Here is a 57,671-nt window from a genome sequence, read left to right as displayed (position 1 = left end):
AACCGCGTACTCACCGAAGGGGTAGAAAAGAGCGACCGTACCAGTACGGGTACAATCAGCGTCTTCGGACACCAGATGCGATTCAACCTCGATGAAGGCTTTCCTTGCCTTACGACAAAGAAATTGCACCTGAAATCCATCATATACGAACTCTTATGGTTCCTCAAAGGAGATACCAACGCAAAGTACCTGCAAGACCACGGTGTGCGTATCTGGAACGAATGGGCGGATGAAAATGGCGACCTGGGACACATCTACGGATACCAGTGGCGTTCGTGGCCGGATTATAAGGGAGGCACCATCGATCAGGTCAGTGAAGCCGTCGAAACGATCAGACATAATCCCGATTCGCGCCGCATCATCGTAAGCGCTTGGAATGTAGGCGATCTGGACAACATGAACCTGCCGCCCTGCCATGCCTTCTTCCAGTTCTACGTGGCCAACGGACGTTTGAGTCTCCAACTGTACCAACGCAGCGCGGATATATTCCTGGGCGTTCCGTTCAACATCGCTTCCTACGCTCTCCTGCTACAAATGATGGCGCAAGTGACCGGGTTGAAACCGGGAGATTTCATCCACACCTTGGGGGATGCCCACATCTACCTGAATCATCTCGATCAAGTGAAGTTACAGTTGACACGCGAACCTCGCCCTCTGCCTCAAATGCAGATCAACCCGGATGTAAAAAGCATCTTCGACTTCCACTTCGAAGACTTCGAACTGGTAAATTACGATCCGCATCCGCACATCGCGGGGAAAGTTGCCGTATGAAAGGACAATAACCGGAATTCTTCAGACAATAAACAGCAAGCATCTATGCCATTCATCAGTATCATTGCCGCCGTAGACCGTAACATGGCCATCGGCTTTCAGAACAAACTCCTCTTCTGGTTGCCCAACGACTTGAAACGCTTCAAGGCGCTCACTACCGGAAACACCATCATAATGGGACGCAAAACGTTCGAGTCGCTCCCGAAAGGCGCGCTGCCCAACCGCCGCAACGTAGTACTCTCGACCAATCCGAAGGCGGAATTTCTCGGTGCGGAAGTTTTCTCTTCTCTCGAAGCAGCTCTAAAAAGTTGCAACGACAACGAGCATGTATATATCATCGGAGGCGAAAGCATCTATCGCCAAGCCATCGATGTAGCCGATGAACTCTGCCTGACGGAAATAGACGGTGAAGCTCCGGAAGCCGATGCTTTCTTCCCCGATGTCAATCCCGCCACCTGGCACGAAAAAAGCAGAGACTCCCATCCTGAAGATGAGAAACATCTCTGCTCCTATGCTTTTGTTGATTACAGTAGAGCGTAAAACTGACTCACAAATAATATGCCGGATTTCTCCAAAGTCATATCATAGCATCCGAATCTGCCAGTACACGTTCCCTTATCGGCAAAACTCCCAGCAAACAAGGGATATTACAACTCTTCTTCTTCCGTTTCGACTATGATCGGCATTTGCCGTTTGATAGCCTCATGGAAGGAGATCAATGTTTCCGTGCGCGCCAACCCCAGCGGTTGCAATTTATCATGAATCACACTTAGCAAATGATGGTTATTGCGCGCATATATTTTGATGAACATATCATACTTACCCGTTGTGAAGTGACACTCCACGACTTCCGGTATGGCCTGTAAAGCTTGCGTTACTGAATCGAACGATTCCGGATCTTTCAGATAAATCCCGATATAAGCGCACGTTTCATACCCGATCTTCTCCGGATCGATGACAAACTCCGAACCTTTCAATATTCCCAGATTAGTGAGTTTCTGTATCCGCTGATGAATCGCAGCTCCTGAAACGTTACATGCCCGCGCAACTTCCAGAAAAGGTATGCGTGCATTCTCTGCTATCAGCTTCAGAATCTGCTCATCTAAAGTATCCAATTGATGATGTCCCATTTTTATTCAAATTGATTTAATACATGAATGTTAATGCAAAGTTAGACAAAATTCCGGCAATAAATGCTATGATTTATTACTTTTATTTCCAAAAATGGAATAAGTCGGCAATTGTTCGTACATTTGTAAAAACATAAATATTCGCTAAATATGAAACGGAACCTACTTTTAATTCTTTGTCTTCTAGTGGTTTTAAACCTGCATACGCAGAATTTTGCAGACTACTTTGCCGATAAGACCTTACGGGTAGATTATATCTTCACCGGTGATGCCGACCACCAGTCCATCTACTTGGACGAACTTTCCCGCCTGCCGTCCTGGGCAGGACGCCGGCATCATTTGTCCGAGCTTCCTCTGGAAGGTAACGGCCAGATCACAATGACCGACCTGGCAACGGGACAATGCATCTACAAGACTTCCTTTTCTTCTCTTTTCCAGGAGTGGCTCACAACGGATGAAGCCAAAGAAACAGCCAAAGGATTCGAAAACAGTTTTTTACTCCCCTATCCTCTGCGTCCGGCTAAAATAGAAATCACATTGCTTAGCCCGGAACGGAAAGTGACGGCTTCCCTGAAACACACGGTTCGTCCGGACGACATCTTGATTCATGAGCGTGGAACGTCACACGTCACCCCACATAAATACATACTGAAAAGCGGAAATGAAGCCGACTGCATCGATGTCGCCATTCTTGCGGAAGGCTATACCGAAGCTGAAATGGAACAGTTTTACAAAGATGCCGAAAAGACCTGCGAAAGCCTCTTCTATTACGAACCTTTCAAATCAATGAAAAACCGGTTCAACTTGGTGGCCGTAGCTAGTCCGTCGGACGATAGCGGAGTAAGCGTTCCCCGCAAGAACGAATGGAAGCAGACTGCCTACAACTCACATTTCGATACTTTCTACTCCGAACGCTACCTAACAAGCAATCAGATAAAAGCAATCCATAATGCGCTCGCCGGCATACCTTATGAACACATCATCATCATCGCCAACACCGAGGTATATGGCGGAGGAGGTATCTACAATTCATACACGCTGACCGCAGCCCATCATCCGGCTTTCAAGCCTGTCGTAGCACACGAATTCGGGCACAGCTTCGGAGGATTGGGCGATGAATATTTCTATGACGACGATGTCATGACCGACACTTATCCACTCGATATAGAGCCGTGGGAACCGAATATCACTACACGTGTGGATTTCGCTTCCAAATGGGAAGACATGATTCCAGCGGGTACCCCGGTACCTACACCGGAAAACATGCAAGATCAATGTCCCGTGGGGCTGTATGAAGGAGGAGGATATTCAGCGAAAGGCATTTACCGACCGGCTTTCGACTGTCGCATGCGCACGAATAAATATCCCACGTTCTGTCCGGTCTGTCAGCGATCTATCCAAAACATAATCGAATTTTATACTAACAAATAAATAACTTCATCAGAGAGTCTATACGGAATAGGAAACAGTGCGATTGAATCTCAACACCTCAATTTCTTATTCCATATAATGTCTATTAAATTATTAATTTAATTCTTGTTTTTATGATCAGACTTCAACCTATTCGTACATCCGATGTACAACATTATCAGTTCATGGAGAATCTCCTTATCAATGCTTTCCCTCCGGAAGAATATCGTTCCTTGGAAGAGTTACGCAACTATACCGATCATACAGATAATTTCCATAATAATCTCATTCTTGACGGAAACACACCAATCGGTTTTATTACTTACTGGGATTTCAACAACTTCTATTATGTAGAACATTTCGCAATCGACCCCAACCAACGCAACGGTGGGTACGGAAAAAGCGTCTTAGAACATTTAAGTGGAAATTTACATCGTCCCATCGTTCTGGAAGTAGAAATGCCCGTAGAGGAAATGGCCCAACGCCGTATCAATTTCTATAAACGCCAGGGATTCACACTATGGGAGAAAGAGTATCAACAACCGCCCTACAAACCCGGGGATCCGTTCCTTCCCATGTATTTGATGGTCAAAGGTGACTTGCAGTGCGACCGGGATTTTGAAGAAGTGAAAAGAAGAATCCATAAAGAAGTTTACAACGTTCAATGAAGGTCAAGGGATAAAAGGTCAAGTATCTGCCGAAACCGCATACAAATTTCAAACAAGAAACTCATTCAATAATATCAAGATAAGGATGTTTAGAAAAAAAGGTGCTTGGAAAATGTTTCCAAGCACCTTTTCTATAATATAGTAATTAACTTATTCACGCATTTGCGAAGAGTAGTTAATCTTCAAAGCATACGCTTGACGAAGCGCGTTTTTAATATCAGTAACGATACCCATCTTTGTATCCTTATCGATCTTCAAAGATACAGTCATCATAGCCTGATCAGCCTCTTTCATGCTTGATCTCTCAGCAATAATGTAATCTTGAATCTCAGATACTTCAGCGAAAGCATCATTCAACTGAATACGGCTTTCAGAACCCATTTTCTTACGAAACTCCTGCATAGGTTTACCTACATAGATGAATGTAACCAATGATTTCTTTTCAAGCTTCTCTAATTCTGTTGCTTGCGGAACCTTGAATTCAACCTTCAGTGTTACTTCACGCATAGTTGTTACAATCATGAAGAAGAACAACAACGTGAAAATAAGGTCCGGTAGAGAAGAAGTGTTCAACGCAGGCATTTCACGTTTACCTGTTTTATTAAATTTTCCCATTACTTCTTTTCTCCATATTTTTTAGGTTCAGCTTCAGAGATTTTCTGAGGATAGATTTCACGAACAGCTTTTTGCTTTTCTTCATCTAATTCAGAATATTTCTTGCCCCATTTTTCCATAGCGAGTTCATCGCGCAGTTCATTGTAGGCAGCAACCAATTCATTTTGAACATCAATATACGCCTGATATGAGGAGGAACGGTCATTTTGCAAAGAAACCACATGAGCTTCAGTAACCATCACATTGCCGAAAAATTCTACATCTTTCGATTTCTTCTCGGGCAATGTTTCATCATTGTATTTATTTGCAATAAATTCCTTAGCCTTTGCTCTTAACTGCTGAACGTCCATAACCTCTCCGTTGACCATCAATTGGTCATACATATTCAGAAAGACCTGAAAAACGTTACGTTGCTTAACTTTGTCAGCATCATTCTGTGGTTTATCAACTTCAGGTGGTGGCGGCAAACGTCTTGCCAAACCACGGTCTGTATCCATTGAAGTTGTAATCAAGAAGAAGATCAGCAACAAGAAAGCAATGTCCGCCGTAGAACTTGAATTTATATCAGGAACTTTTCTTTTTCCTTTTGCCATAGTATAACTATATTTAATTGAGCAAGCCCAATTGGATTATGATAATTTCTTCTTAATACTACTCAAGATGATAGCAACAACAGTTGCACCCAGCAAGAAATAGATTGAATAGAGGAACATATCAGTCAACTTCAACCAGAAAGGAACGTTATCTGTTCCGTCATATCCCGGTATCCTAAGAGTTTCACCGCTACCCATAGCCCATGAAACCACCAATACAGCAATCAAAAGGATCAAACCTATTAATGATTTAATGGCATTTGCAGGATTATCTTTCAATGCTGAACCAAATTGGAAAATAGCAGCAATAATAGTTGCAGCTACTGCAACTCCGAAAAGAGCATACATCAAATACAGCAATGCATCTGTATTCGCTGGTTGCCACATCTCCGGATCAACGCCCGACATCACTGCAGCTCCCTGAGCATCTCCTCCGAAGAAGAACAGGCCCAGTACCACAAGGATCAGAGCGAACATTGCGTACAGTACGTAATACGATATTTTATATGATAACTTACTCATCTCAGATTATTTTTTGTATTTCAAGTTATATTTGATTACCATATCAAGCAAAGAGATAGAAGAATCTTCCATTTCGCTTGTAAGAGCTTCAATCTTAGAAAGAACGTAGTTGTAGAATACCTGAAGGATCAAAGCAACGATCAAACCGAAGATAGTTGTAATCAAAGCAACTTTCATACCACCAGCAACAACCGTCGGAGAGATATCACCTACCTGCTGGATCTTATCAAATGCCTGAACCATACCGATTACAGTACCCAAGAATCCGAGTGACGGAGCCATTGCGATAAACAGTGTGATCCAAGAACATCCTTTTTCAAGATAACCAGCTTGTACACCACCATAAGAAACGACTGATTTTTCTACTACATCAATACCTTGATCAATTCTCATCAATCCTTGGTAGTAGATAGAAGCGATAGGACCTCTGGTGTTACGTGCGATGTCTTTTGCAGCTTCCACATCACCTTTTTCCAAAGCAGCCTCGATAGAAGCCATGAACTTCTTAGTATTGATTTCAGCTAAGCTCAAATAAATGATACGTTCAATACAGAAAGCTAAACCGATAACCAAAGCGATAGCTACCAAACTCATGAAAGATGCAGTACCTTCGATGAATTTCACTTTAATTTCCTTGTGGATACCACCTTCCTCAACGCCAGCAGCAGGAGCATCAGCGGCAGCCGGTTCTACAGCAGCAGGGGCAGCCTGTTCTGTTTGTTCAGCAGCAGGAGCGTCTTGAGCCTGAGCAAGTTGAGTTGAGCCAAATGTTAAGACTCCCATCACAGCAACAATTGCGAATAACTTTTTCATTGTGTGTCTAATTTTTAAGATTAATTAATTAATTATTATTGTATTTATTTTAGTTGTTTCCTTCTGGTTTATCCGCGGAGAGAGCGGGATTCGAACCCGCGATACACTTTTGGCGTATACACGCTTTCCAGGCGTGCCTCTTCAACCACTCGAGCATCTCTCCCTTTACAGGTTGGAGCATTTTCAGCTACAAATGTATCCTTTTTTTTCTTCTTCTAAAGCATTATCTCCTTTTTATCGCTAAGAAACTATTCAAATTAATATATTTTAAAACCTCAAGAAGCTTATTTGAGCATTCCAAACACTTTTAAGGCGTTTTCAGATGTGGCTTCAGCAACCACTTCCGGAGCTATCTGATAGATGTCGGCAACTTTCATTAAGGTGTCCTTTACATAGGCACTTTCATTCCTTTTTCCACGGTTCGGCACCGGTGTTAAATAGGGAGAATCCGTTTCTAAAACGATGCGAGACAAAGGAATATTTTTCAAGACTTCAGGTAATTGTGATTTTTTAAATGTAACCACACCGTTTATTCCCAATGCGAAGCCTGAGAATTCGAGTAGACGGGAAGCCTCTTCCTCCGTACCTGTAAAACTATGGAAAATACCCGTCAATGCGCTTCTTTTATAAGGTTCTAATACCTTATATATATATTCAAATGCTTCCCGGGTATGGATCACAATGGGCAAATGGTATTCCAATGCCCATTCAACCTGTTGTTCAAAAGCGACAAGCTGTTCTTTCAAGAAAGTTTTATCCCAATAAAGATCCAAACCTATTTCGCCAATGGCAACAAAATCATTTGGAGCGGTCAACTGTTGGAAAACAATATCCAATTCTTGTTTATACGACTCGTTAACAGAAGTGGGATGAAGTCCTATCATGGGGAAACACAACCCTTTATAAGATGCGCATACAGAAAGCAAGGGTTCAATGGTAGTACTATCAATATTCGGCATAAAAATATGAGTGACACCAGCATCCTGCGCACGTTTAATAACTTGCGGAAGATCTTCAGCAAACTCTTCCAAAAACAAATGTGAATGAGAATCAACAAGCATATTACATCAAATTACTCCAACTGTTTTTCACCCGTACGATAATAATAAATCAGCCCATATTCCCGGCACTTATCAATACGAACTTTATTGGAAATTATATCCTTATATTTGGCTTCGACCTGGTTCCAAATATCCAATATCAGTTTGTCGGCATACACACGCATAGATGCAAGCTCCTCCAGACTACGGTTGGTTAATGCCTGTAATGCCTTTTGCCTTTCATAGCTGTCGACAAAAATATCATAATGCACTTTTACCTTTGCAATAGTAGGATTGTAAATGGGCACTCCTCCTTGAGATGTTCTTTTTCTTTCACCCTCAATAATCCTTTTTCCCCATTCCACCATAGAGATTTCGGAATTCAGATCCGGCACACTATAGTTGTCAACAGGCAAATCATAAAGTTTTTTATGAACAGGCTTCACTTCCGAACGCAAAACAGACATATTCAGCACCTGAATAAAATGTGAGATGTATAAACGTGCCGTTTTCACATTCGTCCGATGTCGCGGACTTGCTTTGACCTGATCTCCATAACATTGCATATAATAACGGTGTGCTACCTCAAATTTAGAGAGAAAGTTACGGGCTTCAGACAAAGAATTAAGAGAGATGGCCATTTCACTAACTTTAGATGCATCACTCTTTTCGATCGCCGACTTCAGCGTTCGTATTCTCGCCTGATCTGTATTTGGTAATCGTCTGTAAGGCATCTGAATTTACATTTCTCTGTACATCAAATGTTTCATTAGGTTCTTTAATTCTTTTTTCTTTCCTTCAGCGACAGAAACCGATTCAAGGCTTTCCATAGCGAGCATATAATGTTCACGCATCTTATTTTCACAAATGGACTTTATACCTATTTGGTTATAAAGAGCAGTCACTGCCGCTATTTTTTCCTCCGGACGGTAAGATTCGGCAACGATCCATCTATTCAACTCTGAAAGTTGTTGTTCTCCTGCGCGTTCGATACATTTAATAAGCATGTATGTCTTTTTATTACATAAAATATCTCCTCCGATATTCTTTCCAAAGACGGCCGAATCTCCGTAAACATCCAACAAATCATCCTGCAATTGAAATGCAATCCCAATCTGCATGCCAAAATCATACAAACGTTCAGCATCCTCTCGGGAAGCCCCACCGAGTATGGCACCGATTTTCAAACTTGCTGCAAGCAAAACTGCTGTTTTCAAACGGATCATCTCGATGTATTCTTCTTCACGAACATTGTCACGTTGCTCAAATTCCATATCCATCTGCTGTCCTTCACAAATTTCAAGAGCCGTCAGATTGAAAATATCCATAACCTCCTTCAAACATTCAGGAGGGCAAGCTGCCATAAACTGATAGGCCAACACCAACATTGCATCTCCAGACAAAATAGCCGTATTATCATTCCAAACCTTATGGACAGTCCTTTTTCCTCTGCGCATATCAGCACGATCCATTAAGTCGTCATGAAGGAGTGTATAATTATGATAAACCTCAATGCCGGTAGCCGGATTAAAGATACGAGCAATGTCGTCTCTGTAAAGATTATAAGCCATAAGCATTAAAACAGGCCGAATACGTTTTCCTCCCATAGACAAGACATACTTTACAGGATCATATAATCCTTCAGGTGTACGGGTAAATTGCAATTCAGATAAGTGAGCATTAAACTTATCAAGCAGTTGGGATGCATTATACATGGTAGTTCTTAAATTAAAATAGATATAATAGTTAAAGAAAAAGGCTGCTTTCACGGCAGCCTTTTTCTATATCACATAATTATTACTGTAATCTAAACATAACAGGAACCGTATATTTCACACGTACCGGTTTGTTTCTCTGCATACCCGGTTTCCATTTAGGCATGGAGTTAATCACGCGGAGGGCTTCTTTATCCAGATACGGGTCGACACTGCGTGCAACCTTTGCATCTACGATACTACCATCCTTGTTAACAACAAACTGAACGATAACACGTCCTTGAGTACCATTTTCCTGAGCGATGGTCGGATACTTGATATTCTTAGATAAATAAGACATCAAAGCGGCCTGTCCTCCCGGGAAATCCGGCATTTGCTCTACCACGTCAAAGATTTCCTGTTCTTCCGGTTCTTCTTCTTCAACCACTACAGGTTGATATTTAATTTCTACCTTCTGTCCAGTATCCTCAGTAGAAGCGATTATTGTTTCTTCCACATCTGCATCATCATCTACGATATCGAGAATTTCCGCAGCTTGCGGCACTTCAGGGGGTGGTGGAACTTCGATTTTCTGTTCTTGCTCCGTGATAGGAACCATTTCTTCCTCAAACAAAACATCGGCTAAAGCCTGGCTTGTATCAATCTTTATGTCTCGCTCGGTCCATTCGAACGCCACGAACAAAAAGGCTAACACCACCACGTAACCGATAAGCATCCATGTAGACTTCTTATTCTCCAAGTCTGCTTTAGGTGATTTTTTAACTTCCATAAATTATAATATAAATATTAATAATACGTTCTATTAATCAGATGTGTTTCTCAGTGTTATGAGTCTCACGTGCTTTTCTGCCACAAATATAACGCAGATATTTGAGAAATGCAGTATCATCGAACAGTTTTTTCTGCTAAAATGTTAAAAAAGAATATAATTACAGTACTATTGCTTCTTTTCTGGGCTAAATCACAGGCTCAGGCAGATAATAGCGTATTCCAATTCCTCAAACTTCCAATCTCGTCCCATGCCACAGCGCTCGGGGGAGAAAACATTTCTATCATCGAAGATGATCTGACAATGGCAACCAATAATCCGGCATTACTGTCATGTGTGGCAGACAAAACGCTCAATCTAAATTATATGCTTTATATAGAAGGTACGAATGTAGCAAGCGCAGCTTTTTCACACATAGCGGGAGAACGATCTACTTGGGCGGTAACAGCTCAATACGTCAACTACGGCAGTATGAAAGAGACTACACCGGAAAATATTGTTACGGGGACTTTCTCTGCCAAAGATATGGCTTTCTCAGGAATTTATTCTTATGACTTTAGTGACTACTGGAGTGGTGGAGTAAAAACTAATCTGATTTACTCCAATTATGATAAATTCTCTTCATTTGCTATTGGTGTCGATCTTGGATTGAATTATTATCATCAGGACAAGGATTTTTCTTTTTCACTGGTGGCCCGGAATTTAGGAGGACAAATCGTGGCTTTTGAGGATAAACATGAAAAACTCCCAATCGATGTTCAGGTGGGCATTACGAAACGGCTGTCGCACGCCCCTTTCCGTATATCGGCAACGCTCTACAGTCTGACCGACTGGAAAAATTCCAAATTCTTCGACCATGCCGTGATAGGAATGGATTTCCTGCCAACAGATAATTTTTATATTGCACTCGGATATAATTTCCGCAGAGCCAACGAAATGAAAGTTGCCGGTTCAAGCCACTGGGCAGGCCTTACAGCAGGGGCAGGGATACAAATAAAACGGTTCAAATTAGGCGCTTCTTATGCAAAATACCATCTTAGCGCTTCTTCCTTCTTATTCAATTTGGCGATGACACTTTAGGAGTGAAAAATTAAGAGTGAAAAGTGATGAGCAAAGGAAGAAAAACTCAAGCACTGAAAAACGAAAGCTGACAATTACATATACATATATAATAATGAAGAGAATCACAATAGCAATCGATGGTTTTTCCTCTTGCGGAAAAAGCACAATGGCCAAAGACCTGGCACAGGAAATTGGATATATTTACATAGATAGCGGTGCCATGTATCGCGCTGTCACTCTATATAGCATAGAAAACGGACTTTTCAAAGGAGACGTTATCAATACGGAGGAGTTGAAACGCCGAATCAATGACATACATATTACTTTTCGCATAGATCCCGAAACCGGGCGGCCAAATACTTACCTAAATGATGTGAATGTAGAAAACAAAATTCGCACGATGGAGGTTTCTTCCAAAGTAAGTCCGATCAGTGCGCTTGATTTTGTACGTAAGGCTATGGTAGCTCAACAACAAGCAATGGGAAAGGAGAAAGGAATTGTTATGGACGGACGTGATATCGGCACGACTGTATTTCCGGATGCAGAATTGAAAATATTCGTTACAGCCTCTCCTGAAATCCGTGCGCAACGCAGGTTTGCAGAATTGGAAGCTAAAGGGCAAGAAGTCAATTTCAACGAAATACTGGAGAATGTAAAACAACGTGATTATATCGACCAGAACCGGGAAGTGAGTCCTTTACGTAAGGCAGACGACGCTTTGTTGCTTGATAATACCAACCTGACCATTCCTCAACAGAAAGAGTGGTTATCGATGCAATTCAACAAGATAATAAAGCAATAGATAAAAAAAGGAAGGTACAAACAACGCGCAAATCGGGTTGAAGAAGACAGTAAATGCCCGCAATGTAGTTCGAAAATGATAAGAGTAGAAATAGACGAAGGTTCTGGTTTTTGCTTCGGAGTGGTGACAGCCATTCATAAAGCAGAAGAAGAGTTGGCAAAAGGTGTTACGCTCTACTGCCTCGGTGATATTGTTCATAATAGCCGGGAAGTAGAACGTCTGAAAGCAATGGGGTTAATCACTATCAACCATGAAGAATTCAGCCAGTTGCACAATGCCAAAGTTTTGCTTAGGGCACATGGTGAACCACCTGAAACTTATGCTATCGCCCGCAAAAACAATATTGAAATCATCGATGCAACCTGTCCGGTCGTACTACGTCTGCAAAAAAGAATCAAACAAGAACATCTCCAAGAAGACGGAGAAGAAAAACAAATCATCATCTACGGTCAAAATGGACATGCCGAAGTATTAGGTCTTGTAGGGCAAACCATCGGTAAAGCAATCGTCATCGAAAAACTGGAAGAGGCCAAAGGACTTGACTTTTCCAAAAGCATCCGTCTCTATTCCCAAACCACTAAATCCTTGGATGAGTTCTGGGAAATCGTAGATTATATCAAAGAGCATATCTCACCGGATGCAACTTTCGAATATTACGACACGATCTGCCGCCAAGTAGCAAACCGAATGCCTAACCTTCGCAAATTTGCCGCATCGCACGACCTTATTTTTTTCGTTAGCGGAAAGAAAAGCTCTAACGGTAAAATGCTCTTCAGCGAATGCCTCAAAGTCAATCCTAATTCACATCTGATAGACAGCGCTGAAGAAATTGATGACTCTTTACTCCATGAAGTGAGTTCGATCGGAGTATGCGGTGCCACATCCACTCCCAAATGGCTGATGGAAGAGGTATACAAAGATATCAAATCACGTTTAGGGCAAAAGGATATCTAAGATATTGATTAAAAGCGATAGCAGATGGATAGGTTTGCAACCGAATTACTATCTTCTATACAAATGTATTTCATTCTTTGTAGGAGCAGGTATAACGATTAAAAAGCGAAAAACGGACGGACATTCCAGGATGCAGCTTTACTATATCCTTGTAAGCAGATCCTGCTCCAAGTAGGAAACCCGGGATCATCAATATGCCAGAGTAACATCCAGTTTCTATTTTTATCATATTGGGAACTGCAACTAAAACCAAGTCTGCGATCACCTGTAAACTCTGGTAACGGACTGGCTACTTTAAATAACTGTTCTGTCAGTTTATCCAGTGTTTCTCGTCCCCACTCTGTGTCATTCAAGCCATTACCGGTATTATTTTGGAAAGCTCTCGGTGACTTTCCACAAATATTCACTAGCATATCAAACCACTGACCAATACTAGGTATAAACCATGGACTACGTTTAAGTTTAAGTCCTTCGGGTACTGCTGCCGTAACCCTATAGTCATTTATCAATTTGAAGGAACGGCAGCTATCCAGGACATCTTCAGCATAATTACTCAGCATCTGTTCCGTTTCAGAGTAACCATTCATGTTTTTCTCAAGATCTTCATCATCTTTTGTCATTGGAGTAATGCCTGTTTCCAATCGTCCCATCCTCCCCCAACGACCAATCCCTAAATTCTTCAATCCCATCACATAAGCATGTTTCCATCCTTTTTCATTGCATTTTTCGTCTGTCATTTTATTAGGATCACAAGTGATCACCATTCCAATAGCATTTCCATAATCATAAATTTTCCCATCATTTTCCAACTCCCCGTCTCCGGGATACACCTCTATTCGCTGCTCTTCCTCATTCTGAAAGATAAAATCTCCGGGGTAGAGCTTCCTCTCCGTACTCCCTATGCCGGGTACAGGACTGATTACTTTCAGCATATAGCACTTTCCAGAAGCAAAAGCGATGGAACTGCCGGAGTAGTTAATCTGTGTATCTGTACCATCTCTCCCGTTGGTGGTTCGATATTTTCCCGAAATCTGTGCATTTTCTTGTGGTAGAACAATGGCGCAATATTTCAAAGAGTCTATCCGATAAGGAGTAATACCGTTCAAATCTACATTTATAGCCGCTGAGTCTGTTCTTAAGATTCTTGATTCCTTGTGGTATACAAAACCCGCATCTACGGGAGCAAAACAACCTATATATGCCTGTGGATGCAACACAAGCAACGTAAACTGATGGTGAAACGGAAAACTTAGGATTATGGAAGAAAGGTTGGTGTCAAGAACACCAATGGCAATCATAAGGTCGCTGGATACATGTTTTTCTGGTGAGGACTGATCTTGTGCAGGTTGCAATTTTTCATTCCCGACCAACGAGGCTATGATTTTATCCATGTCCTCTGAGGCGTCTATTGTGATATTTTTCCTGTATGGATAGTATGCGACATAACTTATTCCATCATACCAATAAAGCGTCTTTCCATTCTCCACAGAGTTCCAGTTCCTGCCTGACGCATTGTAAATCAGTGGGATATTATCGATACCATCCACTATTGCACCACCTTTCACTGCGAAAACACCAATAGAATCACCATCGGCAAACTTCGTCTTTAGATGTTCGTCCGCCACAAAGGTACGCGTAGAAGGCTTCCCGAAGCCGGGAGAGTTTTCAAAACCGGTTATTATGGCTTGAACGTTTAGGGGCACGCCATTATAGAGATCCGTTATTACTCCATTATTTGTTTCGTTTTCGTCGGTGCATGCGTTACAAATCAGAAGGATGCCCCAAAAGATTATGCAGGTGAAAGATTTCATATATCTGGGTAGTTATCTTGTTTTAAATCCATATTTCTTTATAAAACTTATACTTAGCCTGTTAGACTAGTCAGCTTCCTGTTTCCCCTTCAGTTCCTTTTACCGTCTCAGAGCCTGTGTCTTCTTCCCAAGATACAGAACCATCTTCCTGCATCACGGAGACAGTCTTTCTTGCGATTCCGATGGTATATCCTACGGAAGCTCCCGGGCTCCAACTGTCAGTCGAAGGTAAAGGCTGATTTTCCTTGTTGATGGTTTGAGTAATGGTATTATCATTTGCATCCTTTGCCGTATACTGATAAGTGATGCTGAACTGGCTTCCTTCCCCGAAAGGAAGCAGAAAAAAGGTGGCAAGCAGTTTCTTACCTTCCAAAATAGTATTTGGTACGGGGAAATTTGTTATGTCAGCGGTAAAAGTTTCCTTAACGTCAGAGGAGGGATATGCCCACTTCCAACCATTGTCGGTATCAGCCGTAGGGGCATAGTAAATCAGCGTTCCACTCTTGATCCCCGTTATGGAGAAGGAAGTCACAGATTTTCCTTCCGTATTATCATTGTTTTTTACCCAAACATTAACTTTGGTTAGCGTATGGTGCAGTTTGAAACTTACATTACCATCATTTCGGTTCATTACCGGAGTCGCAGCAAGAAAGTCCATCTGGTCGGCTTCGACTGGGGGGACGGTATAACCCAGTACCGGAAATCCGCTTGCCGTTCCTTTATCCTGAAAGGAAAGGTTGCTATTTTCCGTCTCACCAACATAAGGAGCATAAGCGAAGAAGCTTATTTTGTCCGTTGTGTTGCCCGGCCAGTATTTCACGGGAGCATATATCCAACTTCCATCTACCGACTGCCGTTCTACCTGCTGGTTGTACATGAAATTGGGGATGGAACCACTCTCACTAAACATTCCGTTAGTGAAGTAGGCGAACACGCCTATGGCGGTAAGGTCGGCTACCGAACCGTACTCCGTCGCTGCCCTTGTTTCGGGCATATCACCCGAGAAACCTACCGGAATGCTTCCTTCCGGCTTATCCGGTGTTTCTTTCTCCGTTTGGCATCCGGAGAATGCCATCAGCAAACCGAGTGTCATGGCTATCAGGTCGTTTGTTTTTATCATCATGGATATTCCGTATGTTCTACTCTTTATTTATTACATGACCGGAAAGGGGGAGATTCACCCCCGTCCGGCCTGTAGGTTTCGGAAGCGTTATTCAACGTTCAGATCTTCACCGGTGGCTGTATCCCAGTTGATAGCTGAATCATCAACAGTAATGCCAATGGTATTCAGTTTGATAGTCAGTGTATAAGTATGTGCCGTTCCTTTTTTGAAAGTATATTGGGGCAATTCCACTTCTTTCTCGGTTTCACTGGTCACATTTGTACTATCAGATACTTTTGTCACGATGGCATATTTTATTTTCAACTTCAAATCACCTTTCACACCTGTTCCGGTTACGTTGTCCACCGGGATAAAGTAAAGCGCTTGCCCCGAAGGGAATAACGAAGTGGCTGTAGTACTGCTTACATCCACAGACGGGGTGGTGTAACCACACCAATCCACACTTGTATCTTTATTTAGGAAGCCCGACAAATCCAGCTCACTCGTGAAATAGGAAGCACCTTCTGAAGCAGCCCCCCATTTGCCATCGGAAAATTGGTATTTCGCTTTGTTCTGGAGTTTGTTGGTTCCCGGTAGCAGTTTCAGTTCCTTCACATATATTTTTATATCAGTACCCAAAGACTGGTCAGGCTTCACCTTGATGTCCGCCACTTTCGTCAGCACATGGCTGAATTTGAAAGAAACGATCCCCGCATTAGCCTTGTTGCTCGTGGCGATTTGGTTTTTGATGTCGTCCCTACAGTCTGTCACTAAGTCCACCATGTCCTTATAGTCATTGCTTGTTGTCAAAGCAAAATCAAGGACAGGAGCCCCTTTATCGGTTTTTCCAGACAACTTGATGCCTTTATTGCTTCCGTCAGTCGGACTGGCCTCATAGGGTGCATAGGAGAAGAAGCTGATCTTGTCATCGTTGGTAGGCCAAAAACGAGTATTGGTATATCCCCAGCTACCGGACGGACTTCCGTCCGTCCATGTACCATGTTCATTGTACAGGAAATCGGGTGTGGCATCAGAGCCCACCGAACTCCACTCACCTGCTGTCTTATACGCGAAGAAGCCGAAACCGGCATTCGACACTTTCAATGCGCCCAAGTCTGTTTCAGCTCCTCTCGTCTGTACACCCGTGTACACATCAAATCCGATCACCGGATGCGCATCCGGGTTCATATCAGTCACTTCATTCTGCGAGCAGCCTGCCAGTGCAAGGACTGCCATTACCATCATTAAATTTTTTGTCCTCATTTCAGTCTTTTTTTAATTACAATTAAATTATAGTTTCCTTATATGTCTATATCCCTATTCTCTTCCTCGTCCCAGCTATCCACATCGGCATCCATGCCCGAACTGCCTTCGGGTTTCACCGTGGGCACAGTTTCTCCGCATATCACATCGATGGTGATATGGACAGTTCCCTCGCTGTCTTCCGACAAATTCACCGTTATGTCATTGAGTTCCTCAACAAACTCCGTTTCCCCGTCCACGAGCTGAGCCTTAAAATGCACCTCGTGAAGAATGCTCTCGTCAAAACCGAACACACTGAACGTGGCACTCATCGTGCCTTCCGTCTGCGAGCCGGGCAAATAGTTTTTCTTATCCAACCCGAACTGCTGTGTCATCGTCCGTTCCGAAGACTTACCCGAAGCTAGGAACACGGATTCCGGCATACCGCCCAGCGTACAGGTGGCGGAACGGATATTGTTCATCCCCTTGATATGGAAGGTGGCAGTTATCTCCTTGGTCAACTTGCGGGGATTGAAGCAGAGCTGGCAGGGAGACTGGATTTCCATACTCCTCGTGGGAGAAACTCCGTAATTGCCCAGCATGTCGGGAGTCACCTCAAATCCTTCCACACAGTCAGCGGCTAGCTCATCGGGACTATCCATAGACATTTTGCCATTATCCGTCCCCTTGACCTGTATGTTCCTAGCATAAGCCTCCAATGTGTGGTGGGTTTCCATCCCACGAAAAGCGATACTGCTGAAATCATCGAACGAACGGTTGAATAGTACAATGTCATAGCATCCTTCTTTCAATCGAACACTCTTGCGGCTACGGTCACCCATCAACACCGTAAGGGACGTGCCTCCGTTCGTAGGGTAGAATATGGCGGTAGCGCCATAACGTCCTTCCTGCTCACTTAATCCTGCTTTGCCCCAATCAGCGATAAGGAGTATCTCCGATTCATCGGAATAGGTCAGTTCACGACGGCCACAACTCACCAATAGGAATAACAGGCAAAGAAATGTCCATTGATATATCCAGGCAGATGCCAGCGCAGCCCGTCCACCGCCCATAGTCAGTCGTTCACCATTCATCTTTTGTCTCCTTTCCCTATTTTCACCTTGCGGTTCAGCAACCATACCAGCGAAATCTTCACTTTCGTGGGACCGAACCATGTATATTTGCCGTTCTCCTGCCATAGCAGGGTTTGGTAGTTGTCGCGAGCATGGTAATGACGGTAATCGGTGCGGAGCATCCCAACACCGATGTTAAATTCCAGATGCAGGTTGCAGGCTATCCGGTGGGCATAGCCATAACTGACGCCTGCAGCGATGAAGAACTCACCCTGATAGCCATTCTCTTTCCATTGCAGATCGTACTTGCCTCCTCCGGCATACAGTCCAAAGAAATGTCCGGTCAAAACATCACGGTCCATGCGATTGTCTCTACTGCCTAGCCAATATCGTCCTTCCAGACCTCCCGAGAGGATTTCAAGGCAGCATTGGTTATTCTTCAGCAACCACCACGGAAACATGTATTCCCCGTTCACCGACCAGCATTTGCCTATTGGCACTTCTATCTCCACGTTAGGCATCAGCGCAACATCGAACAGCAAATTGGTTTTCACGGCAATCAGCGGACAGCTACGAAAGGATACCTCCTTAATTTTTTGCGAATAGGATATAAGGTTGTTATTCTCGCATTCATCAGTTTGGTTTATGCTTGACATCATTCTTGTTTTCATGCTGTACGGGTTAGAAAAAACAGCATGGGGAAGTGCAGGTAGACTATCCCGTCTTATCCATACCATGCACACGGCAGCGTTACGCAAATAAGGTAACAGCCGGTCACGGATATAACGGTAAGGAATACCCCTGTTCAACTTCTTCAGTAATGTCTTACAACGTTGGGATTCTTTATAGCAATCAATAATATGCAGTACCTCTTCTCGGTTCGGCAGACACTCATCGTTTACGATCAAACAACGCAATTCCTGCCAGTTTTCACCTTGCGGACGGGGATATATGCGATATTGGTCTAAGTGAGGATATTTCCATACTAGATATCCCTTTACCGCCATGGAACGTTGGCATGCCAGCCTTTCATTATAGGTAAGATTACCATCAGGAGAGGCAAAAGAAAAAATGCTAATGGAATCGATACGCCCACATAATTGGTGATCACTGAACAATTCCTCCATATGGCGTAATGTCCGGCTGTTGTCCATATATCCACTGTCCACCAGTTCCTTGTCAAAACGAAAGTAGAGCATCAACGGTTTACCGGGCACACCCATTATTCCCTTTGGCTGACCTGCATAACCATTAGAAAGCAGGGTGAAAAGCAACCCGCAACAGACAGCCCCCAGTTTTATTTTTTTTATATATTCAGGTATATTCATCATGGTACAAGCGATTTACAGGTTATCAATCGGTTACTTTAATATCTGCCAAAAACGTGCGTACTACTTCATTCAGAACACCTTTTTTATTAGCAGTCTTAGCATGGTGAATATAAAACTTTTCAGTTACGAACATCATATGGTGATTAGATTTCTCCGTAGCTGCCTCCAGTATGCCCAGAAGGTTTATATCCGGTAACGGACTACACAATTTAGACAAGCCCTCTTCGGAAAGAAAGATATTTACCGATTGCATGACATTATTTGAAGAAATGCCATATAACACGGTGATAGTTGTTTGTGTACATACAGATAGCATGTTATCTTGCTTTTTTAACCATTACTTAGCAAGTAACGGAGTATGCTCTTTTCACAGGCTGGGAAAAAGCGTTTTTTAAGTCTGTATATAATAAGAAAACACATTCTGTCAATGAGAAAGGCACGAAGAATGATATTCCGTATTTGAGGTGTCAAAAATGGAAGTAGGTATCGTGTGCTTTTATGAATATTTTAAAGTACAGATCGGAGTAATATATTGTTTGTGCCTGTGTGTATTCCGATACTTGAATAAATTTTAGTAGATCAGTAGATATTTATAAACTTTTATTTGGATTTATGAGGGATTTTTTTCAACTTTGTGACTTGAATACTCCGTTACTTGCTAAGTAATTCCCGGTAGTAAACCCGTTACTTGCTAAGTAATACCATACAAACAAAATTCTGTATTACAAACTTCTATGCAGCATTTTTCTCCTCCCCGTATTTGGTTATAGAGCCTATCAATGCATCGTTCGCCACGTCCACCTTTTCATTATCAAAAGGTTTCAAGTAAGTTTCCGTTACCTTGATAGACGAGTGTCCGAGTGCCTTGCTGATAATGCCAATGGGGACGCCTGCATGAAAAGCTAACGTAGCCCAAGTATGGCGCGCGGTGTAAGAACTTATTTCCACACCCGGAAGTAACAACGAGGCTATTTTCGCAAGTATCCGATTGAAACTTCCCAATGCCTTCCCATAGCATTCATACAGTTTTTCGGTGTCTTTTGTCTTTCCACCTTCTACCTGCCTGTCCAAAATGGGAAACAGATAGATGGAGCTGTCATCCTTATTAGAATATTGCTCCAGTAAAGCCCTCGCTTCGGGTGGGATACGTACTGTTATCTGCCGTCCGGTCTTGTGGCGGCAATAAACGATACAGTCTCCTTTCATGTCCTTTTTCCGCAGATAAGCCAAATCAATGAACGGCATCCCATGAAACAAGAACATCAGTAGAAAATAAGCTAGCGCATATTGTACATTTTCAGGTAATTCTTCAAACCTCGTATGAAGGAGCGTACCCATTTGCCCTGCGGACAGCGCACGCTTGGTTTGTGATTCCACCTTTGTGTACACATCGCTGAACAGTTTCCTGTCGTAAACGAGTGCCTTTTCTGACACGAGTCTGTTATACACCGCTTTGAGTGTGCGCATATAAGTGGATACCGTATTCCATTCGGCATCCCTGCAACGCAACCAGTTCTGATACTCTTTCAACCTGCTCGGAGTAAAGACCTCCATTATTTCCATCGGAAGTTCTTTCTCTTCGCTGAATTTCACAAACGAGTTCTTGGTAGCGGTATATGTACGCACCGCTGGCAGTTTCCTGTTTGCTCTCAAGGTTCCGATAACCTTTTCCATGTAAGGGATTAAAAACAATCCTCTTACAGATTCCTTTTTCTCATCCATAATCCATAAGTTTTAATTTCCGCATCGCGCGTTTCGCCTGCAACAGTTTTACGAGGCGGAATGTTTATGGATGCAAAGTAAAGAATACAACAAACTATTTTATAAGAATAAGTCTCCATCATAGATTGCTATTCAGCCTATTACTCATAAATTACACGACAATAATAAAAGTTACGAGAGAGTAACATCTTTATCCTTTTTTCCCAACCTTTCAAATATTCTCTTTATATTTGCATCGTAAAACATAAAAAGAGATTGTTATGGGAACAGTTAAGTGTATTGGTGTCTTGACCTCCGGAGGAGACGCTCCCGGTATGAATGCTGCAATTCGGGCAGTAACTCGTGCAGCTATCTATAACGGACTGAAAGTAAAGGGTATATACAGAGGATATAGGGGACTGGTGACAGGAGAAATCAGTGAATTCAAAAGCCAGAACGTAAGTAATATAATCCAATTAGGCGGTACAATATTAAAGACTGCACGTTGCAAAGAATTTAAGACTCCCGAAGGCCGCCAAATGGCATACGATAATATGAAAAAAGAGGGCATCGATGCCCTTGTAGTCATTGGTGGTGACGGTTCATTGAGCGGGGCACGCATTTTTGCACAGGAATTCGATGTGCCCTGCATCGGGTTGCCGGGAACCATTGACAACGATTTATACGGTACGGACACAACGATCGGATACGATACGGCATTGAACACGATTTTGGATGCGGTAGATAAGATACGCGACACAGCTACATCTCATGAACGTCTTTTCTTCGTGGAAGTTATGGGCCGAGATGCCGGTTTTCTTGCCTTGAACGGTGCGATTGCTTCCGGAGCAGAGGCAGCCATCATTCCCGAATTCAGTACCGAAGTGGACCAACTGGAAGAATTCATTAAAAGCGGATTCCGCAAATCAAAAAACAGCAGTATCGTACTCGTAGCAGAAAGCGAACTGACCGGAGGCGCCATGCATTATGCAGAACGTGTGAAGAACGAATACCCGCAATATGATGTACGTGTCACCATCTTAGGACACCTTCAACGCGGTGGCAGCCCTACTGCCCACGACCGAATACTTGCCAGCCGTCTGGGTGCGGCAGCGATAGATGCCATCATGGAGGACCAGCGTAATGTCATGATCGGTATCGACCATGATGAAATCGTTTACGTACCCTTCTCAAAAGCGATCAAGAACGACAAACGAATCAACAGGGAACTTGTAAACGTATTAAGAGAACTTTCCATCTAATCTATAGATAAAGAGTTATTCAACCGACACATATTCCACTGATTTTTAGAATACCCAATTACTCTATCAATCGGTGGAATATGTGTCGGACTATTATCAAACCGTTGGTTACAGCCATTTCCCCTATTTCCCATTTATCCTTCCCTCCGGCCCTACAACCACTGCCTTACTCTTTCTTCCGTCAGCTCCCATAACAGTCTCCTTTGTATATGATGAACGTATTTGTCGGAAAGAGCTTTGGGATGATTATTCACATTAAACGTTCCTGTTTGTCCTTCCGCTTCCTCATTCAGCAATAGTCCGACTGCAGTCGAAGCTCCCTGTTTCGGAGTACGTATAAAGGGACGAAAAAAAATATCCGTCAACGGGTCAAACCATTGTTGCATTGTGATAATATCGGTAGATACAATTCCCGGATCAGCCGCATTGACCGTTATGCCGCGTTCCTTCAATCTTTCCGACAAATCCAGAGTGAAAAGCAACAAAGCAAGTTTCGTATTACTATATATGGGTATACGCCAGAAGCCTCCTTTCCTTCCGCGAAGAAAAAAATCAGGAAAGTCGAGTTTACCAATTGCATACGTACATGACACCATACTCACAATGCGACTTCCCTTCCCCATCAAAGGAATCAGTTTGCGTGTCAGCAAGTAAGGCCCGACATAATTAACACTGACCGTACGTTCCATCCCATCAACAGTAATATGCAGTCCCGTCTCCATCGTTCCTGCATTGTTCATCAGCAATGCAACAGGAATGCCACGCTCTAAAATGGTATCTGCAAAAGCTGAGACGGAAGCCATCGAAGCCAAATCCAGCTGAAGTATTTCCAATTGACCACTCCCCGTTTCCTCTGCAATACGTTGACGCACAGGCTCGGCAGCGGAAGGATTGTAACAAGCCATTATCACATAATACCCCGCAGCAGCCACAGCCCGGGTGATCTCCCTTCCCATGCCACCGTCCGCTCCGGTAATGATTGCATATCTCCGTTCCATCATTATTTATTCTCCAATTGTTCGATCTCCTTCCTTAAACAGGGAGGAAGCACTTCGTTCAAATGCTGATGGCAAGCCATCTCAAGGGTATACATCCTCCCGATGCAGTAATTGCTATGCCCACAGTTGCACCTTGCTTTCTCTTCCAAGCGCATACGATTGACAAATCCCGGTTCATTGAGTAATGCCCGCGCCATCTGTACCGCTTCAAAGCCATCGTCCAACACCTCATCGATCTTCTGACGCGACACCAGTCCTCCGACATAGATCAAGGGTATCTTGATTTCCGCCCGGAATTTCAGCGCATCCTCCAAAAAGTATGCTTCTTGAAAAGGTACGGTGGGAATCATCATCCGCCCGGCAAGTTTCACGCCATACTTCAACCACCAGCAGTCCATATAGTGTGTCAACGTCTTGACCGGCATCGCTCCTCTCATTACGTACATCGGTGCCTTGCTTACAAAGCCACCGCTCAGCACCAAGGCATGAACACCCGACCGCTCCAGTCTTTTAGCCACCTGCATCGTTTCGTCTATCTCCATGCCGCCACGAAATCCATCACGCATGTTCATCTTTACGATCACCGCCATATCATTTCCGGCAGCTTCCATCACCTCTGCCATCACCTCATCCATAAAACGCATCCGGTTTTGCAATGAGCCTCCATATTCATCTTTCCGGTGATTCGTGTAAGGAGAAAGGAACTGACTGATCAGATAACCGTGTCCGGCATGTACTTCAACCGCGTCAAATCCTGATTCACGAGCCAGATTCACAGCACGTCCATAAGCCTTGGTCATCTCCGGCAACTCTTCCTTCCTCATCCCCCGCACAAAAGTAGGAGAATAGATATTGAATCCCGAAGAAGCCGATAACGGTGTGACGCCACAAATACTTTTATGAGACATATTGCCACAATGTCCGATCTGGATACTTGCCGCTGCCCCCTCCTTATGGACTGCATCCGTCACCTCCCGAAGTCCCGGAATTATTTCCGGACGTAGCCAAAGCTGACGGGGAAAGGAAAGCCCGCTTCGGGTAACAGAAGCATAGGCGATCGTCGTCATACCCACCCCACCTTCTGCCACGGAACGGTGATAATCGAGCAACATCTGCGAAGGCCGGTTTCCCGGGCACATCCCTTCAAAAGCTGCCGAACGGATGGTACGGTTGCGCAGAGTCAACGGTCCGAAAGTGACCGGTGTAAAGAGTTTCGAGTTTTTCATGATAGTATCTATATTCTGTAAATGATCAATATATGAAAGGGAAAACACGCTTCCGACTCCCCACCTCATTACCGAATTCTTCCCGGTAACGATGCCAGATGGCATTGGCGCGGGGGACAAGATTGGCAACCGTCCACCACAGGAAAACAGCTCCAGACAACGACCATGTGAGGATGGCCCATCCTGCCCATTCCACAATTTCACCAAAATAATTGGCAGAAGTTACATAACGGTACATCCCTCCAGTCGGCAGGTAATGACGTGTATCCCCCGGTTTTCGAAGGTGACGGATGACATAATCGGACTGCCAGTTAATCGCCATCCCCAAAAGAAAAAGGATAACACCGATGATAAATTGAGGTGTTCCGAACCAGTGTGGAGTATATAAATCACCGGGTGACAGATAAAAGATCCATTCCCCCTGCATAAAACCATTCAGAAGATTAAAGACAACTCCCATCAAAAAGATAGCAACCGGCATCCGGCTTTTCCCTCTCAACAAGAACGGGAAGATAAAGGAGCGTTGGAGATAATGAAGCTGAAAGAGTAAAAAGAAAACCGACTCGACAGGGAAGGTACGACGCTCCGAGTTCCACCACATATAAGTCATCACCAGAAAAACGGGTGCTTCCATCAGCATCCAAGCCAATTTATTGTTGATTGCTCCTCCCCACGCACGACTGCGAAACATGCCATACCCTGCCTTTACATAGTAGAGTGCAATGAAGACGAACAGGGCAAGGACGCTCATTACCAACAAGAAAATATGAAATGCATGTTCACTCATATCCATAAGTTTTACAAGAAGCAAAGTTAAATAAAACCTGAATACAAGCAATAAGTTTTGCAAAAAAAATACCGGGTGAAGGTATGCCGATCATTCCTGTTACAGAAGGCAACCTCACCCGGTAAAACTATTCACATTAAACCTAACGTTTATTCAACGGTATATATTTTCCAACATCCAATACGTTCTTATAAGCCGGGCGAATGATACGCTTGCCTTCAAAGTTAAGTTCTTCATTCCGGTGCGCACACCAGCCTACGATACGAGCCATTGCAAAGAGCGGAGTATAAATCTCTTGTGGCAAACCGATCATTTCGTATACAAATCCCGAATAGAAATCGACATTACTTGATACGGTCTTACCATTATTCTTTACTTTACCGAACACTTCGATGGCACGCTCTTCGAGCAGTTCGAGGAAAGCAAATTCACGTTCACATTTCTTTTCTTTCGCCAAGTCGCGAGCCAGTTCCTTAAGCAAAAGCGCACGCGGATCGGAAATCGTATAAACGGCATGGCCGATTCCATAAATCAATCCAGTCTTGTTGTACACCTCCTTATTCAGCATACGCGTGAAGTAGGTATCGATTTCATCCACGTTTGTCCAGTCTTTGATATTCTCCTGAAGATGGTGAAACATGTCGACCACCTGAATATTGGCTCCTCCGTGAAGCGGGCCTTTCAATGAACCGATGCCGGCAGCGATGGAAGAATAGGTATCCGTCCCGGTAGAAGAAGTCACGCGAACTGTAAACGTAGAGTTATTACCACCACCGTGTTCCGCCTGGAGCATCAACAGCAGGTCGAGCGTACGTGCATCGAGCTGGGTATAATCCTTCTTCAGCATATAAAGGAAATTCTCGGCTATGGAAAGTTTCTCCTGCGGATGGCGGATATGCAACGACCGTCCATGAGTAGCATGGCGCAACATATTGTATGCATAAGCGATGATGGTAGGGAATTTTGAAATCAGATCGATGCTCTGGCGCATCAAGTTGTCACGGGAGGTGTCGTCCGGATTCTGGTCGAAACGATACATCTCAAGCACACTGCGAGCCAAGATGTTCATAATATTGTTTCCTTCCAGTTCGATGATATTCATTTTCGTCTTCTGTTCCAGAGGCATATTGTCGTTGACCAATTCGCGGAAAGATTCCAGTTCTTCTTTATCGGGCAGACGGCCGGAGAGTAACAGGTAGGCCACTTCTTCGAAACCATAGCGTTTCTCTTTCATGGCGGCATGAGCCAAATCCTCCAAATCATATTGGCGATAGAACAACTTACCGGGGATGGGTTTCAGCCCGCCACCGGGAATGCGTTCGTAACCTACTACATTGCCCACTTTGGTCAATCCGACCAGCACACCCGTTCCGTCTTCATTGCGTAATCCCCTTTTCACATCGTATTTGGGGAACAATTCGTTGTCAATCCGGGTACAATCCTTCATGTCCTCGGAGAGTTTATAAATTAAATATTCTTTTTTCATGGCACCATACTCTATTTAATGATTATTTATTCGCTCGATTATTTCTCTTGTAAAGGCGGAAGTAGAAAGTGAAACGCCATCCGGCATAAACCGTGCCAAATCCGCCGTGGCACGCCTTTTCCCAAAACTTAATTCGAGCGCCCGCTCGATCCGGTCGGCTGCTTCCTGCCATCCGAAGTACTGTAACATCATAACGGCAGAGAGAACTAGGGAACAGGGATTCACAATGTCCCGCCCCGCAATGTTAGGAGCCGTTCCGTGAGTAGCCTCAAAGATGGCGTGACCGCTGACGTAATTGATATTGGCTCCCGGAGCAATACCGATTCCGCCTACCATCGCTGCCAACTGGTCGGATATGTAGTCTCCGTTCAGATTCAAAGTCGCTACTACCGAATACTCTTCGGGCATCAGCAACGTATTTTGTAAAAAAGCATCCGCAATGCAGTCTTTAATCACCAGACGTCCATCTGCCAGCGCATCTCCGAATTCCCGTTGTGCCAGTTCGTACCCCCATTTCTTAAAGCCGCCTTCGGTGAATTTCATGATATTCCCCTTATGCACCAGTGTGACGGAAGGAAGATGTTGATCCAATGCGTATTGGCAAGCCGCACGCACCAGACGCTCGGTACCTTCTCGCGAAACCGGTTTCACTCCGAATGAAGATGTCTCCGGGAAACGCACTTTCTTCACTCCCATTTCATCCCGCAGGAAACGATAGAACTTCTCCGCTTCGGGAGTTCCCGCTTCCCATTCGATTCCGGCATAAATATCCTCCGTATTCTCACGGAAAATCGTCATATTCACCTTTTCGGGTGCAATGAGAGGGGAATAAATTCCTTCATACCAACGCACGGGGCGAAGACAAACATAAAGATCGAGTGTCTGGCGCAATGCCACATTCAAAGAACGGATTCCTCCTCCGACGGGTGTCGTCAACGGCCCTTTAATTCCTACCAGATATTCCTTGAATTTCTCCATTGTTTCCTCCGGCAACCACGAACCCACCGTGTTAAAGGCACGTTCACCGGCAAGGACTTCCATCCACTCTATTTTACGTTTTCCTCCATAAGCCGCTTCTACGGCAGCATTCACAATGCTTTGCATGGCGGGAGTTATTTCCTCGCCTACACCGTCCCCCGTAATATAAGGAACTGTCGGCATATCAGGTACTACGAGCGTACCGTCTGCTTTCTTTGTTATTTTGCTCATATTCTTCTTGTCGTTATTAGTCTTACACTATCTTGCATTCAACGCAGAGCCTGCACGGAACCATCCGATTTGTTGCTCATTATAAGTATGTTGCACTGCGAAACTCTCTTTAGTTCCATCTTCGTGATGGACTACCACTTCCAGATCACGTCCAGGAGCGAATTCGCGCAGTCCGATAACAGACAGCAGGTCGTGTTCTTGTATCCGGTCATAATCGGCCTTATCTTTGAATGTCACGGCAAGCATTCCTTGCTTTTTAAGATTAGTCTCATGAATACGGGCAAAACTCTTGGCAAGTATCACCTTCACGTTGAGGAAGCGCGGTTCCATGGCGGCATGTTCACGGCTGGAACCTTCGCCATAATTTTCTTCGGCTACGACAATGGAAGAGATACCTTCGGACTTGTACATCTTCGCTGTACCGGAGACAGGGCCATACATATTCGTCAGACGATTCCATACACTGTTCGTCTCCCCGTTAAAAGCATTGACTGCTCCCATCAGCATATTGTCGGATATATTCTCCAGATGTCCTCTGAAGCGCAGCCACGGGCCAGCCATTGAAATATGGTCGGTAGTGCATTTCCCTTGCGTCTTGATCAGCAAGGGCATGTTCAACAAGTCCTCACCGTTCCAGGCCGGGAAAGGGGTAAGCAATTGCAAACGTTTCGATTGAGGATCGACGTTAATCTCCACATTCGCTCCTGCCGGTGGAATATACCCTTCGGCTCCGGAAACAAACCCATATACCGGTAATTCATCGCCTACCGGTTCACTGAGTTTCACCTTCTCGCCATCGTGCGTCATCAGACGGTCTTTCAGCGGATTGAAACAAAGATCTCCGGCAATGGTAAGTGCCATCACGATCTCGGGCGAAGCCACAAAAGCATAAGTATTCGGATTGCCATCGGCACGTTTGGCAAAATTACGGTTGAAAGAAGTAACAATGGAGTTCTTGCGGTTCGGATCGTCCGTATGGCGTTTCCACTGTCCGATACAGGGGCCGCAGGCATTTGCCATAATCGTTGCACCGTTTTGCTGGAAAAGTGTAATCATACCGTCCCGTTCGGCAGTGGCGCGTATCTGTTCGCTACCCGGATTCACAATGAGGGGGGCAGCAACGGCAATATCTTTCTCCAAAGCTTCACGGGCAATGGAGGCGGCACGGCTAAGATCCTGATAAGAAGAGTTGGTACACGAGCCGATCAACCCCACTTCCATCTTACGGGGATACCCATTCAGCAACACCTTTTCTGCAAACTCGGATATCGGTGTAGCGGCATCCGGAGTGAACGGACCGTTAATGTAAGGCTCCAATTCGGACAGGTCGATTTCGATCACGCGGTCGTAGTAATTTTCCGGTGCTTCCAGAATTTCTTCATCCTGACGAAGATCCGCCTCTACGGCATCCGCCAACTTGACCACCTCTTCACGTCCTGTAGCACGCAGATAAGTGGCCATGCGATCATCATAAGGGAAGAGTGAAGTGGTGGCTCCCACTTCCGCACCCATATTGCAAATAGTTGCTTTACCCGTAGCCGAAATGGAAGCCGTGCCCGGGCCGAAATATTCAATGATGGCATTCGTTCCGCCTTTTACCGTCAGCAGACCTGCCAATTTCAAGATCACATCTTTTGGAGCCGTCCAACCGTTCAGCTGACCCGTCAAATGAACTCCGATCAGTTTAGGCATCTTCAGTTCCCATTCCATACCCGTCATCACATCCACCGCATCGGCTCCCCCTACACCGATAGCTACCATACCCAAGCCACCGGCATTGGGCGTATGCGAATCCGTTCCTACCATCATACCACCCGGAAAAGCATAGTTCTCAAGCACAACCTGATGGATAATCCCGGCTCCCGGTTTCCAGAAACCGATGCCAAATCGGGACGAGACATCCCGGAGGAAATCATAGACCTCCTCATTGGTCTTCTTAGCAGTGGCGATATCTTCACCTGCCCCTTTATAAGCCTGAATCAGATGGTCGCAATGCACGGTAGATGGTACAGCAGCCTGTTCTTTCCCTGCATTCATGAATTGCAATAAAGCCATCTGTGCCGTAGCATCCTGCATCGCCACACGATCCGGACGGAAATTCACATAATCTTCTCCCCGCTTATAATCTTTCAAATTAGCCTCATCATAGAGATGAGTATACAATATTTTCTCTGCCAACGTCAACGGACGCTTTAAAACACTCCGTACATGCTCCATTTTGCCTTTATAAGCTGAATAGAAGCTTTTTATCATGTCCAAATCGTAAACCATATGCATTTATATTTTTTAAACTGTTTATAATATTAACGATTTTGCACGGTATAAGGTTTAACAAATTGAAATAAATTTCGGCTGCTATGAGAAGAAATATTACTTTTGTGGAGGAAACAGCGATAGCTTTTTCTTAAAGCACCGAACTTTGATATAATTTGTTGAATAATATAACTTTGTGGTTTCTCAAGAAGTGATATTTCCTCAGCAGCTATCATACTGATTATCAGCAAATAGCCCTATCAATTCTTGGTCGGTGAGGAAGACCCTGTTCCTCGGTGAGGAAGGGGGTGTTCATCGGTGAGCAAGACCCTCTTCATCGGTGAGGAACGACCCCTTCACCGGTGGGGTGCATATAATGTAAAAATATAATGAATCATGGATAATAAGAAACCCATCGCCTCTCCTACTGCCGACCTACAACGCCAGCAACTTCTCCTCCGGATGGAATATGAGTATGAAAAAGAGGAGTTCAAAAGACAAACCGAGACGATGGGCATTGCACGGAAAGTGAAACGGGGACTTTCCTGGTATCCGGTACAGATAGGGCGGAGTTACTATAATTCACTCAATCAGTTTGTCGTAGAGATTATCCGTACCGGGGACAAAGACATCGAACATGCTTTCGAGTTCGGCAAACCGGTCTGCTTCTTCCGCCAAGGATATGATGATAAGATTTCTTATATGAACTTCACCGCTACCGTCAGTTATGCCGATGAGGAACGGATGGTGGTTGCACTGCCCGGTCAAGGTGCATTGCTTGAGATTCAATCGGAAGGACAAGTGGGGGTACAGCTCTATTTTGACGAAACATCCTACCGCACCATGTTCGATGCCCTTGAAGACGTGTTGCGAGCCAAAGGAAACCGATTGGCGGAACTACGTGACACACTGATAGGAACACTTCTTCCCCGAAAGCGGGAACTCTTTCCGATCCGTTTTCCCTGGCTGAACAGTACCCAGGAAGAAGCAGTCAACAAGGTACTCTGCGCCAAAGACGTTTCTATCGTTCATGGCCCTCCGGGAACTGGAAAAACAACCACACTCGTAGAAGCCATCTATGAGACATTGCACCGCGAGAATCAGGTACTCGTCTGCGCACAAAGCAACACAGCGGTAGACTGGATCTCTGAGAAACTGGTGGACAGGGGTGTTCCCGTGCTGCGCATCGGCAACCCTTCGCGGGTCAATGACAAAATGCTTTCATTCACCTACGAACGACGCTTCGAAAATCATCCTGCTTATCCTGAACTTTGGGGTATCCGGAAGTCGATCCGTGAAATGAACGGCAAAATACATCGCGGCAGCTATAACGAGCGAGAATCAGCCCGCAACCGTATCAGTCGCCTTCGTGACCGTGCTACGGAATTGGAAATACTCATCAATGAAGACCTGTTCTCGTCTGCACGGGTCATAGCCTCCACATTGGTCAGCAGCAATCACCGGATACTGACCGGCCGACGTTTCAGTACACTGTTCATCGATGAAGCCGCACAAGCACTCGAAGCGGCCTGTTGGATCGCTATCCGAAAGGCGGATCGGGTGATTCTTGCCGGAGATCATTGCCAGCTACCTCCCACCATCAAATGTATCGAAGCTGCCCGGGGCGGGCTGGACCACACCCTGATGGAGAAAATAGTGGCCGTCAAACCGACTTCCGTCTCCTTATTAAAAACTCAGTACAGGATGAATGAGTCCATCATGCGCTTTTCGTCCGAATGGTTCTATAACAACCAGTTGGAATCGGCACCGGAAGTACGCCAACGGGGGATTCTCGACTTTGACACCCCTATGGTATGGATCGATACGTCCGAAATGGAATTCCATGAAGAACTTACCGGTGAAAGCTTCGGACGCATCAATAAGCAGGAAGCCAACCTGTTGTTGCAGGAATTGGAAAAGTACATTCACCGGATCGGTGAAGGACGAGTGCTGGACGAACAAATCGACTTCGGGCTCATCTCACCCTATAAAGCTCAAGTACAGTATTTGAGGAGCAAAATAAAAAGCAGCAATTTCTTCCGTCCCTTCCGTTCACTGATCAGTGTAAACACAGTAGACGGATTTCAAGGACAGGAAAGAGATGTGGTCTTTATCAGTCTGGTAAGGGCCAACGAAAATGGGCAAATAGGATTTCTCAATGATTTGCGGCGAATGAATGTCGCAATCACCAGGGCACGTATGAAACTAGTGATACTGGGAGAAGCTGCCACGCTCGGGCAACACGCTTTCTACCGGAAACTGATGCAATATATAAGAGAAGAGGGGAAAATTGAGGATCGTGAAGGGTGAAAGGAAAATCGAGAATGGAAAAAGTGGAAAACCTAAGGTAACTTCTTCAGTCTATTGCATTCTGAAGACTGGATCGTTTTGGGCAAAAGAAGACAAGTAAGTACCGATTTCGGGATTAATCCGGATTTCCCATAGCAGGGAAAATAATTCATGTTGAATTCTCCTTCCTCCCCCATAAGTAAATAATAGTTAAGAAAGAATGTTTAGCAACATTTCAAAGGGAATTTAATCACCTGTGATGTTGTTAAGTGAGTGATTTTACCTAAACTATCATTTATAATGAATAAGATACCTCTTTTTCGCTTTATGGCAGCCATCATCCTGGCAACAAACTTTAGCGGATGCAGTCAGGACGAGTCCCTTGAACCCGTTGCACCGGCAGGAGATAGCAACTCTGTTGACATCACCCTCACTGTAGGTAGTGAGCTGCCCAGTAGCAGAGCTTTACCCCCGGGAGAAGATACGCTCTTGGACGGAACGTCTCAAGTAGACAAAGTACGTATAGTAACTTTTATCCGTAAAGCAGGATCGGCCGCCCCGTTTGTTTACGATGCCAATAATGACAAGACCGTCAGTTGCGCACCCGAAAACGGAGTCCGAACAGCACGGAGCAAACTGACTAAGATCATGGGCAATGAATATCGTGTCATTGCCATCGGATATTATTCCGGCAGGGGTGAAGGTAATATGTTCAGCCTGAACGCTGCACCCGGAACCACATTTGATAATTTCCAGGCAACTCTTCGTGAACAGACCATCACCGACTATAATGAAATAAAACAAAATACTGAAAAGTATTGGAATGGGAAATGGCTCTACACTCCCGAACTCTTCTACGGCTATTGCCACACAGGAGATGCAAACCCGGTAATCTCTTTTGAGGGTTCCGACCAACTGACAGGGATTCTTTACAGAGGAATGGCACTCGTCACCATCAAAATTACAGGCATCCAACAAGGCACATGGAGCTTCGATTGGTTTGCACTCATGTCCGAAACGACCTATACGCAAACTTCCTTAAAGGATTATGAGAACTTCAAAACTCCTTATACTCTTGTAGCCGCCAATCAGGACAATGCATATAAAAATAACAAATGGACATTGTTGGACAAGCAGACCGTAACCAACCAGACCGTGACCCTATCTGCCTATGTCCTACCTACCACTACTCGTCTTCTCATCCGCATGAAATCAAGACTGACGGCAATCAGTTCCTGGCAGAAAGACGATTACCAAATCTATATCACCAATGTTTCTTCAGCAGAAGGTGCGACAGGAATCATCTCTCCTACTGCACAGAACAATACATTCTATTTCCGCCGGAATTCACAGTACAACATAACAGGTACGTATACGGCACTCTCCAACAGTAGCCATAAACTAAATTGATCATGAAAAGAAATACTACTCTCTTTATTATAATAGCCCTGTTCCCGATCGCCCTATTTGCCCAACGGCAAGCCGAAAACGTGCCGCAGCGCAAAGCACTCGTTGAACCGGACTGTGTGATTGACAAAATCATCAATGCCGTAGGAGTCGGTTCCGGCACAACCGATTTTGAAAACATATTGGATGAAGACCTCAATAACTCCGCAACCTTCGTCAAAGTCGCCAGCGTGGCTGTAGGGGCCAATCCTATTATCAGTGTACGCGACCGTTTCCATCTTTATAAATCAGGCACTACCACCGGATTCTGTATAGTAGCCGGGGGCTCTTCCAGCATTCTGTCTCTGGATGTAGTCAAGGCAATGGCCATCATGGTCTATAATAACGGTGTTCTACTGAAAACCTATCCGGTGGAAGAAGGCCAAAGTGCAGGCGTACTCGATCTTAACCTGATACAGATTCCAGGTTCGGAGGAAGCAGTAGTCAACCTTACTGTAAAACCCGAATATGACTTCGATGAAATCGGTCTGGTATATGCCGGAGGCGTAGGACTTGACGTAATAAACACGTTGAAAGTGAAATACGCTTTTGTCGGAGACCCGCTTCAGCACAATCTTACCACATCCGGAATGGCAGCCATCGGTGCCACCGTTAGTGCAGAAGGATGGAACCCTGTATTACTCGGTATTCCGTTCCCACTTGTACCAGCCGAAAGAAATAAACTGATCGACGACGATCTGGAAAACTACGCTTCATTAACACCCATCCTTGCCATAGGATATCAGGGTGGCGTGAAACTCACTTCCAATCATGTGTTTGATGCAGGCACGGAAGTTGGATTCAAATACGTTGATGCCGGTGCCCTCAACCTGGATGTCGGCTCATGGATCGTCATCAAACTATATGACACAAACAACAATGAAGTGCAGTCCGAAACGATTGCCGCCAAAGTTTTGAACCTTGGTGTAGGCAAGGGGGGCAACAGTACGACTTCCATCGTCTCCAAGGTTCCTTTTTCAAGGGCGGAACTGAGCTTTAACACCACCATTGCAGTCAATTTAGGTGCCCGGTTGGTGAAATATGCATTCGTCCGCGAAAAACCTCTCACGCAGCATCTCTGTGAACTGAATCTCAGCATGAACACAAACGTCTGCGATGACCAAACGAGCTATCAATTAGTATCCAATCCAAGTATCCCCGTCCTTTGGACAGTCGAAAGCAAGCCGGCAGGTTCAACAGTGACGGTCAGTGATGGTGGTACGGTCAAAAATATGGATAAAGAAGGAATCTATGTTTTCAGGGCAACCTGTACCGATGGATGCGGTTGCACGGACACCGTGCAGATCAATAAAGGGCAAACCGGAGTAGAATCCAGCTGCGGTACCCCTATGACCACCGGCACTATGCAAGTGGCACTCTCCGATGTTATGCACGAAAGTAGTGGCAGCCTCATCTCTCTCAGCAATATAAAAGATGCAGGAAACATCATAGACGATAACACCGAAAACTATGCCGAATATACCGGTGGACTGTCCATTGCAGAAAATCTACAGATCGTAGGCATCAAAAAGACTGACGGAACTACCTTTAATCCGGAACTGACTCAGAAGCGAGTAGGTTTCATCATTGAAATGAAGACGACCGGACTCGGTGCCGATGTTCTGCAATTCTATCAGATAAGAGGATATAAGAACGGGGCAAAGGTTTTCCAAACGGTGGTGGATGAAACGAATGCTGTTTCCGTAGGATTAATAGGTAATGACCAATCGCAGAAAATGAGGTTCAGCGTAGAGACTCCTGAAGATGATTTCGACGAGATAACCCTGTGGAAATCGGGAGTATTGACACTGGATATTGCGGATATACGAATGTACTATGGCTTTATAGAAGAAGCTTCGGACAATTGCAGTGATCCGCTGGGATGCAGTTCGACTCTATTGTCGACTGAGCAAACAGGAAGTACCATCAATTACAGTGCCACCGGTACCGTCAGCGTAGTTTCGGCAGCTGGAACAATTGCCGGACTCGGCAACCTGATAGACAACGATCCTGCTACAGCGGTTGTCATCACAGGCGTACAAGTCGGTGCGGGAACGGTATTGGCAGTCAGAACCGGAAAAACACTGGATTACCGGCATCAGTTGGGAATTATCCTGGATAACAAGACCTATCTTGCCGGAATCACAGCGGGCACATGGATGACCGTTCAAACTTATTATGACGGAGTGGAAACAGGTGACAAATTTACCAACTGGAATGTCCTGGGACTTGATGTCATCGGATATGGCGACAAGAAATACCTGATGATGTATCCCAAATCCCGGTATGACGAGGTTCGCATTACGATGGCAGGAGTAGCCAGCGTACTTGACACACAGACCATATATGGACTTTTCGTGCGGGATGACCGTGACAATGACGGTATCCCCGATTGCCTGGACAGTAATTCCTGTGAAACGAATCTGACAGACATCACCGTATCTCCTATTTGCCAAAACGGAGATATCACATTCGGAGGTAAAGGCTTTCCGGGAACCGTTTATAAAATCGATCTTCCGGAACAAAACATGAAGTTATCTGCTAACACTGATGTAAACGGAGTATTCACTATTACATTCCAAAAATTACCTAATATAGGACGTTTTGATGCCATCGTTTATGACAACAGCGACAAACTGGTAGGCAGTATTCCTTATCAGGTGCATCCGTTACAAACTACATGGAAACTCCAACCGATCAACACCGACTGGAACGAATGGAACAACTGGAGCAATGGTGCCCCCTATTGTTGTACGGATGTCATTATTCCGTCGGAAGCATCCGCTTATCCGATCTTAAGCCAACCAAGCGATGCCGCGGACGTTTACTGTTGTAAATTCATCCACTTCGAACCGAATACGGAAGTAGTGGGGACTTACCGCCTGACCTATACGAAAGCCTGGGTGGAAATGCTGCTCTCAGCCAATCGCTATTATATGCTTACTGCACCTCTGAAGAATATGTTTACGGGCGATATGTTCATCCCGGCAACGATGAACGGTGTACAGTCAAATACCTATTTCACCACGCTCGACAATACCAGTTCACCCGAGAACCGTTACAATCCGCGTATCTTTCAACGTCTATGGTCGAGTACTGCTCCCGGCCGATTGATGGACAATAGCACAACAGCTATCCAGATTAATGAAACCAACTGGTCGAATCATTTCAATTCATTGAAACAGGAATATGCTTTGGGAAGCGGATTCTCTTTATGGGTAGATAACGGAAAACTGGCAAACGACCAAACGTTCAAATTCCGTTTCCCGAAAGAACATACGGCATACAGTTACTTTGATGACCTTGGAAATGCCACTACTGTCACAGAAAGTATCAGCCGGAGCAAGACCGGGCGATTCATCTATGAAGACGCTTCGGGTAATCCGACTTTACCATTAAACGTGGTTATTACCAACCAGACAGCTTCTAAGTATTTCCTGATTGGCAACCCGTTCATGGCACATCTGGACGTAGCGAAGTTTATGGCAGCCAATCACCTGCTCTCCATCAAAGTGTATGACGGGAACACCACCAATACTACCATCCGCACCGATGGAGAACTGTTATCCAATCAAAACGGATTAACAAGTATCGCTCCCATGCAGTCCTTTTTCGCTGAAGTGCAAAACGCAGGAACATCGATCACCGTTACCTTCGAAGAAGATATGCTTGTTTCAGCAGCAAGCAATCTGCTAAAGAGTCCTGATGATCTGTCAAAGAGTCTCGGTAACGCAGATAAATCCACAATGTATGTCAGAGCAACTTTACCTTCGGGCATTGAAAGTGCAACTCTGATTCGCGAATCAGCATCCGCTTCACCGGAGATTGTACCGGGTGAAGATAGCGAAGTACTTTTCGACAACGAAGTACATCCTACTATTGCAATTTATTCAATCCGAAACGGACAAGGACTAGATATCCAACAGACCGGACAATTGACATCCGTTCCCCTTGGAATCTATACGAACGGCCCTTCAGACATCACCCTTTCCTTTGACATATCCGGGGAACTACAAAACAGAAGCTTGGAACTTTATGACAAAGAGACCGGTATAGTCTATCCTTTGGAAGCCGCTAAAGAGATAAAACTGCAAAATGTATCGACCAACACCGGACGCTTCATGATCCGAGAAGCCGGTTTAAACCCTACGGAAAAAGAATCCACCTTATATGTATATACAACGGAAAGCGGAGAAAAGGCTATTATAAAATCCCTGGAACCGAATATAATATCCGTAAAAGGATATACGACCAATGGAACCCTGACCTACGAAGAAACGCTACCAGAGGTAGCAGAATGCAATGTTCCTTTGTTCAAAGGCATGAACATCCTGCAGATACGAACAAAAGACGGAACCGAAGAAACAGTCAAGGTATGGAAATAAACGAAAAACGGTATAAATCCAGGATATTGGTGGATTTATACCGTTCTTTCTTCAATAAAGAGAAAGCTCTAAAGGTATTTACCTTAATACCTTTTATTTAAGCTCTACCTCTCTATTACCATATAAATTCATATAGCAACATTATCTTGTTACGGGAAGTTTTATTGTTTCCTTATTTCCATCGGTATATTCGATACTCAGAATATAAATACCCGTATTAAGTCCAGCCAATGAAAGTTCTACTTGCTGACCAATGTTGTTCACATCTTTTCTGTTCTTTCCTGCAATATCAGTCAGAACGACCCGTTTCATATCACTTCCTGATTCAACGATCAGTAATGAACGGTCTGCATTGAATCGAATAGACGATTGCAACATTTCATTCTTGTCAAGACCAGTCACAGTTCCATTAGTCATGTATACCGGAATCTTAACAACTTTGGTCAGAGCATCGTTGCTCTTAATCTCGATAACAGCCTCATACAAAGTCTCAGCCAGCTTAGTTGCATCCAAATCGGCATTAACAGTCTGTTTCTGGTTCGCAGCAATATTGAAATCTTTTTTGTCCATCGTCAACCAACTGATGGCAGGAGTACGGTCACCGGTCACATTGGCACGTATACAGAAGTTACTGTTTATACCCAAATCGCCCATAGACCACCAAGTTTCACCACCTACATTGACTACATCTCCAAAACCACGAAGTGCTTTTCCGGCATCAATACCAATGTAATATTTATCACTATCGAATCCTTCCAGTTTCACACCGATCCACATATCTTTATCAGTAATAGTAACAGGCTTATCCAGCACGATATGATTCCATGAGTTAACGACCGGTACAAAAGATTGGTTCAACAGCTCTTCACCGGCAGCCGACTGTGAGTTTTCACCATATACAACAACACTACTCTTTTGAGCTGCATCCAACAAATAAACATCTATACTGCTGATTTGCATTCCTGTCAGATTGGAAAGCATATCACCCGGATAATACTGAGCATAAGTAGCCGACGGATAGTTAGTCAAAGCAATGCCACTCTGTTGTCCCATATCATACCTTAAAGTATATTGAGATTCATCTCCCGCTTCAGGAGCCGACTGTATATCTTTACATGCCACTTTACGAGGCTGCATCTTCTCTTTAACATCCGGATTGTCAGCAATACGGGATACATAACGGTTGTTCGGGGAATATGGCAGCAGATAGTTAACAGATATATTTCCGGTCATATCCAGTGTTCCGTTATTGGCAATTTCAAGCTCTACCTTCTTGCTGTCATGGTTGAGAGCAGCCTCAATACTTTTCACGTTCACGTCAATAGCCGGAGAGGCATCAGGACGAGATACTACCAGTGTATAATCCTCGGTTTCTCCATATTGATAAATGCCACAAGGAGTGGTTTCTCCATAAGAAAGAATGATTCTCATTCGCTTTTCACCAGCCGTAACGTCTACATCCTCAGGTATACTAACCTTGATAGTGCCATCGGGGATATAGGAAATAAATTCACCGGCATCATCAAATGTACCATTGTTATTCCAGTCCACCCAAACACCAATGTACACACCTGATCCTTCGTTTTCCACAGTCAGTTCCAGCTCTTCTCCAGGAATGATCGTTGTTTTCATATCCGTATAGTCACTGTATCCAGAGTTGTCGGACTGACAGTTGATATCTCCTATCTTCACAGAAGTTATGTATTCATAGCTTGAATCTTCCGATTCCGACTCACATACACTTCCTTCTTCCATCTTTGAAGTAGTGAATGCCAATGCATCGTCACACAATTTCTCATCGCCTGCCGTCACATTTCTAACTTCAAAATGATGTACACCAGGAGCGGAGCAATCAATGCGTTGTTTAAAAACATACTTGTAGCTTTCCAATGATTTGATCGCTACATCGACAGATTCGGTAGCCAGCAATTTCCCGTCAGCCCAAAGTTCAAGGCGAGCATTTTCTATATCATCGCTTCCCACATTCATTAATTCCACTTGAACCTTTTCGTATTTCTCACCGCTATAGTTGTCCGGAGTCAGGATACGAACCATTTTCAACGCTTTACGGGCACTAAATTCTCCGCTGCCTTTCAGACAGTAACACATGGGCAATGCAGCGCCCATCAACCCATTATCTCCTAATGAAACCATACCGTATCCGGGAACAGAGGTCGCACAGAGTACGGAAAACCAACATGAAGGAGCATCTTTCATGTCCACGGCACTTACGGATAAGAAACCGCTTTCCATTTTAATGTCTTCTCCCAGGTCGGCCGCAAACTCATAAATATTACCACCGCTGTATTGAACTCCCAGGTAATTCCCCAGGATATCCACTTCTTTCGTAAATACGACTTCGCCCGGTTCTCCATCAGCATTTATCCGGTAGAAGGAAACTTCCATACGAATGGGTTCGGTCATTTCGCCTTCGGCATTCACTCCTCCTCTACCGTCGCAAGTCAACCAATCGTTACTCTCTCCATCATAATAATTGAGGATTCCCAAAATACGCACACCATTGATCGTATAATAGCATTCACTGAACGACTGATAGAATTTAGTAGGCATGCCGGGACGCCCCTGGTCGGAACTCTGAAAGCCCACATAGTCGGCTTCACTGCTAAACTCACCTCCCAGCACAGTGCCTTCCGGACACCCAAGCAATTCATCAGCCGTTTGCGCACGTGTCATGGGTGCATTTACATAATGGATGTCGGCCTTCTCCATGGAAAGCTTTTCTCCCGCTTTGTCAATCACTTTCTGTCCTGATACATTCAAAGAAAACGCAGCAGACAGTAATAATCCCAAGTAATAGTGTTTCATCTTTTAATGGTTTTAGTTTGAATTATATTAAGATAACTTGTTTGCGCCCAAAGATAATAATTTAAAGGGAGAATGTAATCTCCCTTTTTTGTAAAACTACTTTCCTTTGGCTTATATCACATATTTCAATTGTTTTTTATCAGTTATTTTCCGGTCGGAGTTTACGAACCGTAACCGCTGTTTGCCACATTTCGCTTTCACGCAATTGACGAAGTTCTTCATTCAATTTCTCACGGTAATCGGGTTTGGAATTGCTATCAATAGAAATCTGGGCTTCGTTACCAGTCCTTACACTGTCATATAATTTCTGCACAACCGGTTTGATGGCATCATGAAACGGCCCCATCCAGTCGAGCGCACCGCGTTGGGCGGTAGTAGAGCAATTGGCATACATCCAGTCCATGCCGTTCTTTGCAAACAAGGGCATCAATGACTGGGTGAGTTCCTCCACCGTTTCGTTGAAAGCTTCGGAAGGAGTATGCCCGTTTTCACGCAAGACTTCATACTGTGCAAGCAGCAAGCCCTGGATAGCCCCCATCAAAGAACCGCGCTCACCGGTAAGATCAGAATAAACCTCGCGTTTGAAAGTCGTCTCGAACAGATAGCCCGAACCTACACCGATGCCCAATGCTACGACTCTATCCCACGCTTTACCGGTTGCATCCTGAAAGATGGCGAATGAAGAATTCAAGCCGCGACCTTCAAGGAACATGGTACGGAGGGAAGTTCCCGAGCCTTTCGGTGCCACCATGATCACATCCACATCTGCCGGTGGAACTATTCCGGTACGTTCTTTATAAGTAATAGCAAAGCCATGTGAGAAATAAAGTGCCTTTCCCGGAGTCAAGTGTTTCTTTACAGTAGGCCATACTTCTATTTGGGCTGCATCCGAAAGCAGATATTGGATGATAGTCCCACGTTGGCAAGCTTCTTCGATCTCGAACAATGTTTCTCCCGGCACCCAGCCATCAGCTACGGCTTTTTCCCAGGTTTTACCACCTTTGCGCTGTCCGACGATCACATTGAAACCGTTATCGCGCAGATTCAGCGACTGGCCTGGACCTTGCACACCATAGCCGATCACAGCGATTGTTTCATTCTTCAATACCTCACGAGCTTTCTCCAACGGAAATTCTTCACGGGTCACTACATTCTCAGTAACACCGCCAAAATTCATCTGTGCCATTCTTGTTTTCAGTTTTTAACTGGCAGCCAATGCTGCCGGTTCATTATACAATCTAATTTATCTTACTCAAATAATACCTTGGAACGACATACCAATTCGTCCCCGTTCTTTTTTACTTCTATATGATATTCGTTTTCATTGGTCTCATCCACGTAAAACGACAATTCATCTCCATAGTAACTCTCCGCCACATAAGCCATCTCGAAACGACGGATATGCTTTGACTTATGGTGAGTTCTATCAATTCAATTTATCCTCTTGTATCAGACAGCAGAACTCTTTAACTGCCCAATTTGTGAGCTTTAGTCTTGCAAATTTAGCGAATATTTTCTACCCCCCCCCCCGATTTTTACAATAATTAACTTGTGTTTGTTGTAAAAATTGGATGTGCAGGCATAATTCACCCCAACAACTCAGGTTTCAGCCTGATTATTTGCGTGTAACGACTGATGTTATACACAAGACTGGTGAATGCTACATTGGCTTTAGCACGAATAAGCCCTACTGTACGCACCACAAGTCCACGCATGGTTTGTTCCTCAAACCCGAATACATGCTCGACAAGGCAACGTGTCTTGGATTTTTTCCTATTGTCTGATTTCTGCTCCTTGGTAAGCGGACGGTTACGGTAGCCCTTTTCGCAAATTATCGGATTCATCTTATGCTGTTTTACAATCTCCTCTTGTCCGACATAACCGGCGTCCAAATACAAGTCCTTGCCTTCGTCTTTTTCATCCAGCAGTCCTTCAAAGCCTTTGGAATCATGCACTTCTGCCGACGTGGTATCATAAGAAAGTATGATCTTATTGCGTTTCTCAACTTTAGTATGCTGCTTGTAGCCGTAAAAAGTCTCATCACGCTTCTTTGTCCAGCGGGCATCTACATCCTTGTGGCACTTCTTGTGGGGATTGTCATTCCACAACTTATCACCCGCTCCCTGTTTTATCTGCTCATTTTCATCACGGGTGTTACGTTGGCGAGGGGCAATAACAAAACTGGCATCAATGATGCGACCCTCATTGAATTGCAGACCCTTACTTTCCATGAAACTATGAAATTCCGAAAAAAGCTTGTCATAAACGCCTGTATTTGTCAGGAGTTCGCGATACTTCCACACCGTCTTCTCGTCAGGAACATCGTCAACACATTCAATACCAAGAAACTTGCGGAAACTCGTACGGTCAACTATCTGATACTCTATCTGATGGTCACTCAAACCATAATAACGCTGAAGAAACAAGACCTTGAACATCAGCACACAGTCTATCGGCGGACGACCGGCATTACTTTTGCGCTCTCCGGTAAAAAGGGCTGATTCAAGAGTAGGACGAAAGATCTCAAAATCAACATACTGAGACAACACTTCAAGAGGATTGCCCATTTCATTCAAACGCAATTCACGATTCTCTGACTCAAATAGTTGATTATAACGAAGCTTACGGTATCGGGATAACTTGTTCATTATAAAATTCTTATTTTCTGCAAATTTACGCTCTTGGAACCATATAAACAACTGTACTACAATATTTTAATTTATAGAACTCCTCTTATAAAGCTCTATCGGAAACAGGTCGAGGATATGCTCAATGTAACGAATGCTGTTGACATGCCCGTTGATATCGATATCACTATATTTGGCGGTCAGCTTACTTACCGGTTCTTTAGCAGTCACTTTAATGCGAGAAGGCTTCTCGATGGGACAAGGTTCGTCGCACACATAATCGACAATGCTACCCCCGTGCAAGGTCAGCAGATCAGCCGGCTTACGGGTATTCAGGTTGATCATCGCCCATACCGAACGAGCGTAACCAATCTTCTTCCCATCCTTATCGATAATCGCAAAATTACGATCGGTAAAGAGCCGATATACATTTTCCACCCATGTCCGCACGCTAAACTCCTCATATTGATAAGGCATTTCATCCAGTTCGATGGCAAGGCGCGAAAGAACCCATGTATAGTTGTCCTCGTTCAACCGGGCAATGCCGAACCCACGGTCACTGGCATGAAAACCGGCACAATTGAGCAGATGGTTGCCCAGCACTCCCATCGTCAGCCGACCCTTGAAGTCCACGTGAAAGGGTTCCGCTATAAACTTATAAGTTCCTATTTTATTTACTTCACTCATAATCCGTTTATTTCTTACTTTGATTATTATACTTTGCTTCCCGCTCGGCAAGGAATTCATTCACCCGTTCAAAACAACTGGTAGTAATCGCCACACGTCCCGAACGGACAAATTGCAATACACAATCCAATGCCCGCAATTCATCATAAAGGGCTGTGATATCTTCTCCTTTGCCATTCTTTTCGACAATGGCAAACACCGGATTGACTTCCACAATCCGGGCATTGTATTTGCGAATGACCTTAGAGGCTGCCGGATTGGACTGAAATTCCGGGATAGATACCTTATACAGTGCTATCTCATGGAAATAGATTTCATCCTCCGAGAAATAATGCGCTTGCAGGACATCTATTTTCTTTTCAATCTGCCTGACCACTTTTTCAATCGTATCCTTATCCGTCCAGGCAGTAATGGTGTACTTATGTACTCCTTTAATGGAGGAGGCCGATACGTTAAGGCTCTCGATATTGATTTGCCTACGGGTAAATACAGCCGTAATCTGGTTAAGCAAACCGGCAATGTTTTCCGAATGGACAATCAAGGTATATAATGTCTTATCACTCATAATTTTCTTCCTTTCAACACCGTTAATTTCTCCATGTTCCCGCTCCCCTCTTCGTTTTTCATTATTAATCTTTAATTATTAATTCTCGTCAGCATTCCAAGAGCATCTGATTGACCGAACCACCCGGAGGAGTCATCGGCAATACATTTCCTTCCTCGATGACACAAGCTTCCAAGAAGTAAGGCCCGTCGGTCGCAATCATTTCCCGGACAGCCTCCGACAATTCTTCCCGGGTCGCAACTCGCCTCGAAGGAATATCGTAAGCAGAGGCGATCTTCATGTAATCCGGATTCATCATCGGAGTAAACGAGTATTTACGGTTGAAAAACATGGCTTGCCACTGACGCACATTGCCCAGGAAGTTATTGTTCAAAACAATGATCTTCACCGGAGCTTTCTGCTCCATAACAGTACCTAACTCCTGGATGTTCATCTGAAGCCCACCATCTCCCATAAATACGCAAACCGTACGGTCGGGACTTCCGAAAGTCGCACCTATTGCAGCGGGAAGTCCAAAACCCATGGTACCAAGGCCACCGGAGGTAATGATACTGCGCTGTCTACTGTATTTAAAATAACGCGCTGACATCATCTGGTTCTGACCGACATCAGTCACCAGAACGGCTTCATGCCCGGTAGCATTGCTCACTGCACGCACCACTTCGCCCATAGTCAAAGACTCGACCATCGGGTTCAGTTCAGGATGTATCACCTTTTCATACTCTACCTGCTCATAGGTCGAAAAGCTTTCCAGCCATTCGTCATGCGTCTTTTCGGCAAGCAAACCGGTAACGGCAGCCAATGTCTCTTTACAGTTGCCCAAAACGGCTACATCCGCATGTACATTCTTATTAATCTCGGCCGGATCGATATCAAAATGGATCACTTTGGCCTGTTTTGCATAAGTACCCAAGTTACCGGTCACACGGTCGTCAAAACGCATCCCCACAGCGATGAGTACGTCACACTTATTGGTGTTTATGTTCGGCCCGAGGTTACCATGCATTCCCAACATGCCTTTGTTTAGAGGATGATCAGTGGGCAATGCGGAGAGTCCCAGCAAGGTGCATCCGGCAGGAATTCCTGCCTTCTCAATGAAAGCGCGTAATTCATGCTGTGCATTTCCCAACTCCACCCCCTGACCGACAAGCACCAAAGGACGTTCGGCATTATTGATCAACTCGGCAGCCGCCTCAATACTTGCCGGATCAGTATCGGGTACGGGAATATAGCTACGGATAAAGTCCATTTTAGCCGGAACATATTCTGCCTTTTCGACTTGCGCATTCTTGGCAAAGTCAAGCACTACAGGTCCGGGACGACCGCTACTGGCAATATAAAAAGCACGTGCCACTGCCCAAGGAACATCTTCGGCACGGCGAATCTGATAACTCCATTTAGTGATAGGCTGAGTAATACCCACCAAGTCTACTTCCTGAAACGCATCCGTTCCCAGAAAAGCAGTACCTACCTGTCCGGCAATCACTACAATCGGCGTACTGTCAATCATCGCATCGGCTATCCCGGTGATGGTATTCGTCGCTCCGGGACCACTGGTGACGAGGCAGACTCCCACCTCCCCGGACGAACGGGCAAAGCCTTGGGCTGCATGTGTAGCCCCCTGCTCATGACGTACCAGAATATGCCTTAATGTCTTCCGATGATCAAATAAAGCATCGAATACCGGCATTATGGAGCCACCCGGATACCCGAAGATAGTCTCCACTCCCAGATTTTCGAGTGAACGCATCAATGCTTCCGCACCTGTAATAAAATCTTTCATCTATTTATCTCGATTTAGCGATTTTCAACTCCTTCTTTCTTCTCCTCCCACTGCACTTCCTTCTCTCCTTTAAATCATCCTCACCGCGCCCTTGTCCGCCGAGCTTACCATACTTGCATAGGCCTTCAGGCTCTTCGGGATATGCCGGTCGCGAGTGACGGGACGCATCGGACGAGCAGCTAGTTCCCCATCAGTCAGCCTGACATTGATCGTACGCTCCGGTATATTGATTTCGATAATATCTCCGTCCATAATTTTACCGATATTCCCTCCGGCAGCAGCCTCGGGAGAAATATGGCCGATGCTCAGCCCGGAAGTACCTCCGCTGAAACGACCGTCGGTGATCAAGGCGCATTCTTTTCCTAAATGACGTGACTTTATGTAAGAAGTAGGATAAAGCATTTCCTGCATACCGGGTCCCCCCTTGGGGCCTTCGTGAGTAATGACGACTACGTCTCCACTTACGACTTTACCTTTAAGAATGCCTTCGCAAGCGGCTTCCTGTGAATCGAAGACCTTGGCCGGACCGGTAAATTTCCAGATTTTCTCATCTACACCGGCAGTCTTGACCACACAACCGTCCTCGGCAATATTCCCTTTCAAAACAGCCAGCCCGCCATCTTTGCTATAAGCGCTGTAAGCACCACGAATACAACCATAGAGACGATCCGTGTCTAAAGTATCATAATGTTCTTCTTGCGAGCCGAGAGTCAGGTTGAAATGATTGCCCGGGGCACTGCTGTACCGTTCTATAGCATCCTCGGTTCTATCCAGCCGGCAAATATCATACTTGTCGATAGCTTCCTGCAACGTCAACCCGTCTATCCGCCTCACTGACGTATCGAGCAGACCGGCCTTTTGCAGCTCTCCCAATATGCCTAAAATTCCACCGGCACGGTTCACGTCCTGAATGTGATACTTCTGGGTGTTAGGAGCCACTTTACAAAGACAGGGAGTATGGCGCGACAACCTGTCGATATCGTCCATTGTAAAATTGACTTCCGCCTCATGGGCAATAGCCAGCAGATGCAGAACCGTATTTGTAGAGCCACCCATCGCGATGTCCAGTGCCATTGCGTTCAAGAAGGCCGCACGCGTAGCGATGCTCCGCGGCAATACACTCTCGTCTCCTTGTTCATAATACTTAAGAGCATTCTGCACAATCAATGCGGCAGCTTCCTTAAATAATTTCACCCGGTTGACGTGGGTCGCCACAATCGTGCCATTTCCCGGAAGAGCCAATCCAATGGCTTCATTGAGGCAATTCATGGAGTTGGCAGTAAACATCCCCGAACAGCATCCGCAGGTAGGGCAGGCATTTTGCTCGATGTTCGCCACTTCTTCATCACTCACTGTTTCGTCAGCCGACTTGATCATGGCATCGATCAAGTCCAAATGTTGTCCGTTCCATTCCCCCGCCTCCATGGGCCCCCCCGAAACAAATACAGTCGGAATGTTCAACCGCATGGCAGCCATCAACATCCCCGGCGTGATCTTGTCACAATTACTGATGCAAACCATCGCATCCGCCTTATGGGCATTGACCATGTACTCCACGCTATCGGCAATGATATCCCGTGAAGGAAGCGAATAGAGCATTCCGTCATGCCCCATCGCAATGCCGTCGTCTATGGCAATCGTATTGAACTCCGCTGCGAAGCACCCCAGTTTCTCAATCTCAGCCTTCACCAGCTGTCCTATTTCATGCAAATGCACATGTCCCGGAACAAATTGTGTGAACGAATTGACAACAGCGATTATCGGTTTCCCTCGCTGTTCTTTCTTCATCCCGTTGGCCGCCCACAAGGCACGGGCACCTGCCATACGGCGACCTTGAGTACTGAACGAACTACGCAACTGCTTTTTCATCATCATCTGTTTCTTTTAATCAAAAAGCCTTTCTCACTGTAGTGAGAAAGGCTCTAAATGTTATCTTATATCATACGAATACATGTAATATAACCTTTCTCACAATCTTGGCGAAATCACCACGACGCGAATAATATGCAGGACTGCCAGGTTAATGGACGTATGAGTATTCATATCTTACTTTTTAAATTTTGATCACGCTGCAAAGGTAAGGGCTTTTTTATTATATCCAAACAAATTGAAGAAAAAAAACGTATAATAGCGAATAATCGTAAGAAAACAGAAGGATATTATACACTTTTATCACCCATTATATCCCGAAACCACACAAAGTAACATTACTAGCATTTCCCGCCTCTTTACGGAATTCAATCCATGCTCTTTCTTATCCCGAACTTATTATCGCCTCCTCTGGCTACCCTTAGGACACGATTTCGCTTACCAATACAGGTTTTACGTCCGCTCACAGCGCAGTACTTTGTATGATCATTTTACTATCCGAGAATATTTATCAACGCTTGTCAACAAGTAAAAGTACCGGAAGAAAAGACATCAATCAAGAACTAACAAGCTGATATTCACAACATTACCAAACCGTTTTTACCTCGGTGATGAACGCCCTGTTCCTCACCGATGAAGGAGGTGTTCCTCGGTGAGGAACGGGGCGTTCATCACCGACCAACAAGGTGTTCACCGCAGCCGTGGAAATACCGGCATTCCAATGACACGACTGTGTAACATATTTTCTTAACACCCAGCCTGCAAACAGGCGATGAGTTATTAAAGCACGAACCGTTTTTGATAATTCGTTGTTATATAAAGGCGAAAAATACGTATCAAATTCGTATCTTTGCAGCTACCGACAGTTTTATAACTGCAATTACTAACTTATACAATAATTTAAATGGAAACAGCAGAAAACAAGTACATCACTGTAGCGTATAAACTATACACAATAGAAGATGGTGAAAAAGAATTAGTCGAAGAAGCAAAAGCCGAACATCCCTTCCAGTTTATTTCGGGCATGGGCACTACGCTCGAAGCTTTTGAAAGCCAGATAGTACCCCTGAAGAAAGGAGACAAGTTCGATTTCACCATTCCGTCAGCCGAAGCTTACGGTGAATACAATGACGAGCATGTCTTGGATTTGCCGAAACATATCTTCGAAATCGAAGGAAAATTCGACAGTGAACGGATCGTTGCGGGCAATATCGTACCTTTAATGGACTCCGAAGGCCGCCGTATGAACGGAACGGTAGTTGAAGTCAAACCCGACATCGTGGTAGTCGATATGAACCACCCGTTGGCCGGGGCAGACCTGAACTTCGTTGGCGAAGTAGTAGAAAGCCGTCCTGCAACTAACGAGGAGATACAAGAAGTTGTAAACATGATGGGCGGTGGCGGATGCAGCTGCGGATGCGACAGTTGCGGAGATGGCTGTGGAGACGGCTGCGGTGACCATGGATGCGGTGACCACTGCGGATGTGACAAGAATTAATTGGATAATTAATAGTTAATAATTAAAAATTAAAAACGAAGAAAGATTAGTATGATTAGAAGTAATGAATACCCGATGGTATGATAGCTCTACTCACTCGTTTTTAATTTTTAATTATTAACTATTAATTATCCAGCAATTTCCCTAGCATTTATGTGTCATAATATCCAATACCACCTTATCCGTTTCATTCATGCCTTGTGAGCCTATCCGAGTCAGGTTACGGATACTCTGATCTACGTCCTCATCGATAATCCCTTCAACAGACGTAACACTGCGATTTTCCATCGCCATCATAGCCGAAAGCACAGCCGTAGAAACACCAGTCGTCACCTTGAGGGCACAACTTGGTTTTGCTCCGTCACAGATCATTCCCGTCAGATTGGCTATCATGTTCTGCACGGCAAAAGCTATCTGCTCATAAGTTCCTCCCATCAGCCAAGTAATGCCACAACTTGAACCTGTAGCAGCTACGACACAACCGCAAAGGGCAGACAACCGTCCCAGACTTTGTTTGATATAAATCACCGTCAAATGACTGAGCATCAATGCACGTATAATTTCTTCTTCCGATTTACCGTTTTCCTCTGCAAAAATAAGCACAGGCAGAGTGGCGGAAATACCCTGATTACCACTTCCCGAATTACTCATCACCGGAATCATGGCTCCTGCCATACGGGCATCGCAAGCCCCCGAAGTATAAGAAAGGATATGCGAAAAGACACAGTCGCCCATCACCTGATGTTCATACCTTCCGCGAAGCATCTTCCCCAAAGCGTGCCCATATTCTCCTTCAAAAGACTTCTCGGCAGCGGCCTTATTCAAGCGGGCGGTTTCAAGAATGAAACTGATCTCATCCAAGGGAGCAGTCAGTGCAAAATCATGCACTTTCCGCAAATTCAGTTCAAGCGGCTTTTCCTCAACGTCTTCCGTGCCTGCCTGTTGCTTGTTGAGCAGCACTTCTTCCCCCCGGGCAATATATACAAAATTCGTATGTCCTCCGGCAATGATCGCTGTCGATTTTTTATCTCCCGCTTCACAAGTGATTTCGATATACAGTTTCTCCGTTATATTATCTTTCAATGATATGCATATACGTTTTTCGTCAATAAACAGTTTGCCCTGTTCCACAGCTTCCGGTGTGCTGTCTTTCAATACTTCGAGCTGATACTCGGATTTACCGATAATCGCCCCCAAAGCTACTGCGATAGGCAAACCAATCATCCCTGTACCGGGGATACCCACCCCCATTGCGTTTTTCAGAATATTAGCACTCAAGAGTACTTTGATCTTTTCAGGTCTCACACCGAGCGTCTCGGCAGCTTTTGCCACACATAATGCCACGGCAATAGGTTCGGTACAGCCAATAGCCGGAATCACCTCCCGCCGTACCAGATCTATTATTTGTTTTCTTTCAGATTCAATCATGAATTCCCTCGTTTTTTAAAGTTTCTACAAAAGTAGAAAATATACTCTGAATAAACAAGAAAAGAAAAGGAACTGCATATATTCCGCAAATTTATAACAAATGCAACCCCTTTAAGTTAATACACCGGAACAGAGGGCAAAGCAGCGATCTTAGGAATAGGACACAAAATAAAAAGAATAGACCTTATTTTAAAAGACTTAAACAAGAAATTGGCATCAATAATACAAAAAGAACATAAAAAGAGAATTTAAAGATTTGATAAATAAGAATTTCCCCGTAAATTTGCAAACTGATTTTATATATAGCACATAGTCTCAACAATTATCAATCAATAAACAGAATGAAATTCAAATCAATCATAACCGGTGTATTTCTTTGCTTAGGTTTTTCAGCTTGCATCCAAGAAGAAGCACCGAACGCGGAAGCAGATATTGTATCTTGCACGCTTTCTGATCCCTCGGTATTAAAAATGCCGCCTATTATAACTAATAATACGGTTATAATCATGGCCAATTCCACCACTGACATAAAAACGCTTGCCCCGTTGTTCAAGCTAACGGAAGGAGCTACCATCAATCCGCCCAGCGCAACGGAAAGGGACTTTTCTACCGTCCAAAAATATGTGGTAACGTCACAAGACGGACTATGGAAAAAGGAATATAAAGTATTCGTAGACACTACCAATGTGAAAACAGAGTTTAACTTCGAACATTGGGAAATCATAGAAGGTGCCAGAGGAAAGCAATGGCACGGATTCTATGAAATAAGCAATACCGGACAGAAGCAATCCATCTGGGCTACGGCAAATGCCGGGTACGCCTTGACGGGTTATGTTACGGAAAGTGGAGAAAAGCTAACCAATCCTCTCATTTATCCGACCACTTCCTATGAAATGGGATATCAAGGAAAGGGAGTCAGATTGGAGACGAAGCCTACAGGTGCTTTCGGAGATATGATGAATATGCCTCTGGCTGCCGGCAACCTGTTCATCGGTTCCTTCAATGCTTCCGTGGCCGGAATGGGTCCCGAACAAGCTTTGAAAGCCACTCAATTCGGCATCCCGATGGCATTCAACCGCCATCCGATAGCTTTTGAAGTATGGTATAAATACACACCGGGAGCTAATTATCAGGATGAGAACAAGAACATCATAAACAGTGTAACGGACGTATTCGATATCTATGCCATTCTTTATGAATCAAAGGATGGCAAAAGGTTGGACGGTTCCATCCAATTCGATGACGATTGTATCATAGGCATTGCCAGGGTAAAAGATCCCGAAGCTACCCGTGAATATAAAAAGCTGTACATGCCTTTTGAATACCGCAGAGAACCGGACCAGAAAAAATTGTCGCAAGGTGAATATTATACTGCAATCGTCTTTTCATCCAGCCGGGATGGTGCCTATTTTAAAGGTGCTATAGGAAGTACTTTGATTATTGACGAAGCGAAACTAATCCTTGAAGGGGACAAATAAACATTAACACTAAGACACTTATGAATAAAAAAATAGCTTACCTCCTGTTTCTAATGTTGGGTTTTTCCATGATAGCTCAAGCACAGGAAGATAGAAATAAAAGCATCTTAAAATCACTGACCATCGGATTGGAATACAGACTGAAAGCCGGATTCAATATCGGTGGAACTTCTCCCATCCCCCTACCGGCAGAAATACGGAAAATCAACAGCTACAATCCTACTACCGCCTTTTCGATAGAAGGCGATGTGGTGAAAATGTTCGAAAATAAATGGGGAATCAGCGCGGGGATCCGTCTGGAAACAAAAGGAATGAAAACTGATGCCACAGTCAAAAACTATCACATGAAAATGATAGCAAACGATGGAGGAGAGATGGAAGGGCAATGGACGGGAGGAGTCACCACCTCTGTGAAACAATCTTTGCTGACAGTTCCAGTTTTGGTCGTATACAAAGTCAGCAAGAGATGGGAAATGGAGTTAGGACCGTGGTTCTCTTACCTGACATCCGGTGAATTTTCCGGTACAGCCTACGATGGTTACTTGCGCGATGGAGACCCGACAGGAGAAAAAGCCAATGTAAGTTCGGCCACTTACAATTTCGATGACGATTTACGCCGTTTTCAATGTGGTATGCAATTCGGTGCCCAATGGAGGGCGTTCTCTCATTTGAACGTCAGTGCCAACCTGACATGGGGGGTAGTACCGATCTTTAAGAAAGACTTCGACACCGTAACTTTTAATATGTTCCCTATATATGCAAACCTTGGCTTTGCTTATGTGTTCTAATAATAAAAACAATAAATAACATTAGATTATGAAGAAAGAATTACTTTTAGCAATCATTGCCCTTGTAGCAATAATTACCCCTAAAGCAGCTTATGCACAATTAAACGAGGAAGTGGCAGGCACATATACCGGTATATTGAAAGTGTCCCAGGATGAAATCATAATGGGAGAACCAAGCACGGAAAACGTCTATCTCACTGCCACGAATGACGGAACAACTACCTTAGAGATCAGGAACTTCGCTTTCAAGTTGGGAACGTCTGCGATCCAATTGGGAGATATTGTCATTCCGGGAGTAGAATTGCAAGAGAGAGAGGATGCGGTTGTCCTGCTTCCAAAAGATGTCACATTAACATTGGTACAACCGATTGGAGATGTTGAAGTACATTTGAAGGAATCGACTATAATCAATGAGAAAATGGTCTTATCTTTAAGCGTAGAAACCGTCTACCCCGTTGAATTATTAATCGATGTTGACTTTGAAGGCACAAAGACACAAACCGGAATAAACGATGTCGTTACAGGCAAAAGAACCGTTTACTATAATCCGGGTACTGAAAGCCTGATCATCTCAGGTGCTGAAAACCAAAGCTACGAGATCTATACCGTTACAGGCGTTCGCACAATGTCCGGAATCATAACAAGCGGAAGACTCAATGTTTCTAATTTATCCAAAGGCATATACCTGATAAAAGCCGGAAACCATACGACTAAATTCGTTAAACAATAAACTTATCAGTTAACAGATAAACAGACTCCATCGCAGATTTTTCAATGTCTGTAGATGGAGTCTTATTTTATAATCCCTTTCCCCTTAATTACAAACAATGTCACGCCAAACAATCAGTTCCGTAGTACTTTTCCTGAGTGTACTGCTCTGTTTATCGACAAACTCATATGCTTCGGGCAACACACTTCCCAAACTGTCCGATAAGGCCCTCGTGTCAATTGTCACCTGCTCAGCCACCCCCGATTATGAAGGTGGATTCGGACACAGCTCTTTGCGTATACAAGATGCCGAACTGAAAATCGATGTAGTTTTTAATTTCGGAACTTATTCAACGCAACAATCATTCTTTGTTTATAAGATTTTCCTAGGAACCGTCATTTCTTCTTTGGACGGTGAGGCTTTCAGCAAGTTCGCACACCGCTATAAAACCGAGAAAAGGGGGATGAATGAGTATTACCTCAACTTGAGTCAACAGCAAAAGCAAAGTTTATGGGAGGAACTGAACCGTATCCTGCTTACAGGAGAAAGATTCTATAAATTTAAAGTACCTACCAACAATTGCAGCACACAGTTAAGGGATGTATTATTTAAACAATGCGGTTGGGACAAGAGTCAATTTCTTAATCAATATACCGGCCGAACTTACAGGGACGTAGAACAAGGAGATCCATTGGAAAACTGCTGGCTACATCTGCTTTTTAATCTTACTTGCAGTGACATAGATAAGGAAATAAATATATACGAAGCCGCCTTCAATCCTAACGGACTTATCAACCTGTTGAGTGAAGTACGCCAAGACGATCAACCGGTGCTTATGGCATCGCATCGATTATTTCCACCTACCCTATTCAAACAAAGTCCCAATGTCAAACTATCCCTATCCACATTTCTCATCCTATTGATCATTGCCTCAATCCTGACTTACTTACAAGTAAAGAAAGGCAGATATTATATATGGTTTGACCGTATATTACTTTTTATCAGTGGTATATTCGGCTGTTTCCTTTTCAGCTTAGTGCTGTTTTCAGAGATCGAACAATTAAGGACTAATTATAATCTATTTTGGGCACTCCCCACCAATCTGATCCTGGCTTTCATTCTTAAAAAGAACAACCCCAAATGGGTAAAAGTATGGATTCAATTGACCTGTATATCGTTTCTTTTGTTTCCAGTGGCTGCCATCGTGGGTGGTCAATATATTCCGACCGAAGCTTATCTGTTCACAGCTACGCTATTGATCAGCATGTTACCCTATGCAATAAGCAAGCGGAAAGTGCTTTGAAACATCCTTCTTGTCATTTTAGTGAAAGGATCTCCATTCGCAAAAAGACAGATCACTCCTGATCATACAGGGATAATGCTTTTATAAACTACCATTTTGCACCAACAAACAGGCAATACGTTGCCAATTAATTGGCAACAATTAATATACGAAGAAAAAGCATTTTACTATACAAGAAAAGAGAGTGTTGCAGGTCAATGCAACACTCTCTTTTCTTGTATACTGTTTTTATACTTAAACTCAATCTATTTCTTATGATCTTTGATCATCTTAAATGCAACTGAGTTTCGTTCCGACAGACTTATTTCTTAATGAATTTAGCTTTTCCAGCTTCAGTCTCTATAAAGTATACACCGGAATTCAAGGCGGATACATCCACACGGTTTACAGTGAGAGAACCTGAAGCAACCATGCTACCCGACTGGTTGTAAATAGAATAAGCACTATTTTCTGTTACACCATTTATATAAAGTGTATTCACCACCGGATTAGGATAAACAGTGACGTTACCCTCTACTGTCACTTTTTCAATGCCAACCGGACGAGTAGTCACGGCAATTTCATTGGATGATTCGGAAACAACAGCACCAAAAACAGCCTTCACAGTATAGGTATAATTCACGTCTCCTGTCAAACCTTCCACTTTATAACTTGTCACTTTTCCAGTAGACTTTTCATTGTATCCTTCCAATACGGTATCACCTTCTTTTACCGTGAGCAGGTAATCTGTCACTTCAGCTTCTGCAGGGGCTTCCCAATTGGCTACAAACGAGTCGTCTTTTACTTCAGTTGCTTCTATGGCCTTAATAGCCGGCACAGCCACCACTGAGACTGCAAGTTCGTTGGATACCATCGGATAATTAGTAGTCACAATACGTACTTTATAATCTCCAAGAGGCAATTCTTCACTCAGCGTTGCTGTTAAAGTTCCGCCCTTGTCAGTTGCAATTTGGGTCAGCACAGTCGGCTTTTCAAAGCTGCCCTTTGCATCGGACAATTCAAGAGAAACCACATTATGATCCTGCTCTACATTAGAAGGAGACATGGTACCAGTCAAAATATAATCAGCTACAATCCGGCTACCTGGATAATAAGTACCTTTATCTGTTTTAGAGAATTCCAAAGTAGGCTTGTAGATCAACAACATATCATCAATAAGTACTTGATCGCCTTCCTTACCAACAGCAGGCGTTGAGTTAGTAGCGAAAGTCACCAACATATAATCGGCAGATGTCGGTTTGACAAAGTGATCCACTTTCAATGAATCTTTCCAATAATCGCTATTGTTCATCTTTTCATAGAACTCCTCATAATCTTTCAATTCATAATCGAATGGTATGGAAAGACGCTGCCATCCGCCATTAACCGGATCAACCGCTTTATAATTCAATTGAGCTTTTGCAACAATATGAACCGAATCGGCGGGAGATGAAGGATCTGCACAATCGTAAGTATCATGTATAATTGCTGATACACGAGCATTCATCACCGAATCACCCAGATAAGTATAGTTCACCCATACAGTCAACGAGTCTGGACGAGAACCATGTAATGGTTGACTAAATTCAGAATCTCCGACTACTGTTCTGTTATGATTTTCCTGACTTAAAGCCTCCATAGAACCCGAATTAATCCGACCGCAAGT

The 57,671-nt window shown here is 44.3% G+C and carries 46 protein-coding genes, 1 tRNA gene and 2 pseudogenes (2 of these 49 running past the window's edge); 16 read left to right on the top strand and 33 right to left on the bottom strand.

What is annotated here, in order from left to right:
* Nucleotides 1-771: the 3' portion of a thymidylate synthase gene (locus H8744_RS09255; protein ID WP_262434563.1), read on the top strand. It extends 24 nt beyond the left edge of the window; only the last 771 of its 795 coding nucleotides appear in the window; the start codon falls outside the window, past its left edge; it ends in the stop codon at nt 769-771.
* 45 nt (nt 772-816) lie between these two features.
* A complete protein-coding gene (locus H8744_RS09250) occupies nt 817-1,311 on the top strand; it encodes a dihydrofolate reductase (protein ID WP_262434562.1) in 495 nt (164 codons plus the stop codon).
* Nucleotides 1,312-1,418: 107 nt separating this feature from the next.
* On the opposite strand, the gene H8744_RS09245 is transcribed toward H8744_RS09250, so the two are convergent.
* Nucleotides 1,419-1,901, bottom strand: coding sequence for an Lrp/AsnC family transcriptional regulator (locus tag H8744_RS09245; protein ID WP_262434561.1), 483 nt, complete (start codon nt 1,899-1,901; stop codon nt 1,419-1,421).
* Nucleotides 1,902-2,051: 150 nt separating this feature from the next.
* On the opposite strand from H8744_RS09245, the gene H8744_RS09240 reads away from it, so the two are divergent.
* Nucleotides 2,052-3,332, top strand: a complete 1,281-nt coding sequence (locus H8744_RS09240) for an IgA Peptidase M64 (RefSeq protein ID WP_262434560.1) — start codon at nt 2,052-2,054, stop codon at nt 3,330-3,332.
* Between the two features lie 113 nt (nt 3,333-3,445).
* The gene (locus H8744_RS09235; protein WP_262434559.1) at nt 3,446-3,979 is read left to right on the top strand and encodes a GNAT family N-acetyltransferase; all 534 of its coding nucleotides are present in this window, start codon (nt 3,446-3,448) and stop codon (nt 3,977-3,979) included.
* Nucleotides 3,980-4,129: 150 nt separating this feature from the next.
* Here the strand turns inward: H8744_RS09235 and H8744_RS09230 are convergent, their stop codons facing one another.
* From H8744_RS09230 to H8744_RS09190, 9 genes are all read right to left on the bottom strand, one after another.
* Entirely contained in the window at nt 4,130-4,594 is a 465-nt protein-coding gene (locus H8744_RS09230) for an ExbD/TolR family protein (RefSeq protein WP_262434558.1), read from the bottom strand.
* Nucleotides 4,594-5,187, bottom strand: a complete 594-nt coding sequence (locus tag H8744_RS09225) for an ExbD/TolR family protein (RefSeq protein ID WP_262434557.1) — start codon at nt 5,185-5,187, stop codon at nt 4,594-4,596. The genes H8744_RS09230 and H8744_RS09225 overlap by 1 nt, the downstream gene beginning before the upstream one ends.
* Nucleotides 5,188-5,223: 36 nt before the next feature.
* Nucleotides 5,224-5,709, bottom strand: a complete 486-nt coding sequence (locus tag H8744_RS09220) for a hypothetical protein (RefSeq protein WP_262434556.1) — start codon at nt 5,707-5,709, stop codon at nt 5,224-5,226.
* 6 nt (nt 5,710-5,715) lie between these two features.
* Nucleotides 5,716-6,522, bottom strand: a complete 807-nt coding sequence (locus tag H8744_RS09215) for a MotA/TolQ/ExbB proton channel family protein (RefSeq protein WP_007484259.1) — start codon at nt 6,520-6,522, stop codon at nt 5,716-5,718.
* 75 nt (nt 6,523-6,597) lie between these two features.
* Nucleotides 6,598-6,685, bottom strand: a tRNA-Ser gene (locus H8744_RS09210).
* Nucleotides 6,686-6,806: 121 nt separating this feature from the next.
* Nucleotides 6,807-7,583: a TatD family hydrolase gene (locus tag H8744_RS09205; protein ID WP_262434555.1), complete on the bottom strand. Its 777-nt coding sequence runs from the start codon at nt 7,581-7,583 to the stop codon at nt 6,807-6,809.
* An 11-nt stretch (nt 7,584-7,594) separates the two neighbouring features.
* Nucleotides 7,595-8,296: a hypothetical protein gene (locus H8744_RS09200; protein WP_262434554.1), complete on the bottom strand. Its 702-nt coding sequence runs from the start codon at nt 8,294-8,296 to the stop codon at nt 7,595-7,597.
* Nucleotides 8,297-8,302: 6 nt separating this feature from the next.
* On the bottom strand, nt 8,303-9,277 hold the full coding sequence (locus H8744_RS09195) for a polyprenyl synthetase family protein (protein WP_262434553.1): 975 nt from the start codon (nt 9,275-9,277) through the stop codon (nt 8,303-8,305).
* A gap of 82 nt (nt 9,278-9,359) precedes the next feature.
* Nucleotides 9,360-10,046, bottom strand: coding sequence for an energy transducer TonB (locus H8744_RS09190; protein ID WP_262434552.1), 687 nt, complete (start codon nt 10,044-10,046; stop codon nt 9,360-9,362).
* Between the two features lie 141 nt (nt 10,047-10,187).
* On the opposite strand from H8744_RS09190, the gene porQ reads away from it, so the two are divergent.
* From porQ to H8744_RS09175, 3 genes are all read left to right on the top strand, one after another.
* Nucleotides 10,188-11,126 carry a type IX secretion system protein PorQ gene (porQ, locus tag H8744_RS09185; RefSeq protein ID WP_262434551.1) on the top strand — a complete coding sequence of 313 codons (939 nt, stop codon included), beginning with the start codon at nt 10,188-10,190 and terminating at the stop codon, nt 11,124-11,126.
* A gap of 94 nt (nt 11,127-11,220) precedes the next feature.
* Nucleotides 11,221-11,910 carry a (d)CMP kinase gene (gene cmk, locus H8744_RS09180; RefSeq protein ID WP_262434550.1) on the top strand — a complete coding sequence of 230 codons (690 nt, stop codon included), beginning with the start codon at nt 11,221-11,223 and terminating at the stop codon, nt 11,908-11,910.
* Between the two features lie 75 nt (nt 11,911-11,985).
* The gene (locus H8744_RS09175; protein WP_262434549.1) at nt 11,986-12,864 is read left to right on the top strand and encodes a 4-hydroxy-3-methylbut-2-enyl diphosphate reductase; all 879 of its coding nucleotides are present in this window, start codon (nt 11,986-11,988) and stop codon (nt 12,862-12,864) included.
* 98 nt (nt 12,865-12,962) lie between these two features.
* On the opposite strand, the gene H8744_RS09170 is transcribed toward H8744_RS09175, so the two are convergent.
* From H8744_RS09170 to H8744_RS09140, 7 genes are all read right to left on the bottom strand, one after another.
* Nucleotides 12,963-14,675, bottom strand: a complete 1,713-nt coding sequence (locus H8744_RS09170; RefSeq protein ID WP_262434548.1) for a fimbrillin family protein — start codon at nt 14,673-14,675, stop codon at nt 12,963-12,965.
* Between the two features lie 70 nt (nt 14,676-14,745).
* Nucleotides 14,746-15,798, bottom strand: coding sequence for a fimbrillin family protein (locus H8744_RS09165; protein WP_262434547.1), 1,053 nt, complete (start codon nt 15,796-15,798; stop codon nt 14,746-14,748).
* Nucleotides 15,799-15,885: 87 nt separating this feature from the next.
* Complete coding sequence (locus H8744_RS09160; RefSeq protein WP_262434546.1) at nt 15,886-17,040, bottom strand: fimbrillin family protein; 1,155 nt, start codon at nt 17,038-17,040, stop codon at nt 15,886-15,888.
* A gap of 38 nt (nt 17,041-17,078) precedes the next feature.
* Nucleotides 17,079-18,158 (bottom strand): DUF5119 domain-containing protein, encoded by a 1,080-nt coding sequence (locus tag H8744_RS09155; protein ID WP_262434545.1) that lies wholly within the window; start codon nt 18,156-18,158, stop codon nt 17,079-17,081.
* Nucleotides 18,110-19,423 (bottom strand): DUF3575 domain-containing protein, encoded by a 1,314-nt coding sequence (locus H8744_RS09150; RefSeq protein WP_262434544.1) that lies wholly within the window; start codon nt 19,421-19,423, stop codon nt 18,110-18,112. Before H8744_RS09150 ends, H8744_RS09155 begins: the two co-directional genes overlap by 49 nt.
* A gap of 22 nt (nt 19,424-19,445) precedes the next feature.
* A complete protein-coding gene (locus H8744_RS09145) occupies nt 19,446-19,739 on the bottom strand; it encodes a hypothetical protein (RefSeq protein WP_262434543.1) in 294 nt (97 codons plus the stop codon).
* 416 nt (nt 19,740-20,155) lie between these two features.
* A complete protein-coding gene (locus H8744_RS09140) occupies nt 20,156-21,145 on the bottom strand; it encodes a tyrosine-type recombinase/integrase (RefSeq protein ID WP_262434542.1) in 990 nt (329 codons plus the stop codon).
* A gap of 260 nt (nt 21,146-21,405) precedes the next feature.
* Between H8744_RS09140 and pfkA the strand changes: the two genes are divergently transcribed.
* Entirely contained in the window at nt 21,406-22,386 is a 981-nt protein-coding gene (pfkA, locus tag H8744_RS09135) for a 6-phosphofructokinase (protein WP_262434541.1), read from the top strand.
* A gap of 152 nt (nt 22,387-22,538) precedes the next feature.
* Here pfkA and H8744_RS09130 read toward each other — a convergent pair whose 3' ends face one another.
* The 6 genes from H8744_RS09130 to H8744_RS09105 all read right to left on the bottom strand — a co-directional run bounded on the left by H8744_RS09130 (nt 22,539) and on the right by H8744_RS09105 (nt 30,363).
* Entirely contained in the window at nt 22,539-23,387 is an 849-nt protein-coding gene (locus tag H8744_RS09130) for an SDR family NAD(P)-dependent oxidoreductase (protein WP_262434540.1), read from the bottom strand.
* Nucleotides 23,387-24,610: an NADH:flavin oxidoreductase gene (locus H8744_RS09125; RefSeq protein WP_262434539.1), complete on the bottom strand. Its 1,224-nt coding sequence runs from the start codon at nt 24,608-24,610 to the stop codon at nt 23,387-23,389. The genes H8744_RS09130 and H8744_RS09125 overlap by 1 nt, the downstream gene beginning before the upstream one ends.
* A gap of 25 nt (nt 24,611-24,635) precedes the next feature.
* A complete protein-coding gene (locus tag H8744_RS09120) occupies nt 24,636-25,397 on the bottom strand; it encodes a DUF1295 domain-containing protein (RefSeq protein WP_262434538.1) in 762 nt (253 codons plus the stop codon).
* Nucleotides 25,398-25,539: 142 nt separating this feature from the next.
* On the bottom strand, nt 25,540-26,883 hold the full coding sequence (locus H8744_RS09115) for a citrate/2-methylcitrate synthase (RefSeq protein ID WP_262434537.1): 1,344 nt from the start codon (nt 26,881-26,883) through the stop codon (nt 25,540-25,542).
* 15 nt (nt 26,884-26,898) lie between these two features.
* Nucleotides 26,899-28,092 carry an NADP-dependent isocitrate dehydrogenase gene (gene icd / locus H8744_RS09110; protein ID WP_262434536.1) on the bottom strand — a complete coding sequence of 398 codons (1,194 nt, stop codon included), beginning with the start codon at nt 28,090-28,092 and terminating at the stop codon, nt 26,899-26,901.
* Between the two features lie 27 nt (nt 28,093-28,119).
* Nucleotides 28,120-30,363 (bottom strand): aconitate hydratase, encoded by a 2,244-nt coding sequence (locus H8744_RS09105; RefSeq protein ID WP_262434535.1) that lies wholly within the window; start codon nt 30,361-30,363, stop codon nt 28,120-28,122.
* Nucleotides 30,364-30,741: 378 nt separating this feature from the next.
* On the opposite strand from H8744_RS09105, the gene H8744_RS09100 reads away from it, so the two are divergent.
* The 3 genes from H8744_RS09100 to H8744_RS09090 all read left to right on the top strand — a co-directional run bounded on the left by H8744_RS09100 (nt 30,742) and on the right by H8744_RS09090 (nt 38,465).
* On the top strand, nt 30,742-32,655 hold the full coding sequence (locus H8744_RS09100) for an AAA domain-containing protein (protein ID WP_262434534.1): 1,914 nt from the start codon (nt 30,742-30,744) through the stop codon (nt 32,653-32,655).
* A gap of 279 nt (nt 32,656-32,934) precedes the next feature.
* Nucleotides 32,935-34,044 carry a hypothetical protein gene (locus tag H8744_RS09095; RefSeq protein WP_262434533.1) on the top strand — a complete coding sequence of 370 codons (1,110 nt, stop codon included), beginning with the start codon at nt 32,935-32,937 and terminating at the stop codon, nt 34,042-34,044.
* A 2-nt stretch (nt 34,045-34,046) separates the two neighbouring features.
* Nucleotides 34,047-38,465, top strand: a complete 4,419-nt coding sequence (locus H8744_RS09090; RefSeq protein ID WP_262434532.1) for a hypothetical protein — start codon at nt 34,047-34,049, stop codon at nt 38,463-38,465.
* 141 nt (nt 38,466-38,606) lie between these two features.
* On the opposite strand, the gene H8744_RS09085 is transcribed toward H8744_RS09090, so the two are convergent.
* The 8 genes and pseudogenes from H8744_RS09085 to ilvD all read right to left on the bottom strand — a co-directional run bounded on the left by H8744_RS09085 (nt 38,607) and on the right by ilvD (nt 48,822).
* Nucleotides 38,607-41,291, bottom strand: a complete 2,685-nt coding sequence (locus tag H8744_RS09085) for a GEVED domain-containing protein (RefSeq protein ID WP_262434531.1) — start codon at nt 41,289-41,291, stop codon at nt 38,607-38,609.
* Nucleotides 41,292-41,430: 139 nt separating this feature from the next.
* Nucleotides 41,431-42,477, bottom strand: coding sequence for a ketol-acid reductoisomerase (gene ilvC, locus H8744_RS09080; RefSeq protein ID WP_262434530.1), 1,047 nt, complete (start codon nt 42,475-42,477; stop codon nt 41,431-41,433).
* A gap of 62 nt (nt 42,478-42,539) precedes the next feature.
* A pseudogene (locus tag H8744_RS18875) lies at nt 42,540-42,707 on the bottom strand (acyl-[acyl-carrier-protein] thioesterase); the annotation flags it as partial.
* A 170-nt stretch (nt 42,708-42,877) separates the two neighbouring features.
* The gene (locus H8744_RS09075) at nt 42,878-43,939 is read right to left on the bottom strand and encodes an IS5-like element IS1169 family transposase (protein ID WP_008777670.1); all 1,062 of its coding nucleotides are present in this window, start codon (nt 43,937-43,939) and stop codon (nt 42,878-42,880) included.
* Nucleotides 43,940-44,011: 72 nt separating this feature from the next.
* A pseudogene (locus H8744_RS09070) lies at nt 44,012-44,605 on the bottom strand (acyl-[acyl-carrier-protein] thioesterase); the annotation flags it as partial.
* A 7-nt stretch (nt 44,606-44,612) separates the two neighbouring features.
* A complete protein-coding gene (ilvN, locus tag H8744_RS09065; protein ID WP_262434528.1) occupies nt 44,613-45,170 on the bottom strand; it encodes an acetolactate synthase small subunit in 558 nt (185 codons plus the stop codon).
* A gap of 88 nt (nt 45,171-45,258) precedes the next feature.
* Entirely contained in the window at nt 45,259-46,953 is a 1,695-nt protein-coding gene (ilvB, locus tag H8744_RS09060; RefSeq protein WP_262434527.1) for a biosynthetic-type acetolactate synthase large subunit, read from the bottom strand.
* Nucleotides 46,954-47,022: 69 nt separating this feature from the next.
* Nucleotides 47,023-48,822: a dihydroxy-acid dehydratase gene (ilvD, locus tag H8744_RS09055; protein WP_262436264.1), complete on the bottom strand. Its 1,800-nt coding sequence runs from the start codon at nt 48,820-48,822 to the stop codon at nt 47,023-47,025.
* Nucleotides 48,823-49,726: 904 nt separating this feature from the next.
* Between ilvD and H8744_RS09050 the strand changes: the two genes are divergently transcribed.
* Nucleotides 49,727-50,320: an FKBP-type peptidyl-prolyl cis-trans isomerase gene (locus tag H8744_RS09050; RefSeq protein WP_262434526.1), complete on the top strand. Its 594-nt coding sequence runs from the start codon at nt 49,727-49,729 to the stop codon at nt 50,318-50,320.
* Nucleotides 50,321-50,464: 144 nt separating this feature from the next.
* Here H8744_RS09050 and H8744_RS09045 read toward each other — a convergent pair whose 3' ends face one another.
* Nucleotides 50,465-51,748 carry an L-cysteine desulfidase family protein gene (locus H8744_RS09045; protein WP_262434525.1) on the bottom strand — a complete coding sequence of 428 codons (1,284 nt, stop codon included), beginning with the start codon at nt 51,746-51,748 and terminating at the stop codon, nt 50,465-50,467.
* A gap of 341 nt (nt 51,749-52,089) precedes the next feature.
* Between H8744_RS09045 and H8744_RS09040 the strand changes: the two genes are divergently transcribed.
* The 4 genes from H8744_RS09040 to H8744_RS09025 all read left to right on the top strand — a co-directional run bounded on the left by H8744_RS09040 (nt 52,090) and on the right by H8744_RS09025 (nt 56,026).
* Complete coding sequence (locus tag H8744_RS09040) at nt 52,090-53,226, top strand: PCMD domain-containing protein (RefSeq protein ID WP_262434524.1); 1,137 nt, start codon at nt 52,090-52,092, stop codon at nt 53,224-53,226.
* A 20-nt stretch (nt 53,227-53,246) separates the two neighbouring features.
* The gene (locus H8744_RS09035; RefSeq protein ID WP_262434523.1) at nt 53,247-54,014 is read left to right on the top strand and encodes a porin family protein; all 768 of its coding nucleotides are present in this window, start codon (nt 53,247-53,249) and stop codon (nt 54,012-54,014) included.
* Between the two features lie 28 nt (nt 54,015-54,042).
* Entirely contained in the window at nt 54,043-54,744 is a 702-nt protein-coding gene (locus tag H8744_RS09030; RefSeq protein WP_262434522.1) for a calycin-like domain-containing protein, read from the top strand.
* 97 nt (nt 54,745-54,841) lie between these two features.
* Nucleotides 54,842-56,026 (top strand): lipoprotein N-acyltransferase Lnb domain-containing protein, encoded by a 1,185-nt coding sequence (locus H8744_RS09025; protein ID WP_262434521.1) that lies wholly within the window; start codon nt 54,842-54,844, stop codon nt 56,024-56,026.
* A 301-nt stretch (nt 56,027-56,327) separates the two neighbouring features.
* Here the strand turns inward: H8744_RS09025 and H8744_RS09020 are convergent, their stop codons facing one another.
* Nucleotides 56,328-57,671: the final stretch of a fibronectin type III domain-containing protein gene (locus H8744_RS09020; RefSeq protein ID WP_262434520.1), read on the bottom strand. 1,917 nt of this gene lie beyond the right edge of the window; 1,344 of the gene's 3,261 nt are visible here — the last part of the coding sequence; its start codon lies beyond the right edge, outside the window; the stop codon is at nt 56,328-56,330.

It is taken from the genome of Jilunia laotingensis, from assembly GCF_014385165.1.
Classification (GTDB): Bacteria; Bacteroidota; Bacteroidia; order Bacteroidales; family Bacteroidaceae; genus Bacteroides; species Bacteroides laotingensis.
The sequence above is the reverse complement of the archived record's forward strand: the minus strand, read 5'-3'. Positions and strand labels throughout refer to the sequence as shown.

Bases quoted from the DNA above. Each gene is read 5' to 3' on its own strand.
- H8744_RS09240 (WP_262434560.1), top strand. From the start codon at position 2,052: ATGAAACGGAACCTACTTTTAATTCTTTGTCTTCTAGTGGTTTTAAAC.
- ilvN (WP_262434528.1), bottom strand. From the start codon at position 45,170: ATGAGTGATAAGACATTATATACCTTGATTGTCCATTCGGAAAACATT.
- H8744_RS09125 (WP_262434539.1), bottom strand. From the start codon at position 24,610: ATGAAAAACTCGAAACTCTTTACACCGGTCACTTTCGGACCGTTGACT.
- H8744_RS09195 (WP_262434553.1), bottom strand. From the start codon at position 9,277: ATGTATAATGCATCCCAACTGCTTGATAAGTTTAATGCTCACTTATCT.
- H8744_RS09120 (WP_262434538.1), bottom strand. From the start codon at position 25,397: ATGAGTGAACATGCATTTCATATTTTCTTGTTGGTAATGAGCGTCCTT.
- H8744_RS09025 (WP_262434521.1), top strand. From the start codon at position 54,842: ATGTCACGCCAAACAATCAGTTCCGTAGTACTTTTCCTGAGTGTACTG.
- H8744_RS09115 (WP_262434537.1), bottom strand. From the start codon at position 26,883: ATGAAAAAAGAATATTTAATTTATAAACTCTCCGAGGACATGAAGGAT.
- H8744_RS09160 (WP_262434546.1), bottom strand. From the start codon at position 17,040: ATGAGGACAAAAAATTTAATGATGGTAATGGCAGTCCTTGCACTGGCA.
- H8744_RS09235 (WP_262434559.1), top strand. From the start codon at position 3,446: ATGATCAGACTTCAACCTATTCGTACATCCGATGTACAACATTATCAG.
- H8744_RS09200 (WP_262434554.1), bottom strand. From the start codon at position 8,296: ATGCCTTACAGACGATTACCAAATACAGATCAGGCGAGAATACGAACG.
- H8744_RS09225 (WP_262434557.1), bottom strand. From the start codon at position 5,187: ATGGCAAAAGGAAAAAGAAAAGTTCCTGATATAAATTCAAGTTCTACG.
- H8744_RS09090 (WP_262434532.1), top strand. From the start codon at position 34,047: ATGAAAAGAAATACTACTCTCTTTATTATAATAGCCCTGTTCCCGATC.
- ilvD (WP_262436264.1), bottom strand. From the start codon at position 48,822: ATGAAAAAGCAGTTGCGTAGTTCGTTCAGTACTCAAGGTCGCCGTATG.
- pfkA (WP_262434541.1), top strand. From the start codon at position 21,406: ATGGGAACAGTTAAGTGTATTGGTGTCTTGACCTCCGGAGGAGACGCT.
- H8744_RS09150 (WP_262434544.1), bottom strand. From the start codon at position 19,423: ATGATGAATATACCTGAATATATAAAAAAAATAAAACTGGGGGCTGTC.
- H8744_RS09075 (WP_008777670.1), bottom strand. From the start codon at position 43,939: ATGAACAAGTTATCCCGATACCGTAAGCTTCGTTATAATCAACTATTT.
- porQ (WP_262434551.1), top strand. From the start codon at position 10,188: ATGTTAAAAAAGAATATAATTACAGTACTATTGCTTCTTTTCTGGGCT.
- H8744_RS09145 (WP_262434543.1), bottom strand. From the start codon at position 19,739: ATGCTATCTGTATGTACACAAACAACTATCACCGTGTTATATGGCATT.
- H8744_RS09165 (WP_262434547.1), bottom strand. From the start codon at position 15,798: ATGATGATAAAAACAAACGACCTGATAGCCATGACACTCGGTTTGCTG.
- cmk (WP_262434550.1), top strand. From the start codon at position 11,221: ATGAAGAGAATCACAATAGCAATCGATGGTTTTTCCTCTTGCGGAAAA.
- H8744_RS09030 (WP_262434522.1), top strand. From the start codon at position 54,043: ATGAAGAAAGAATTACTTTTAGCAATCATTGCCCTTGTAGCAATAATT.
- H8744_RS09205 (WP_262434555.1), bottom strand. From the start codon at position 7,583: ATGCTTGTTGATTCTCATTCACATTTGTTTTTGGAAGAGTTTGCTGAA.
- H8744_RS09100 (WP_262434534.1), top strand. From the start codon at position 30,742: ATGGATAATAAGAAACCCATCGCCTCTCCTACTGCCGACCTACAACGC.
- ilvB (WP_262434527.1), bottom strand. From the start codon at position 46,953: ATGAAAGATTTTATTACAGGTGCGGAAGCATTGATGCGTTCACTCGAA.
- H8744_RS09220 (WP_262434556.1), bottom strand. From the start codon at position 5,709: ATGAGTAAGTTATCATATAAAATATCGTATTACGTACTGTACGCAATG.
- H8744_RS09095 (WP_262434533.1), top strand. From the start codon at position 32,935: ATGAATAAGATACCTCTTTTTCGCTTTATGGCAGCCATCATCCTGGCA.
- H8744_RS09130 (WP_262434540.1), bottom strand. From the start codon at position 23,387: ATGATGGAACGGAGATATGCAATCATTACCGGAGCGGACGGTGGCATG.
- H8744_RS09170 (WP_262434548.1), bottom strand. From the start codon at position 14,675: ATGAAATCTTTCACCTGCATAATCTTTTGGGGCATCCTTCTGATTTGT.
- H8744_RS09085 (WP_262434531.1), bottom strand. From the start codon at position 41,291: ATGAAACACTATTACTTGGGATTATTACTGTCTGCTGCGTTTTCTTTG.
- H8744_RS09155 (WP_262434545.1), bottom strand. From the start codon at position 18,158: ATGGTTGCTGAACCGCAAGGTGAAAATAGGGAAAGGAGACAAAAGATG.
- H8744_RS09045 (WP_262434525.1), bottom strand. From the start codon at position 51,748: ATGATTGAATCTGAAAGAAAACAAATAATAGATCTGGTACGGCGGGAG.
- H8744_RS09245 (WP_262434561.1), bottom strand. From the start codon at position 1,901: ATGGGACATCATCAATTGGATACTTTAGATGAGCAGATTCTGAAGCTG.
- H8744_RS09190 (WP_262434552.1), bottom strand. From the start codon at position 10,046: ATGGAAGTTAAAAAATCACCTAAAGCAGACTTGGAGAATAAGAAGTCT.
- H8744_RS09040 (WP_262434524.1), top strand. From the start codon at position 52,090: ATGAAATTCAAATCAATCATAACCGGTGTATTTCTTTGCTTAGGTTTT.
- H8744_RS09250 (WP_262434562.1), top strand. From the start codon at position 817: ATGCCATTCATCAGTATCATTGCCGCCGTAGACCGTAACATGGCCATC.
- ilvC (WP_262434530.1), bottom strand. From the start codon at position 42,477: ATGGCACAGATGAATTTTGGCGGTGTTACTGAGAATGTAGTGACCCGT.
- H8744_RS09105 (WP_262434535.1), bottom strand. From the start codon at position 30,363: ATGGTTTACGATTTGGACATGATAAAAAGCTTCTATTCAGCTTATAAA.
- icd (WP_262434536.1), bottom strand. From the start codon at position 28,092: ATGAGCAAAATAACAAAGAAAGCAGACGGTACGCTCGTAGTACCTGAT.
- H8744_RS09175 (WP_262434549.1), top strand. From the start codon at position 11,986: ATGATAAGAGTAGAAATAGACGAAGGTTCTGGTTTTTGCTTCGGAGTG.
- H8744_RS09215 (WP_007484259.1), bottom strand. From the start codon at position 6,522: ATGAAAAAGTTATTCGCAATTGTTGCTGTGATGGGAGTCTTAACATTT.
- H8744_RS09230 (WP_262434558.1), bottom strand. From the start codon at position 4,594: ATGGGAAAATTTAATAAAACAGGTAAACGTGAAATGCCTGCGTTGAAC.
- H8744_RS09140 (WP_262434542.1), bottom strand. From the start codon at position 21,145: ATGGATGAGAAAAAGGAATCTGTAAGAGGATTGTTTTTAATCCCTTAC.
- H8744_RS09050 (WP_262434526.1), top strand. From the start codon at position 49,727: ATGGAAACAGCAGAAAACAAGTACATCACTGTAGCGTATAAACTATAC.
- H8744_RS09035 (WP_262434523.1), top strand. From the start codon at position 53,247: ATGAATAAAAAAATAGCTTACCTCCTGTTTCTAATGTTGGGTTTTTCC.